General features: G+C 52.3%; 53 protein-coding genes (2 of these 53 only partly in view). 31 read left to right on the top strand and 22 right to left on the bottom strand.

The window, feature by feature from the left end; genetic code table 11:
* The 4 genes in view from G549_RS0109665 to G549_RS0109650 are tightly spaced (at most 33 nt apart) and all read right to left on the bottom strand, a layout consistent with a single transcriptional unit that may run on beyond the window.
* A protein-coding gene (locus G549_RS0109665; protein WP_027834866.1) for a hypothetical protein crosses the window boundary here: on the bottom strand, positions 1 to 773 show its 5' portion. It extends 457 nt beyond the left edge of the window; only the first 773 of its 1,230 coding nucleotides appear in the window; its start codon is at positions 771 to 773; its stop codon lies beyond the left edge, outside the window.
* A 2-nt stretch (positions 774 to 775) separates the two neighbouring features.
* Positions 776 to 1,648, bottom strand: a complete 873-nt coding sequence (locus G549_RS0109660) for a HesA/MoeB/ThiF family protein (RefSeq protein ID WP_027834865.1) — start codon at positions 1,646 to 1,648, stop codon at positions 776 to 778.
* Between the two features lie 2 nt (positions 1,649 to 1,650).
* A complete protein-coding gene (locus G549_RS0109655) occupies positions 1,651 to 2,583 on the bottom strand; it encodes a hypothetical protein (protein ID WP_027834864.1) in 933 nt (310 codons plus the stop codon).
* A 33-nt stretch (positions 2,584 to 2,616) separates the two neighbouring features.
* Entirely contained in the window at positions 2,617 to 2,991 is a 375-nt protein-coding gene (locus tag G549_RS0109650; protein WP_027834863.1) for an Arm DNA-binding domain-containing protein, read from the bottom strand.
* Positions 2,992 to 3,055: 64 nt separating this feature from the next.
* On the opposite strand from G549_RS0109650, the gene G549_RS19745 reads away from it, so the two are divergent.
* Positions 3,056 to 3,664, top strand: a complete 609-nt coding sequence (locus G549_RS19745; RefSeq protein ID WP_027834862.1) for a hypothetical protein — start codon at positions 3,056 to 3,058, stop codon at positions 3,662 to 3,664.
* A 19-nt stretch (positions 3,665 to 3,683) separates the two neighbouring features.
* Here the strand turns inward: G549_RS19745 and G549_RS0109640 are convergent, their stop codons facing one another.
* Both G549_RS0109640 and G549_RS19740 read right to left on the bottom strand, forming a co-directional pair.
* Positions 3,684 to 4,469: a hypothetical protein gene (locus G549_RS0109640; protein ID WP_156905526.1), complete on the bottom strand. Its 786-nt coding sequence runs from the start codon at positions 4,467 to 4,469 to the stop codon at positions 3,684 to 3,686.
* A 343-nt stretch (positions 4,470 to 4,812) separates the two neighbouring features.
* Positions 4,813 to 5,769, bottom strand: coding sequence for a LysR family transcriptional regulator (locus G549_RS19740; RefSeq protein ID WP_051213592.1), 957 nt, complete (start codon positions 5,767 to 5,769; stop codon positions 4,813 to 4,815).
* 108 nt (positions 5,770 to 5,877) lie between these two features.
* On the opposite strand from G549_RS19740, the gene G549_RS0109630 reads away from it, so the two are divergent.
* From G549_RS0109630 to G549_RS0109620, 3 genes are read left to right on the top strand one after another with little or no spacing between them, the layout of a single operon-like run.
* Positions 5,878 to 6,828: a glutathione S-transferase family protein gene (locus G549_RS0109630; protein WP_051213591.1), complete on the top strand. Its 951-nt coding sequence runs from the start codon at positions 5,878 to 5,880 to the stop codon at positions 6,826 to 6,828.
* On the top strand, positions 6,828 to 7,745 hold the full coding sequence (locus G549_RS0109625) for a DMT family transporter (protein WP_027834859.1): 918 nt from the start codon (positions 6,828 to 6,830) through the stop codon (positions 7,743 to 7,745). Before G549_RS0109630 ends, G549_RS0109625 begins: the two co-directional genes overlap by 1 nt.
* A gap of 31 nt (positions 7,746 to 7,776) precedes the next feature.
* A complete protein-coding gene (locus G549_RS0109620) occupies positions 7,777 to 8,154 on the top strand; it encodes a nuclear transport factor 2 family protein (protein WP_027834858.1) in 378 nt (125 codons plus the stop codon).
* Positions 8,155 to 8,226: 72 nt separating this feature from the next.
* On the opposite strand, the gene G549_RS0109615 is transcribed toward G549_RS0109620, so the two are convergent.
* The 4 genes from G549_RS0109615 to G549_RS0109600 form a co-directional block, all read right to left on the bottom strand.
* On the bottom strand, positions 8,227 to 8,901 hold the full coding sequence (locus G549_RS0109615; protein WP_027834857.1) for a GntR family transcriptional regulator: 675 nt from the start codon (positions 8,899 to 8,901) through the stop codon (positions 8,227 to 8,229).
* Positions 8,902 to 9,019: 118 nt separating this feature from the next.
* Positions 9,020 to 9,901 carry a dihydrodipicolinate synthase family protein gene (locus tag G549_RS0109610; RefSeq protein WP_027834856.1) on the bottom strand — a complete coding sequence of 294 codons (882 nt, stop codon included), beginning with the start codon at positions 9,899 to 9,901 and terminating at the stop codon, positions 9,020 to 9,022.
* 45 nt (positions 9,902 to 9,946) lie between these two features.
* A complete protein-coding gene (locus G549_RS0109605) occupies positions 9,947 to 11,551 on the bottom strand; it encodes a fucose isomerase (protein ID WP_027834855.1) in 1,605 nt (534 codons plus the stop codon).
* Between the two features lie 4 nt (positions 11,552 to 11,555).
* Positions 11,556 to 13,205, bottom strand: a complete 1,650-nt coding sequence (locus tag G549_RS0109600) for an FGGY-family carbohydrate kinase (RefSeq protein ID WP_027834854.1) — start codon at positions 13,203 to 13,205, stop codon at positions 11,556 to 11,558.
* 317 nt (positions 13,206 to 13,522) lie between these two features.
* On the opposite strand from G549_RS0109600, the gene dctP reads away from it, so the two are divergent.
* From dctP to G549_RS0109500, 18 genes are all read left to right on the top strand, one after another.
* Positions 13,523 to 14,515, top strand: coding sequence for a TRAP transporter substrate-binding protein DctP (gene dctP, locus G549_RS0109595; protein ID WP_027834853.1), 993 nt, complete (start codon positions 13,523 to 13,525; stop codon positions 14,513 to 14,515).
* A gap of 106 nt (positions 14,516 to 14,621) precedes the next feature.
* Positions 14,622 to 15,185: a TRAP transporter small permease gene (locus G549_RS0109590; protein ID WP_027834852.1), complete on the top strand. Its 564-nt coding sequence runs from the start codon at positions 14,622 to 14,624 to the stop codon at positions 15,183 to 15,185.
* On the top strand, positions 15,182 to 16,477 hold the full coding sequence (locus G549_RS0109585; protein ID WP_027834851.1) for a TRAP transporter large permease: 1,296 nt from the start codon (positions 15,182 to 15,184) through the stop codon (positions 16,475 to 16,477). Before G549_RS0109590 ends, G549_RS0109585 begins: the two co-directional genes overlap by 4 nt.
* A gap of 54 nt (positions 16,478 to 16,531) precedes the next feature.
* Positions 16,532 to 17,185 (top strand): fructose-6-phosphate aldolase, encoded by a 654-nt coding sequence (gene fsa, locus G549_RS0109580; RefSeq protein WP_027834850.1) that lies wholly within the window; start codon positions 16,532 to 16,534, stop codon positions 17,183 to 17,185.
* Positions 17,186 to 17,484: 299 nt separating this feature from the next.
* Complete coding sequence (locus tag G549_RS0109570; protein WP_027834849.1) at positions 17,485 to 19,443, top strand: beta-galactosidase; 1,959 nt, start codon at positions 17,485 to 17,487, stop codon at positions 19,441 to 19,443.
* Between the two features lie 148 nt (positions 19,444 to 19,591).
* Positions 19,592 to 20,758: an ABC transporter ATP-binding protein gene (locus G549_RS0109565; protein WP_027834848.1), complete on the top strand. Its 1,167-nt coding sequence runs from the start codon at positions 19,592 to 19,594 to the stop codon at positions 20,756 to 20,758.
* The gene (locus tag G549_RS0109560; protein ID WP_027834847.1) at positions 20,755 to 21,984 is read left to right on the top strand and encodes an ABC transporter substrate-binding protein; all 1,230 of its coding nucleotides are present in this window, start codon (positions 20,755 to 20,757) and stop codon (positions 21,982 to 21,984) included. The genes G549_RS0109565 and G549_RS0109560 overlap by 4 nt, the downstream gene beginning before the upstream one ends.
* A gap of 24 nt (positions 21,985 to 22,008) precedes the next feature.
* Positions 22,009 to 22,944: a carbohydrate ABC transporter permease gene (locus G549_RS0109555; protein WP_246778363.1), complete on the top strand. Its 936-nt coding sequence runs from the start codon at positions 22,009 to 22,011 to the stop codon at positions 22,942 to 22,944.
* Positions 22,937 to 23,749: a carbohydrate ABC transporter permease gene (locus G549_RS0109550; RefSeq protein ID WP_027834845.1), complete on the top strand. Its 813-nt coding sequence runs from the start codon at positions 22,937 to 22,939 to the stop codon at positions 23,747 to 23,749. Before G549_RS0109555 ends, G549_RS0109550 begins: the two co-directional genes overlap by 8 nt.
* 3 nt (positions 23,750 to 23,752) lie before the next feature.
* A complete protein-coding gene (locus G549_RS0109545; RefSeq protein ID WP_027834844.1) occupies positions 23,753 to 25,456 on the top strand; it encodes an amylo-alpha-1,6-glucosidase in 1,704 nt (567 codons plus the stop codon).
* A gap of 8 nt (positions 25,457 to 25,464) precedes the next feature.
* Complete coding sequence (locus tag G549_RS0109540; RefSeq protein WP_027834843.1) at positions 25,465 to 26,499, top strand: LacI family DNA-binding transcriptional regulator; 1,035 nt, start codon at positions 25,465 to 25,467, stop codon at positions 26,497 to 26,499.
* A gap of 390 nt (positions 26,500 to 26,889) precedes the next feature.
* Positions 26,890 to 28,104 (top strand): ROK family transcriptional regulator, encoded by a 1,215-nt coding sequence (locus tag G549_RS0109535; protein WP_027834842.1) that lies wholly within the window; start codon positions 26,890 to 26,892, stop codon positions 28,102 to 28,104.
* Positions 28,097 to 29,344 (top strand): M20 family metallopeptidase, encoded by a 1,248-nt coding sequence (locus tag G549_RS0109530; RefSeq protein ID WP_027834841.1) that lies wholly within the window; start codon positions 28,097 to 28,099, stop codon positions 29,342 to 29,344. Before G549_RS0109535 ends, G549_RS0109530 begins: the two co-directional genes overlap by 8 nt.
* Before the next feature lie 21 nt (positions 29,345 to 29,365).
* The gene (locus G549_RS0109525) at positions 29,366 to 30,415 is read left to right on the top strand and encodes a substrate-binding domain-containing protein (RefSeq protein WP_027834840.1); all 1,050 of its coding nucleotides are present in this window, start codon (positions 29,366 to 29,368) and stop codon (positions 30,413 to 30,415) included.
* A 60-nt stretch (positions 30,416 to 30,475) separates the two neighbouring features.
* Positions 30,476 to 31,525, top strand: a complete 1,050-nt coding sequence (locus tag G549_RS0109520) for a substrate-binding domain-containing protein (protein ID WP_246778362.1) — start codon at positions 30,476 to 30,478, stop codon at positions 31,523 to 31,525.
* A gap of 105 nt (positions 31,526 to 31,630) precedes the next feature.
* Complete coding sequence (locus G549_RS0109510) at positions 31,631 to 32,572, top strand: ABC transporter permease (protein WP_246778361.1); 942 nt, start codon at positions 31,631 to 31,633, stop codon at positions 32,570 to 32,572.
* An 8-nt stretch (positions 32,573 to 32,580) separates the two neighbouring features.
* Entirely contained in the window at positions 32,581 to 33,786 is a 1,206-nt protein-coding gene (locus G549_RS0109505) for an alanine racemase (RefSeq protein WP_027834837.1), read from the top strand.
* 1 nt (position 33,787) lies between these two features.
* Positions 33,788 to 34,540 (top strand): ATP-binding cassette domain-containing protein, encoded by a 753-nt coding sequence (locus G549_RS0109500; RefSeq protein WP_051213590.1) that lies wholly within the window; start codon positions 33,788 to 33,790, stop codon positions 34,538 to 34,540.
* Between the two features lie 166 nt (positions 34,541 to 34,706).
* Here G549_RS0109500 and G549_RS0109495 read toward each other — a convergent pair whose 3' ends face one another.
* From G549_RS0109495 to G549_RS21815, 4 genes are all read right to left on the bottom strand, one after another.
* On the bottom strand, positions 34,707 to 35,861 hold the full coding sequence (locus G549_RS0109495; protein ID WP_027834835.1) for a glycine cleavage T C-terminal barrel domain-containing protein: 1,155 nt from the start codon (positions 35,859 to 35,861) through the stop codon (positions 34,707 to 34,709).
* A 28-nt stretch (positions 35,862 to 35,889) separates the two neighbouring features.
* On the bottom strand, positions 35,890 to 37,500 hold the full coding sequence (locus tag G549_RS0109490) for an AMP-binding protein (protein WP_027834834.1): 1,611 nt from the start codon (positions 37,498 to 37,500) through the stop codon (positions 35,890 to 35,892).
* On the bottom strand, positions 37,497 to 38,309 hold the full coding sequence (locus G549_RS0109485; protein WP_027834833.1) for an enoyl-CoA hydratase: 813 nt from the start codon (positions 38,307 to 38,309) through the stop codon (positions 37,497 to 37,499). Before G549_RS0109485 ends, G549_RS0109490 begins: the two co-directional genes overlap by 4 nt.
* A gap of 98 nt (positions 38,310 to 38,407) precedes the next feature.
* On the bottom strand, positions 38,408 to 38,650 hold the full coding sequence (locus tag G549_RS21815) for a hypothetical protein (RefSeq protein ID WP_156905525.1): 243 nt from the start codon (positions 38,648 to 38,650) through the stop codon (positions 38,408 to 38,410).
* A 72-nt stretch (positions 38,651 to 38,722) separates the two neighbouring features.
* Between G549_RS21815 and G549_RS0109475 the strand changes: the two genes are divergently transcribed.
* The 8 genes from G549_RS0109475 to G549_RS0109440 all read left to right on the top strand — a co-directional run bounded on the left by G549_RS0109475 (position 38,723) and on the right by G549_RS0109440 (position 47,790).
* Positions 38,723 to 39,490 (top strand): IclR family transcriptional regulator, encoded by a 768-nt coding sequence (locus G549_RS0109475; protein ID WP_027834831.1) that lies wholly within the window; start codon positions 38,723 to 38,725, stop codon positions 39,488 to 39,490.
* 97 nt (positions 39,491 to 39,587) lie between these two features.
* Entirely contained in the window at positions 39,588 to 40,664 is a 1,077-nt protein-coding gene (locus G549_RS0109470) for a GntR family transcriptional regulator (RefSeq protein ID WP_027834830.1), read from the top strand.
* Between the two features lie 86 nt (positions 40,665 to 40,750).
* Positions 40,751 to 42,019, top strand: coding sequence for a Gfo/Idh/MocA family protein (locus tag G549_RS0109465; RefSeq protein WP_027834829.1), 1,269 nt, complete (start codon positions 40,751 to 40,753; stop codon positions 42,017 to 42,019).
* Entirely contained in the window at positions 42,012 to 43,577 is a 1,566-nt protein-coding gene (locus G549_RS0109460) for a hypothetical protein (RefSeq protein WP_027834828.1), read from the top strand. The genes G549_RS0109465 and G549_RS0109460 overlap by 8 nt, the downstream gene beginning before the upstream one ends.
* A 119-nt stretch (positions 43,578 to 43,696) precedes the next feature.
* On the top strand, positions 43,697 to 44,959 hold the full coding sequence (locus tag G549_RS0109455; RefSeq protein WP_027834827.1) for an ABC transporter substrate-binding protein: 1,263 nt from the start codon (positions 43,697 to 43,699) through the stop codon (positions 44,957 to 44,959).
* 125 nt (positions 44,960 to 45,084) lie between these two features.
* Positions 45,085 to 45,966 (top strand): carbohydrate ABC transporter permease, encoded by an 882-nt coding sequence (locus G549_RS0109450; protein WP_425528539.1) that lies wholly within the window; start codon positions 45,085 to 45,087, stop codon positions 45,964 to 45,966.
* A gap of 1 nt (position 45,967) precedes the next feature.
* Entirely contained in the window at positions 45,968 to 46,795 is an 828-nt protein-coding gene (locus G549_RS0109445; protein WP_027834825.1) for a carbohydrate ABC transporter permease, read from the top strand.
* Between the two features lie 2 nt (positions 46,796 to 46,797).
* Positions 46,798 to 47,790, top strand: coding sequence for an ABC transporter ATP-binding protein (locus G549_RS0109440; protein ID WP_027834824.1), 993 nt, complete (start codon positions 46,798 to 46,800; stop codon positions 47,788 to 47,790).
* Between the two features lie 64 nt (positions 47,791 to 47,854).
* Here the strand turns inward: G549_RS0109440 and G549_RS19735 are convergent, their stop codons facing one another.
* The 8 genes from G549_RS19735 to G549_RS19725 form a co-directional block, all read right to left on the bottom strand.
* Complete coding sequence (locus G549_RS19735) at positions 47,855 to 48,751, bottom strand: 2-oxo acid dehydrogenase subunit E2 (protein ID WP_051213589.1); 897 nt, start codon at positions 48,749 to 48,751, stop codon at positions 47,855 to 47,857.
* A 1-nt stretch (position 48,752) separates the two neighbouring features.
* Positions 48,753 to 50,183, bottom strand: coding sequence for an NAD-dependent succinate-semialdehyde dehydrogenase (locus tag G549_RS0109430; RefSeq protein WP_027834823.1), 1,431 nt, complete (start codon positions 50,181 to 50,183; stop codon positions 48,753 to 48,755).
* 10 nt (positions 50,184 to 50,193) lie between these two features.
* On the bottom strand, positions 50,194 to 51,243 hold the full coding sequence (locus G549_RS21330) for a biotin/lipoyl-containing protein (protein WP_051213588.1): 1,050 nt from the start codon (positions 51,241 to 51,243) through the stop codon (positions 50,194 to 50,196).
* Positions 51,233 to 52,228, bottom strand: coding sequence for an alpha-ketoacid dehydrogenase subunit beta (locus tag G549_RS0109420; RefSeq protein WP_027834822.1), 996 nt, complete (start codon positions 52,226 to 52,228; stop codon positions 51,233 to 51,235). The genes G549_RS21330 and G549_RS0109420 overlap by 11 nt, the downstream gene beginning before the upstream one ends.
* Complete coding sequence (locus G549_RS0109415) at positions 52,225 to 53,232, bottom strand: thiamine pyrophosphate-dependent dehydrogenase E1 component subunit alpha (protein WP_027834821.1); 1,008 nt, start codon at positions 53,230 to 53,232, stop codon at positions 52,225 to 52,227. The genes G549_RS0109420 and G549_RS0109415 overlap by 4 nt, the downstream gene beginning before the upstream one ends.
* 15 nt (positions 53,233 to 53,247) lie before the next feature.
* The gene (locus G549_RS0109410; RefSeq protein WP_027834820.1) at positions 53,248 to 54,546 is read right to left on the bottom strand and encodes a M24 family metallopeptidase; all 1,299 of its coding nucleotides are present in this window, start codon (positions 54,544 to 54,546) and stop codon (positions 53,248 to 53,250) included.
* A gap of 102 nt (positions 54,547 to 54,648) precedes the next feature.
* Complete coding sequence (locus G549_RS0109405; protein ID WP_027834819.1) at positions 54,649 to 55,458, bottom strand: SDR family NAD(P)-dependent oxidoreductase; 810 nt, start codon at positions 55,456 to 55,458, stop codon at positions 54,649 to 54,651.
* A gap of 17 nt (positions 55,459 to 55,475) precedes the next feature.
* Positions 55,476 to 57,065 carry an ABC transporter substrate-binding protein gene (locus G549_RS19725; protein WP_246778360.1) on the bottom strand — a complete coding sequence of 530 codons (1,590 nt, stop codon included), beginning with the start codon at positions 57,063 to 57,065 and terminating at the stop codon, positions 55,476 to 55,478.
* A gap of 446 nt (positions 57,066 to 57,511) precedes the next feature.
* Here G549_RS19725 and G549_RS0109395 point away from each other — a divergent pair, with 446 nt between their 5' ends.
* Positions 57,512 to 57,671, top strand: partial view of a sugar ABC transporter substrate-binding protein gene (locus G549_RS0109395; protein WP_027834818.1) — the start only. Its footprint extends 800 nt past the window's final position; 160 of the gene's 960 nt are visible here — the first part of the coding sequence; its start codon is at positions 57,512 to 57,514; its stop codon lies off the right edge, out of view.

Below are 57,671 nucleotides of genomic sequence, written 5' to 3'. Positions count from 1 at the left end.
CGGACAATTGCGGCGGCCATAACCAGTGCGAACATAATTGCGCCAGCCTTAATTGTGGCAGCAATTGCTAGCCCAAAGCTAATTGCTAAAATTATTGCGCCAAATATTGAAATTCCAATATATAGCAAAAGAAATTTCAAGATGTGTGTGTGTGCCAATCGCGCACGTTCTAGACTAAGACTAAGCCAACATACAACAAGAATAGCAAGGCCAGACGGACTGACCGGGATAGACATAAAATTAAGATGGTAGTCTGCGATCAAAAACGGCAACACAAAAACTAGCGACATGGAAATCCGCGCGATTGCTTGATTTTCCAGCTTTGACAGGTTTTGTCGATTGCGGGTTAAAACGATAATTGCTACGCTAAGTAAAATGGCGAGCTGAAAACCAAGTGTAAGAAAGATATATTCAAATCTGACCGCCCAGCCCGGCCAGAATGCAGCAAGACCAATTGAAATGCCGCCGAATGCTGAAAGAAATTTTAGCCATTTGGGGGCGTGTTGACGTAGCAATACCTCCGCCGTGATGACGACAAACAGTGGTATCGTTGCTGCCATCAGCCATTGTACAGACCAGAAGAAACCAAAGCCACTGATCCACGCTAGCATACGTGTAAATAAAAATAGGCTTAACCAGACCAACAGTCCGATCAACCTGCTGGCGGCGGGAGCACTATTGCGTTGCGCCGTATATCGGTTGATAAGTATCATCAGCCCAACAAGCGCTGAGGCTGCGATAGTAATGTCGGGAAAAAGCTCTGACAACATCATGGTTATTGCGCCATTAGTCGTTGCATGAAACGTCGTACGAAGGGGCGCATGGTTGCGGCCAGCAAGGGGTTCGTCGGGCGTTCAATCCGAGCGGAGTATGGGTTGAAAAACCAGCCTTGGGCATCTGTTGGGCTTTGGCGGCCTAATATTCCTCCAATGCATTCATATGCCATCAGCATGCCGGTGCTGATCACCATTGGCGCAAATGACATGCGACTACGCACACCCGCGGCTACTTCTCCAGCAATTGCATTGTCGATATGTTTTCGTGATGACGAATTGATAATCACATATTCTGCCTCGCGCAAGAAAGATTGTAAGCGCTGCTCATCGGTAATCTCATTCCAATTCGTATTGATTGTTGGGTAGCCCAAACGCTCTTCGGGCATTTTTTCGTGGGCGCGCGTCACATAAACTGAGGGCAACGGAGAAGCATATGCATCAACCACAGTCTTTTTGAACTTTCTTGCAGTTCTATATATTAACAAGGATGCGCCGAGATCGTCGGTTCCATTGATTACAATATCAGCGGCTTCAATAGCAGTCTCGATATGGTCTGGCCAATCATCATGATAAACATTTAATTTGGCCTCTGGATTGATATCAAGACACGCGTCTCGAGTGGCTTCTGCCTTATGTTTCGCTACCGTTTTCATGGTGCAAAATAGCTGTCGATTAAGGTTTGAGACTTCAAACTCATCAAGGTCTGCAATTGTAAAACTGCCGACACCTGCGCGCACCAATGCCATAATGGCTGCGCCACCCATGCCACCAGTTCCGCACACAAATAAGTTTGCGTTCTTTAAGCGGTCCTGTTCGCCTTTTGTGACAAAACCGATATTGCGTGTGGTGAATTCTTTGTAGCTAAAATCCATGCTTACCTCGGACGTAGGACGCCATATTGTTTTTTGTCGTCAAACCAGTGAATTATCGGCAACGCAAAGCGTTGGAGCAAAAGTAGGGTGGTGATCGACATGACACCCAATAAGGATTGCGGAGGCACTATACGCGTTAAAAAATTGCGCGCGGCATTGAGATCAATAAGGCCAATCTGGAGGAAATCATCTCCTCGATCGTAGTCAAGAGAAGTACTGCAAAACGAATTGAACGTTTCATCGCGGTGCTTGGGCGCATCCTCGAATGATTTTTTGAGGTCATCTGACCCACCGGTATAGGCGTTAGTGATGATGAAACGTGTCTCATCAAAATCTGCGTCTTCACCAACACCGAAAACGTGGCGGTGGTCTGCCATGATTGCACGTGCAATCTGAATTTTTCGAAAATCTTGCGGTGCGCCATCCCCTGGAGCTGGGTAAACTTCGTTAAACGTTTTGGTGACCATCCCTACAACGGCTGGCACTTGAGTTACGTTTGAAATGTATATAGGCCGCAGTCCTTTGCGCAAAAAAAGCAGTACGCAGGTGAGGCCGTAAAGTATCCAAGATAGACCGCGGCTGCGGACAGTGGGATCGACCATCACCAAGCCAAGATGAATTACATCTATTTGTTGACCGTTTATTTTGAGGGCCATCACGGCGAGAGCGTTAAACGCGATGGGGCGCTCATTTTCCTGCTCATAAATGATTGTGAGAATGCTATCTGACAGGCGAGAGCGGTCCGAGGAAAATACTCCGTAATCAAGAGCGCCTGCGTTTAGTGTTTTCTTGGCAACAGAGCGCAGATCTGACGAGAGCTTGTCGATATCCTCATCTGACATCCACAAGCCAGGGCGTTCCAGGATGCGGGTGTATAAATTGCCTTTAGTCTTAAAACGAACATCAATATATTTTCGAGAAAGAATTGAAATCATAAATAGTGTGGCACTTAATTAGAATAGATATTATTATATATGCAGATCTTTATCATAATGAGCGTCAATTGGTACAGTCCAGTTTTTATGAGTTCCCTTGCTTCTTATAAGCGCCGACAAGGAGCGCCCAGGTGAGCCAGCAGCGCTGTTTTCGAACGTCCCGAGGGATATGTCGCGCAAAATGCCTTGGGCTTTCTGACGCGCTTCTGCGAGCGACATCAAAGGATAATCACCAATTTTGATGCGCCGTGCTCGTCCATTGATGCGCGTGTTGAGGTAAAACACCTTCTTTCCAACGCTCGACACCCTGACCATAAATCCAGTCAAAAGCTCGTCGCGGACTTCATAGCGTTTACCCACAGCAGCAGGTAGCGCATCAATTGTTTTTGTGGTTAGCTTCTTTCTCATGCCCACAAATTAAGACACATAACATCCGCGTGTCAGGGTATGGTTTGGGGCGAGGTGGGCTGCAATGAGCAAGAGACTAAATTTCGAAGAAGCTCTTCAGGCTGAGTTTCGATGGCCTCAATCAGATGACTTGCCTTTTGCGGTTGATAAAACGCAAGAACACAACGCCCAAATTCTAGGCGGTGTTGATTTAAGGCTTCTTGCGATGGTGGAGGGGTATAAGCTCGGTGCCGATCATATGGTGGAAAAAGCACTTGATGACGAGAACGAGCGGAACATGTTGGTCTATCCAATTATCTTTAATTATAGGCAATTCTTGGAGCTAAACTTAAAAGCGCAAATATACTCTTTTGGGCATTACGTAGGTGTTCAAGCAAATTGGAAAACCCACAATCTCGAACATCTTTGGCTATTATTCAAAGAGATGCTTGAGGGCTTTGGAACTGAAGATCCAGATCAAGCCGATGGTGTTGTCTCAAATATCGTTGCAGAATTTTCAAAGATCGACCCTCAATCATATTCCCATCGGTATCCTGTAGATCGCAATGGGGATGCATTGCCTATTTCAAGAGATGAGTTAAGCCTCTCTCAGCTTCGTGATGTTATGGAAGCGGTTGAGAACTATTTTTCGGGTTGTGAAGGTTTTCTGAGCAATTTGGCTCAAGCGTTTTAGCAACACCAGTCGAGCATAGTTAACCCCAAGCACCTCTTTCCGTTCCAATTCTGGCCATAGGTTCAGTCCAATCTAGGGTAATTACTTCATTTGCCTTAAATTCTGCCTCGACCAATCTGCGAAGCAAGCCCTCATGACGCTGTGAAATCATATTCCAAGTCATAACAAATTTCGTACGAACGTCACTTGGTAGGTTCGGATCAATGGAATGCCGATAAACTGTCTCTAAATACCGTAAGAGGTATGCAACCCACCACTCCATTCCGGTGGCCTTTAGCACATACCCGTCAATCGGGTAGTGTTCGTAAGAAAAACTGATTTCGTCCAGATGTTGCATAATGTGAACGAACGATACATCTCGATCATACTTGCTTGTTTGAAAAATATCTGAGTGCCTGACGAGTTTGTTGTCAATAAATGTGCCACAACACTTAATTTGCGTCTCCTTTAAATAGCAATCCACCAAGGCTTTGCCGTGATAGGCTTCGAAATTTTTATATTTTTTAAAGGAGAATGAACCTTTGGTGACGAGTGCGCGGAAATGAATATCTTTATGGCTTAGCCGGTAAAACAGGTCTTGCGAAAATTCAACCAACCACATTATCGCTCGGCTAGGGTGGCTATTCCACCGCTTATCGGCAGCGACTAAAATGGTGTCCGAAAATACGATGGTGTGAAAATCTTCATCAGAGTGGACATTCAATTTATCAATTGTTTTGTAAAGATCCAAAACTCTTTCATTGTCGTCTATTAATTGTTTAAAGCCTAGGATATCTATATATAAAAAAAATACTTGTTCCATCAATTTGCCACACCTAATCGTGTGCCTTTCTGAGTAGTTCTTTCGACTTCAGCTGGGTTTCAACTGGGACTCTCAACTGCTGAGCTAGAATGAGAAGATCTTCTAGGGTTTGCGTTAGATCAAGTCGAATTCAACAAATTATTTCAAACTCATGATGGGATGGATTGCAGTGAATTTCTATAGTCTGAAAAGAATACTAGACCCCATCATAATCCGCGTGTCGGGGGTTCAAGTCCCTCTCCCGCTACCAAAATTTTTCTTAAATTACAGGTTGTTAGGTGTGAGAAGTCACATTTCGAATAGCACTCAAAATGTATTGAAAAGCATTAGCTCTATTCTAGAGCGGTCACGTTGCAGAACACTGGTTCGCGATATTTGGTTTGCTACGCGTTTCTGCTTCGATATCCCAGTATGGCTGCTGTTTGCCGATTTTATTCACCAGGAAATCGGCAAAAGCGCGGACTTTCATCGGCATATTTTGGCGCTCTGGAAAAACTGCGTAAAGCGCTTGTTCCGGGAATCTAAATTCAGGCAGAATATGAACCAATCGACCTGCCGCGAGGTGTGCGCCTGCGATAAAGGTGGGAAGGCGGCCAATGCCCAATCCGGCAACCAGCGCGGTGCACAATGCTTCGCTATTGTTGGCTTGCAATGAGCCTTTGGTCCGAATGTGCGTTGAGCCTTCTGGGCCAAGTAAATGCCATTCAAATGGATCTCGCGAATAAGCATAATGCAGGCAATTATGTTTTATAAGCTCCTCAGGGTGCTGCGGGTTTCCGTGCTTCTCCAAATATTGGGGGGCGGCCACCAAAACAGAGTGAATTGGCGCCAACCGGCGTGCAATCAAAGCGGAATCGGGCAAAGTGCCTGCGCGCAGCGCCATATCCAGACCTGCTTCCACTAGATCCGTTATCTTGTCATCCATGGTCAATTCCAGCGTAATATCTGGATAGGTGCTCAGAAACTCTGTCAAAAGCGGCGCGACATGTAGCCGACCAAATGACATTGGGGCGCTAATTCTGAGATGCCCAACCGGATGGCCTTGCAGTGCCGCTACGGCGTCCTCCGCCTCTTGTGCTGAATCGAGCGCCTGCACTGCATGAGTAAGATAAATCTCGCCGGCTTCGGTCAGGGATATGCTTCGGGTTGTGCGATGGAATAGCTGGGTGCTCAGATGGGCCTCAAGCGCGCCGATGCGCTTGCTGATGGCAGACTTGGTGACGCCCAACCGCCGTGCGGCGGCGGCAAAGCCCTTGCATTCCGCGACGGCAACAAAAACCGGTATGGCGCCAATTTCGGTCATATACACTCTCGTCGTCAACTTTTTCTCACCTATAAGTTTCGAAGTTAGCCGATTATCGCCAATTGGTAAACGGAATAGTGTCCTTCCATCAAAGTGAAGGAGACGAGCATGACCAAAATGCTTATTAATGGGGTTTTGCGTGAAAAACCGACCCAGCCCGGCGGACATTTCCAGCGTTTGCCCAGCCAATTCAGGCGTTGGATTGAAGCAGATCCCGGTGCGCCATTTCCTGCTGAGCCCGGTCGCTATCATCTCTATCTGTCAAAAGCTTGCCCCTGGTGCCATGGGGTGGATTTGGTGCGTCGTCTTTGCAAGCTGGACGAGGTCGTATCGGTTACCTGGATGGCCGCCATTAGCGCAGAGCAGGGATGGGTCATTGATCAGACGATGTTTGACGACGCGAGCGGTGTGCCACGTGATCTCTATCTCTATCAGGTCTATCAGCGGGCAGCGCCGGACTATACTGGCGCGATATCGGTGCCAATTTTGATAGACAAGAAAAGCGGTGAGATTGTCAGCACAGATTCTGCCGACATGATGCGAAATTTGGCCCAAATCTTTGCAGGTCCTAACGGTCCGGATCTCTATCCGGTGGCGCTGGCACGTGAAATTGACCAGCTTGCCGAACTGATTCAGGCCCCCCTGCGCAATGGGGTTTATCGCGCCGGATTTGCCACCAGCCAGGCAGCCTATGATGAAGCCGTTGAAGGTATATTTGCGACATTGGATAAGTTGGAGGAACGGCTGGCTACCCGCCGATATCTCACCGGCCTGCGCCTGACTGAAATTGATCTGAAACTCTTCCCGACATTGCTACGCTTTGATCCGGTTTATGTTACCCATTTCAAAATTGATCAGCATCGGCTTTCCGAATACCCCGCGCTGTCGCGCTATGTTGCCGATATGGCGCAATTGCCGGACGTGCGGCCCACAATCGATCTGCCCCATATCCGGGCACACTATTTCCTCAGCCATCGCCACCTCAATCCGCATGGGATCATCCCTAAGGGGCCTGCAAATCGTCATGCGACGATGGGCGAACAAACAGGAGCAGCCTAATGCCTCAGTTCATTAAATCTTTGCCCCCAACAGCTTTGATCATAGCCCTCGGCGCGTTGGTTGGTGTCAGCTTTATGCTGTCAAAATTTGTCGCCATGGCAGGCCTTGCGCCGCAGATGGCGCTGTTCTGGCAACTTGCCTTTGCCTGTCTGGCCCTGTTTGTGCTGGCGCTCGTCAGTGGTCAGCGCCCGCCCTTGGGCTGGCAATATCTCGTTTATTATCTGGGCGCAGGTCTTTTGGGCATAAGCGGGCCAGCCCTGATTGCTTACGCGGTGTTGGGCTATATTTCTACGGGTTTTTATGCCGCCTTGGTGACCTTGTCGCCACTATTCACTTTTGCGATCACAGCTTTGGTGGAGCGGCGTATGCCGCATGTTCATCGGTTGATCGGCATCCTGATTGGTCTGGCGGGGATCAGTTTTGCCACAATTGGCGGGTTCGACCTGTCTGGTGTGGCCGTCCACTGGATCATCCTTGCGATGCTGGGACCCGTTTTATTGGCCATGGGCAATGTGTTTCGCAGCCGCACCTATCCGCCAAACGCCGATCCTATGGGTTTGGCGATGGGCACATTGGCATTGCAGTTGATTTTGATTGGCGGGATTATGCTCGTCACCGGTCAATTTGCCCAAGCGCTGGTGCCAACATCAGGCGCATTCATTTCGATAGCCAGTGTCGGGTTAATCACGGCCTTCAGCTACATCCTGACCTTTGAAGTGCAGCGCCGCACTGATGGGGTGGGTTTCGCACAGGTCGGCTATTTTGCCACGCTTTTCGGCATTGTATTTGGCGCCTTGGTATTTGGCGAACCGATTGGCCTGCCCCTCATGCTTTCGCTTCTGGTCCTGTTTCTGGGCCTGATGATCACCAATGGCCACCTCTCATTTGCCCGCTTACGGCAGCCGCGCAAGGCCTGACTTAACCTCACCCACTTAAAGGAGACTACACATGCAACTTGATACAGATACTCAGTCACCCCACACGCCACTCGTGGCCAAACTCTACACAGCGGTCGATGCCATGAATGCTACCGACATTGTCGCGCTGGTCGATGAGAACGTCCAATTTCGCCTCGGCAATTTCGATGCGATTTCCGGCCGGGAGGCGGTGGAACAGGCCAATGTCGGCTTTTTTGAAACCATCCTTGCCATGCACCATACCATTACTGGCATTTGGTCAAGCGGCGACACCGTCTTTTGCGAAGGGCGCGTGCATTATACGCGAAAGGATAAAAGTACCCACGAAGTGCCTTTTGCTGCCCGTCTTGGACTGAATGGCGCTAAAATCATTGACTATTATGTCTATGTCGACATATCGGGTCTCTAGAAAAACGCCCCATCGGCGATATCCGGTCGCCGATGGGGGCACCAAATATTTTTTGTTCGCCGCATGTTGTGCTTATCGTTGTTCTATGGCGCGGTGGAGGGCGCTGACGATGTGTTGGCGCATGGCGGCGTCGGCTGCTGCCGGGTCGCGTGATTTTATGGCGTCGATGATGCCCAGATGTTCCTTCATCGTGGGAATAATCACGGCATTGTTCAATTGGGTTTGTTCTTGTTTGATCAGCCTGATTTTGATCATGTTGACCCGATAGGCGTCGCCGATGATCCGGTTGCCCAAAGCATCAACAATGGCGTGGTGAAACCCCCAGTCGATCGCTTGAGCCCTGGCCACCAGTTCGGGCTGAATGCCCTCATGCGCGGCCGCGTTTTCACATTCGGCGATGATGGCGCGGTGTTCCTGATCATGTCGCTCAATGTCAGCATCGCTTGCCCTTTGGGTGAACAAAGCGGTGGCTTCTGTTTCAATAAATATCCTGAACTCAAATGCATCTCGAATAAGATTGAGATCAACATGGGCAATCTGCATGCCACGCTTGGGCACGGTTTTTATCAAGCCTTCGGCTTCCAAACGAGGGATCAATTCTCGAATGGCGCCCAGCCCCAGTCCGGTCAGCTCAACCAACTCACGTTGTGAAACGAACTGTCCGGGGCGAAGGGACCGCGCGAGCAAATGTTCCGTGAAGCTTCCATAGGCCTGTTCGCGTAGATTGCCTGGTGCTTTATTGTTCACTTTGAAGCCTTCATCTGGTTAAACATTTATATCGTGTACCAAGAGCCTGATCTTTGACAACAAATCCGTTTTTGGCAACGGACACACGGATTTGCCGATAGTATTTGCGGTGTCCCCATCAATCAATGGTGAGGGCGTCATATTCACTGATCAGCTGCTCGCCGACGTTGGTGGGCAATTCAACCAGCGGTGCTCTTACGCGTTTAAACTCAGCATCATTTCTGATATGGGCTGTGAGAAGCTTTACGGCGGGGTTGACCGGGTTGGCAACCACAAGGTCGACGACCTTGCAGACAATTTCGCCCTGGTCACCGTTATGAATAATCTGGCGCAATCGCGCGGGCATAAAATTGGCTGTGCCGCAGATTGATCCTTGGGCGCCATGGGCCATGGCCTTTGGCAAAAGACGTTCGTCCCCCACAAGAACGGCAAGGTCACCGTGGTTTGCCAGATAATCTTGCGTTGCTTCCCAGTTCCCCGAGCTGTCCTTGATGCCCACAATGGTGTCAGGAAAGGCTGTCCGAAGTCTTGCAATCAAATCTGACGAAAGCGGCACACCTGTTTGGCTGGGAATATGGTACATGATGATGTTTTTGCATTGCGCGCCGATGCGCTGAAACACATCACTAAACCAGTTGAACAATCCATCATCAGTTACCCCCTTCATGAAAAAGGGCGGGGCCATTAAGAGGTGCGTTGCGCCGTCACGATAGGCAGATAGCGCTTGATCTGCCGCGCCCGCGGCATCACTGGACAAAACCCCCACGCAGATTGGCGTATCAGGCCCTAGCACTTCGCGCACTGCTTGCTGAACTTCATGGCGCTCAGACGCGCTGATGCCATAACCTTCGCCCGTTGTGCCAAAAAGCGTTACGCCATCGCATCCTTCATCAATGAGCGCTTTTGCGTGCTGTGCTGCCCGATCAATGTCGGGCGTGCCGGAAGCCTGAAATGGGGTGATCATGGCTGCATATAGGCCAAAGATATCTCGTTTTGTCATTGTATTCTTTCGTTATTCTTTTGCGCCTTTGTGGCGTGGGTGTCGCTATTGTTGGGTGCCGCACCAATTCACGGTGATGCCCAGCTTTGTGGCCAAACATGCTTTGGCAGTTGCGGCCTCAATGGCGTCGGATTTGGAGTTGGCGTAGGCCACCTGAATGTGGTTCGCCTTGTGGCTTGCCATGAGTTGATCGCGGCCGACACCTTCGAGGACGGCATGCATGATTGGCCATTCAGGGGTGGTTGCCTCACTGCGGCGCTTGGTTTCAGCCGCTGGTAGTGACACCACGCTGCCCACACCGATGTCCATATGCAGGTCTTCGCCCACAACATAGATGCGGGACCAGATGATTTCGCCGGGCTTTGCAACCCCCTTCATGGTGCCGCCGCCGAGGCGGAAATACATGGGGGGCTGGCGGTAGCTTTCAGTGCCTTGCCAGCCATCAATATGGTGCGCTGGAGGTGTGGCGCCGGAAATCTCAAAGACCCAAATAAAGTCATCATGGGTGTTGCTGTGGTCGCGGTCGCCCCAGCGGATATCGTGGAGCGTTGTCTCTACGGGCTGCCCAAGCGAGCGGTGCACCAAGTTTGTCAAAATGCCATCGACGCCAGCGCACTCATCCACCTCATTGAAATGAACGATCGCTTTGCCGGGCCGAATTGGTGTGCCATTCCGGTCGGGCGCATCAGGCCGGTCGTCATTGTTGAGCATGCCTTCCACCAGATCGGAAGCGGGCAGGAGATCTTTCAAGCCTTGCTGATATTGGATGCCGATCGCATCGCAACCAAAGTCGTCTGCAAGGCGACAGGCCGCGATGTACATGCGGCATTGCTCGAGCACTTGCGCCTCGGTCAAATCCGTTTCAGGGGTAGAGCCAAAATGAAATTTCATGCCTTTCTCCTTTAGCCAGGAGAAAACAGAAGCGGCCTCGGCCTCGTCGACGCATTGGGTTTCATAATAAAGCGTTGATTGGGAAAGGCGTTCCTTAAACATGCCCATCTTGGCAAGCGGGGCGTCCGGGATAATGGCGTTATACATGCCCATGCATCCCTCATCGAAGACGCCCAAAATGATCTTGTCCTGTAGTATTTTTTTGCTCAACTCATCGGCAATCTGTTGGGATTGTGCGGAGGCATTTTGCGGTTGGAAAGGCTTCACATGGGACAGATCGTGTGAAATCTGCCCGGTTTTTAGCCAGTCCGAGAGCTTGTTTTTGAAGAAATCGTCATCAAAATTTTCACTCCACAAGGTTGAGTAGGGCACTTCAGCCTTGGTCAAAGAGCCGTTGAGATTGAGCATCCCCACAAGGCCCGGCCATGTGCCTGACCAATTGGCCACGGTCAGGATGGGCCCCTTATGGTGCATTAAACCGGGTAAAACGTGGTGGGAATATTGCCACACAGCTTCCGCCACTATGATCGGCGCATTCGGATCAATGTCTTTAAAGGCGTCCATACCTTCGCGTTGGGATGCAAGAAAGCCATGACCCTTGTCCGCTTTGAAGGGGTGCGCGCGCTTCAGAGCATAGCCGTTTTCTTCCAGCACTTTGGTCAGTGCGGCTTCCATTTCAGCTTGAGCTGCCCAGCAGGTCTGGTTAGCACTCTCGCGCAAATCGCCGCTGGCGAATAAAAGAATTTCGGGTGTGCTCATGGCTTTACTCCTCGGACTGCATCAATGCCTGGTAAGCGGCGTAATCGGATTGCATTTTCAAAAACACTTGATATTTCGCGTCATGGTAGCGACGTATCGCTGAACCGCGCGGTGATATTTGAGCGGCGCCGCCGCTCATCATTTTCATGGCTTGCTCTAATGAGTTGAACTGTCCGCCTGCCATCGCGCCCAACATGGCACTCCCCAGCAAAACAGGTTCTTTGGTCTCGGGGACCAAAATCGTGCATCCCGTCGCGTCGGCATGTTCGCGCAAATACAGTTTGTTTTGTGCCAGCCCGCCGCTCACCACGATGGTATCGATCCCCACACCTTTATCGTTGAGCTGCTCGATGATCTGACGGGTGCCATAGGCGAGGGCTTGCAGCGTTGCGAGATATTGCTGGGCAAGGCTGGCTAGATCAGTTTGTGGTGTGAGACCAACAATCGCCCCTTTGCGCGTTGGATCGGCCAAAGGTGATCGATTGCCCAAAAAGTCCGGCTGCACATGTAAATCTGACGTCAATAGATGGGTCTGGGTGTCCTCACCGGACAGCGCCTCCAGTTCGGCCTGTAAGATTGTGTAGATATTGGTGTTGTTGGCCGCAGCCTTCTCTCGCAACTCAGGTGCGGCCGCATGGCCCGCAATGATGCGGTCAATCAGGGCGCCGGCAAAAGACTGACCGGCCTCATTGACCCAACGTTCTGGCGTCAGGCTGGAAAAATATGGTCCCCACACCCCGGGCACAAATACCGGGTCTGGTGTGGTGACGATATGGCAGGCAGAGGTGCCGGAAATCAGCGCGAGTTTTTCGCCTTGCCCGGCATCAGTGCCAGTGGTTTCGGTGCCCAGCGTGCCAAGAGCGCCCGCATAAGCATCAATCAAACTTGTGCCGACCGGCGTGCCCGGCTGCAGGCCAAGTTCGGCTGCAGCTTGTTCGCTCAGTCCTTCGCCGACGCTTGTGCCAGGCTGAGCAAAGTGCTGGCCAATTTTGCGGGCATTGTCTTCGAGAACCTCATCTAAATCGAGTGCGGCGAAAAAGGATTCGCTCCAGCCTTCTCCCTCGGTGCCCTTTGGCGATTCATAGGTCCATTTGCAGGTGGAGCTGCATAGTGACCGCACAAACGTGCCGGTTGCGCGATGCACCAGCCAGTCGGGGAGATCGAAAAAGTGCGCGATGCGGCCAAAGCTTTCCGGCATGTTTTCTTTCAGCCACAAAAGTTTAGGCACTTCCATTTCAGGCGAAATTTTGCCGCCGGTATATTGCAGGATCGGATCGTTTAGCGCCTCAATGCGCTTGGCCTGGGCGGTCGCGCGATGATCCATCCAAACAATGATGTTGCGATCATCCTCGCCGGTTGGGCTGATGGTCACAGGCCCATTGTTTTCATCGACCGCCACCAAAGAACACGTCGCATCGAAACCGATTCCGCAGACTTGCGCCGCGGATATGCCGCCTTGTTCGAGTGCGGCATGCATGGCGTGGCAGATTGCAGCCCAAATGTTGGTTGAGGACTGTTCGGCATAGTCGGGCTGCGGGTGCCACATGGTGATGTTTTTTGACGCTGTGCTTTGCATTTCGCCTGATTCAGAAAAAAGGCCAACGCGTGCACTGCCTGTGCCAACATCGATGCCGGCAAAAAAGCGATTGGTCATGTTTGGTTACCCGTTACTTCAGCTAAATAATCAATCAATTTTGTAAGATCGATGTAACATGTTACCTTGACATCACGCAACTTAATTGTAACAACTTGGGCGAAATCGCGTGGGACATTGCCTTTGCCGCTTTAGAAATTGCGCACACCGCAAGCTAAGGCAGATCGGCGAAAAGAGCGTGGTTGCGATGTCACAGTCCGGTTTGAAATCGGCTGGGGATATCTCAGTTAACCGAACTCGATCAATGCGATCAGAAGGGTTCAAGGACTTGCCGCGATGAGAAATCGCGGTGAAAATTGTTTGGAGGAGACCTATCAATGATGAAATTTACTCGCCGCGTGGCGTTGGCGTTAACAGCCGCAGCTTTGGTCAGCCCAGCGCTGGCCGCGGATAAAATTACGCTGCGGATGTCCACACCAGCGTCTGACACCGATCAGCGTTCTGTGGCCCTGGAAGAGATTTTTGCGCCAGCAGTTGCAGACTTTGCGACATATGAACCGCACTATAATGGTTCTTTGATCAAGCAGGGCGCAGAGCTCGAATCGATTGCCTCAGGTGACTTGGAAATGTCGATTGCCTCAGCACAGGAACTCGCGCAGTTCTTCCCTGAGTTTTCTATTTTTGCAACTGGCTATGTGCATCAGGATGCCGAGCATCAGGTGCGTGTGTTCAACGATCCTTTGATGGATCCGTTTAAGGAAAAAGCAGAGGCAGAGCTTGGTGTTAAGCTGCTGACTGTGATGTATCTGGGTCGTCGTCATGTCAATTTGCGTCAGACCAAGGAAGAGCTGACCGTGAATACGCCTGACGATCTTGCTGGCATTAATCTGCGTATGCCGGGCACCGATGCATGGCAGTTCCTGGGCAAGGCATTGGGGGCAAACCCAACACCAATGGCTTTCACTGAAGTTTATACAGCCTTGCAGACTGGCTCCGTTGACGGCCAGGACAATCCTTTGCCGACCGTGGTTGATGCCAAGTTCTATGAAGTGACCAATCAAATCGCGTTGACATCGCATCTGGTCGATTTGAACTATGTGGCGCTGTCAAAAGCGGCTTGGGATTCCCTGACACCAGAACAACAGGCGACCATGCAAGAAGCGGCTGATGCCGCAGCGGCAAGTGCACGTGAAAAGCAGTTGCAAAAAGAAGCTGATCTTGTGGCGTTTTTGGAATCTGAAGGTTTGGAAATCTATGAGCCAAATCTAGAAGCGTTCCGGGAGCACGTTCAAGCCCAGTATGTGGGTTCAGAGTTTGCCAAGTCTTGGCCTGAAGGCGTTCTGGCCGAAATCAACGCGCTTGGAAATTAATCCGCTTTCAAAGTATGGAGAGAGGCGTTTAATACGCCTCTCTCGATAGTGTCTAACTACAATGTTTATCCACCCGGGTGGATGCATTTGTCCAAGGTAGAGTTTGATGAGGCAGATTTACGCCGCATTTGTGAAGTTCGCCGAGACCATCGCTGCCCTCATGATGGCTGCGATGTTTTTGACGTTCATATTGCAAATTTTTGTCCGATATTCGGCCCGTTTGGACTGGCTGGCTGAACTCTTCCCCTTTCTCACCCCATCCAATTTTGGGTGGACGTTGGAATTTTGCCTTTTTCTCTGGGTTTGGCTGGTGTTCTGGGGAAATGCCTTTGTGGTGCGCCAACACGATCATGTCAGGTTTGACATTCTTTTTAACATGGTCAGCCCTGCAATCCGGCGCTGGATCGTCATCCTGTCAAGCACAGTAATTTGCTTGGTCTTGCTGTTTTCGATTGAACCCACCTGGTCCAAATTTGCGATTTTGAGGCTTAAAAAGACTGCAAGCCTGGGCGCTGTTTTTGGCGATTGGGTGCGCATGCGAGACATCTATTCCATTTACATTTTGTTCCTTGCCGTTGTTGCGCTCCGCTATGGTTGGGCAGCGTACAAAGCCATCCGGTTTGGCGCTGAGGATCATGTCGTGTCAGTTCAGGATAGTACCGAAAAATGACCCTTGAATTCATCCTGTGTATTTCGACGCTTGTTTTGTTTGCAGGCATCGGAACGCCGATTGGTCTGTCTATTCTAATCGCCGTTAGCGTGTATTTGCTGGTGAGCGGCGTCGGTATGGGCGTGGCAGGCAAAGTGTTGATGGACGGCCTTTACCAAGGTTTTGTCCTGCTGGCGGTGCCCCTATTTATTGTCGCCGCCAACATCATGAATGCCGGCTCGATCAGCGACAGGCTTCTGGCCTTTTGCGTGGCGCTTGTCGGTCGTTTCCGCGGCGGCATGGGACATGTGAATATCGTTGCATCGCTCATTTTTTCAGGCATGTCAGGTTCTGCCGTGGCCGATGCGGCGGGTATTGGCAAGATCATCATTCAAATGATGACCAAGAGCGGTCATTACACGCGCGGATATGCGGCGGCGATCACAGCGGCCTCGGCTACCATCGGGCCCATTATTCCGCCTTCCATTCCAATGGTGCTCTATGCCTTGGTGTCCAATACATCCATTGGCTATTTGTTTTTGGGCGGCATTGTGCCTGGCCTCTTTATGGGCGGCGTCTTGATGCTGATGAACTGGTATCTGTCCAAAAGGCGTGGATTTGCGTTTGAGGAACCGACACCCTTGCGGGAGTTGCCAGCCAAAACCTTTAATGCCTTCCCGGCACTGCTGATGCCCGCGATCCTGCTCTATGGTATTTATGGCGGCGTGACCACGCCTACCGAGGCAGCGGCTGTCGCGGCATTGTATGCTTTGGTGTTGGCCGGGCTCTTCTATCGCACCTTAACATTCAAATCTTTGCTGAATATTTTGGTGGACAGTGCGCGTTCGTCTGCGGCGGTTGGCTTGGTGATCGGTGGTGCCCTCATTTTGAATTATGTCGTCGCCTCCGAGAATATACCGACGCTTTTGGCGCAGCACCTGGTGGGTCTGGAAATCGATCCTTTGCTGTTTTTGCTGAGCGTTAATCTACTGTTGCTGCTGCTGGGATGTGTGCTCGACGCGACCACGATTATTCTGGTGATCATTCCTTTGTTTATACCGGCCTGCCGGGAGTTGGGAATCGATCTGGTGCATTTCGGGGTCGTGGCGGTTGTGAACTCGATGATCGGGTTGATCACGCCACCTTATGGGGTGTTGCTGTTCGTTATATCAGCGGTTTCTCGTATCCCGCTGTCCGAGATCATCGCCGAGGTTTGGCCGTTCCTATGTGCGCTGCTCTTCGCGCTGTTGTGCATGGTGCTTTGGCCAGAGCTTGTCCTAACCCTCCCACGTCTATTCGGCTATGCCGGATAGGCGCTTAAGGTGGTGTGTTTTTAATGTATCATTTCGAAATGTAATGGAGCGGATATGAAATTTTTCGTCGACACAGCAGAAGTCGCTGAAATCAAAGAACTCAACGAATCTGGCCTTTTGGATGGTGTCACCACCAACCCAAGCCTGATCGCCAAATCCGGCCGTGACTTTATTGAAGTGGTGAAGGAAATTTGTGACCTGATTGACGGTCCTGTTTCCGCTGAAGTGGCCGCCACAGACTATGATGGCATGGTGAAAGAGGGCGATTACCTCGCCTCACTGGCCGACAATGTGGTGATCAAACTGCCTTTGACCATGGATGGTTTGAAAGCCTGTCGCTATTTCACCAATAAGGGTGTGAAAACAAATGTCACCCTTTGCTTTTCCATCAACCAAGCCCTGTTGGCCGCCAAAGCTGGCGCAACCTATGTGTCGCCCTTTATTGGCCGTTTGGATGACATCAATTTGGATGGCATGCAGTTGATCGAAGATATCCGCACGGTTTACGACAATTATGGTTTTGAAACCGAAATTTTGGCGGCGTCAATCCGTTCAGCCAACCATGTGAGCGATAGCGCGCTTGCGGGTGCTGATGTGGCGACGATCCCACCAGCAGTGATCCGCAAACTGGCCGAACATCCATTGACCGCAAAAGGCCTTGAAGCCTTCGTCAATGACTGGAAATCAACCGGTCAATCAATCCTTTAGTTGAAGTCGAATACTAGAGGCCGACTAAGCATTGGATTAGATGCAATAGATTAGTTGAGTGATCGAAAAAATAGTGTGCGAACGGTGTTCGAACCCAAATGCCGATTTTTCTTAGCAGTTTTGATCGGTTTCAATAGAGAGTTCAGCTTGCTGCATCAATCTGTCTATCAAATGCAAACGGAATGCAGGGCCATAAATATAATCGTTTATATTTTGGGAATTATGTGCCATAAAATTGCTGAGGTGTGATTCCGGTTGCTGAATCTACTGGCGCGTGTTGCGGTTGGCGAGGAGAGTCTATGTTTGAGTTGGGTGTTTGTTATTATCCGGAGCAGTGGCCAGAGCATATGTGGCAACAGGATGCTCAGCGCATGGTTGAGCTGGGCCTTAGTTGGGTTCGGGTTGGCGAGTTTGCATGGTCACTCCTCGAGGAAGAAGAAGGTGTTTTCGATTGGGCGTGGCTAGACCGTGCGGTGGATATCCTTGGTACGGCTGGTTTGAAGGTTGTTATGTGCACCCCTTCCGCAGCCCCCCCAAAATGGCTAGTCGACCAACATCCAGATATTCTTCCGGTCGCTGCCGATGGGCAGGTGCGAAAGTTTGGGGCGCGCCGCCATTATTGTTTTTCCAGCGATGTTTATCGTGAGCATGCAGTTCGGATTGCGGCGGAGTATGCCAAACGATATGGGGCGAACCCTTTTGTGCAAGCTTGGCAGATCGATAACGAATATGGCGATCACGACACAATTCACAGCTATTCAGAAAATGCCAAAAAGGCATTTCAACGCTGGCTGGCTGTTCGCTACCAAACTATCGAAGCGCTCAATGAGGCATGGGGCACCGCTTTTTGGAGTATGAAATATAATCGTTTTGATCAGGTCGAGCTGCCCAATGGGTTGGTGGAAGAGCCAAGCCCAACGCACCTTCTGGATTATCAACGGTTTGCTTCTGATGAAGTGGTCAGGTTCAATCGCGCGCAAGTTGATGTTGTGCGAAAATATGCGCCAGGGCGCCCTGTTACCCATAATTTTATGGGACACAATGTGGACTTTGACCACTATAAAGTCGGGGATGATTTAGATTTTGCATCCTGGGATAGCTACCCCATGGGTGCGCTGGTGCATAGTGGAATGGACGATCAGGAGAAAGCGCGCTTGCTTCGCACCGGCATGCCGGATCAGCCTGCATTTAACAATGATCTCTATCGGCGCATCGGACAAGGGCGCGCGTGGATCATGGAGCAACAGCCTGGTCCGGTAAACTGGGCTGAGCACAATCAATCCCCCCATGATGGTATGGTACGGCTGTGGACCTGGCTTGCTTTTGCGCATGGCATTGATGTGGTGTGTTATTTTCGCTGGCGGCAATCAAGATTTGCACAAGAACAGTTTCATGCCGGTTTACTGCTGCCCAATGACGACGCAGATCAGGCTTATTATGAGGTCGCGCAAGTGGCCAAAGAAATGGCTGTTTTACCTTCGGGAATCGCCGACAGAGCGCCTGCACGCGTTGCATTGGTACTGGACTATGCCTCGCGCTGGGCGGCAGGTAGCCTGCCTCAAGGCGCTGATTATTCAAGCGCACGCAATATGATGAACTGGTATCAGGCCCTTTCGGCACGCGGTGTGGATGTTGATATTGTGGGGCCGCAAGATGACATGGCCGCTTATGATTTGGTGATCTTGCCCGATGTGATTTTGGAAGATGGCGACCTGGCAGAAAAGCTGGCGTTGAGTAAAGCCAAAATCTATCTGAGTGCACGCACCGGTAGTAAAACACAAAACATGCACATTCCAGACCATTTGCCGCCGGGTGAATTTGCGCGTCTTGTTAATGTTAAGGTGAAGCGCGTTGAATCACTACCCGATTATTGCGGGGATCACATAGAATTGGATGGGCAAAACTATCCTGTTGGCAATTGGCGTGAATGTATTGAAAGCGATGAGGCCATTCTGGCGCGCTTCAAATCTGACCATCGTGATCAATCACCCGCCTTGGTGGGAAATGATAAATGCTGGTACGGCGCCGCCAACTTTTCTGGTGCGCTGTTGGACGTACTGGTGGATAAGCTTTTGCTCTGGGCGGGCGTACCTGCCGTGCAGTTGAACGCTGACGTGCGGATTACTCAAAGAGGGGAATTGCATTTTGCCTTCAATTTTGGCGATCGGATGGCGGAAATTGACGTGCCCGCCGAGGCGGAAATTTTGCTCGGTCAGGCCAAGGTTGCGCCGCGTGATTTGGTTATCTGGCGGATTTAGTAATTAGAGATGCCAAGGTATGCGTTTAACTGTTTGATATATTTAGCCAAATTTTTCTTTAACGGCACATCTAAAATAATTGAATTTAAACTTTACATCTTAAGTTAAACGTTTATATTTTTGATAAATGCCAGGGAGAGGGAGACACATGGCAGGCGTAAAGATCGATGGGTTGGAAAAGAAGTTTGGCAGCCTTCGGGTCCTTAAAGGGATTGATCTCGATATTCGCGATGGCGAGTTCGTAAGTTTTTTGGGACCATCGGGCTGTGGCAAAACCACGCTTTTGCGCTCTATTGCTGGCCTCGAAGAGATTGATGAGGGGCAAGTTGTGCTAGGTGGGCAGCCAATCAGCAAACTGCCGCCTGCCAAGCGCGACATAGCTATGGTGTTTCAGAATTACGCGCTTTATCCGCATATGAATGTCTACAAGAACCTGTCGTTTGGGTTGTCTCTCAATGGCGTGCCCAAAGCGCAGATTGATGAGCGGGTGCAAAATGCAGCGCGAATTCTGCAAATTACGGAACTGTTGAAGCGCCGTCCGAAGCAGCTGTCCGGTGGTCAAAGGCAGCGAGTGGCGATTGGTCGGGCAATCGTGCGTGACCCAAAACTGTTTTTGCTGGATGAGCCTTTGTCCAATTTGGACGCAGGCTTGCGCGTCACAATGCGGGTTGAGCTGGCAAACCTCCATAAACGCCTCGGTGTCACGATGATTTATGTGACACACGATCAGGTGGAGGCGATGACCTTATCAGACCGCGTGGTGGTGTTGGACCAAGGCAAAGTTGCCCAATTCGGTACGCCGCTAGAGCTGTTTTATGCGCCGCGAAATCTGTTTGTGGCCAGTTTTATCGGTTCGCCCAAAATGAACTTTTTGGATGTGTCGGCCAAGAGCTCTGGCGAAAAAGAACTTACTGTCAGTGCTGCCGGAATGTCTGGTGAAATCAAAGTGGCGCTCGAAGGGGCGGCAAAAGATGTCGTTGGCCCGCACACTTTGGGCATTCGTCCAGACAATATTGAACTGGTCGCGCAAGACGAGGCCCATATGAACGGCCAAGTGTTGCTGGTTGAGCGCCTCGGCACTGAAAGCCAAGTGCATATCAAACTCGAAAATGGCCAAACATTTGTAGCAATTGCCCGCGGCACCCATCCTGCGGCGACGGGCGACGGTGTTTATCTGAAATTTCCTGCTCAGCATTGCCACATTTTCAATGGGGAGGGGCAGGCATATCCGCGTGAATTGGATGCGGAAACACGATCACTGATTGATCGACAAAAGTCGCTGCATGGTGCGGCGCAAAGAGGAGAGGAAAAATGAAACATTTGAAGAAGCTGGCCGTGGCGTCTGTTTTGTCAGTCGCCGCACTGTCAGGTACGGCTCTTGGGGAGGAGACCCTACGCTTTGCCACTTGGGATAGCGATGAGAGCCTTGAAATTCAAAAAGAAATTGCACGCCGGTTTGAAGCTGAAAATCCCGGTGTGAAGGTGCAAGTTGAGCCATATGCAGATGGTTATGACCAAAAGCTGATCGCCTCATTTGGCGCCGGTAATCCGCCCGATGTGATGTATATGTGGAACTATCCCAAATATTACACGTCATTGATGCCACTTGATGATTTTATGGCGCGCGACGCGGATGCTATGAACTTGGATGATATTCCGCCTGGATTGATCAACACCACGCGCATTGACGGTGATGCCTATGGCATGCCGGCAGGCTTTACCACTCATGTTGTGTTCTACAATAAGGACATGTTTGAAGCAGCAGGCGTTGAAATGCCAAGTGAAGATTGGACCTGGGCTGAGCTGCGCGAAAAGGCAGCGAAATTCCGTGATGAAAAAAATAAGGTCTATGGCTTTGCAGTCGAAGCCAAACCTGACCCATTTGATTATGAGCAATTCTTCTGGTCAAACGGCACGCGCTTTATCGCAAAAGATGGTTCTGCGGTTGATGGCTATATGAACAGCCCGGAAGCCGTGGAAGTGCTGACCATGTTTGCGGATATGGCTGCGAATGAAGAGGCAGTTGTGCTCGGCATTGGCGACAATAGCTCCGGTTCTGCACTGTTTAAGGGCGAAAAGCTGGCCATGTATCAATCGGCCATGTGGTCAAAAGGCGGCTTCGACGAAGCTGGCATCAATTATGGCGTGGCAAAGCTGCCATCCTTTGGCGACAAGCCCGTGCACTCGTCCATCGGTGCGTCAGCCATGTCTATGGCCAAAGACACAAAGAACCCAGATTTGGCATGGGAGTTCATCAAGTTCTTCTCATCAGCTGAAGCGGTGAAATTGCGCACGAATGATTTGCCAATCCGCACAAGCGTTGCTGAAGAAATGGAAATGACAACCGATCCGATCTTCAAGCCGTTCTTTGACATGTTGGCGGTTTCCGACAGCGAGTCAAACGCATTCCTGAAACACGAAAATTGGGGCAAAATCCAAGCGAACCTTGAGCGCGCGATTGAAGCCACAATGATCGAAAAAGGCAATGCGAAGAAACATCTTGATGACGCTGTAGCTCGTTCGCAGCGCCACCTAAACTAACCCACGATAGGGGGGATGGATATTATGTCTGGAGTTCAAGATCGGCAGTATCAACGACAAAAATTCGTTGATAAACTCACGCCATATTTGTTCATCTCCCCTTGGATATTGGGCTTTTTCTTCTTCACCCTTGGCCCGTTGGTATTCTCGTTCGTGATGAGCTTTTACGATTGGCCAGTGGTGGGGGAGCGCGAATTTATAGGCACCCAGAATTATGAAGTGATGCTGACCCAAGACCCGCTTTTCTGGGATAGCTTGTGGGTTACCATTAAATTCGGCCTGTTTTTCGTGCCGTTTAATATCATTCTCGGCCTTCTGCTGGCTGTTTTGCTCAATCAAAGGGTGATCGGCAGCGGTATTTTTCGGACGATATTCTATCTCCCAAGTGTGATTTCCGGCGTGGCGCTTGTCACCATCTGGGCTTGGATCTATAGCCATGAATATGGAATCCTGAACTTCTTGCTGGGTCTCGCCGGTATTGATGGGCCAAATTGGCTAGGGGATCCGAACTGGGCGCTTCTTGCCATTGTGATCGCGTCACTTTGGGGGCTTGGCGGCACTATGTTAATCTTGCTGACGGGTCTGCAATCCATCCCGAAAGAGCTTTACGAAGCTGCAAAAATGTCAGGTGTGCCTGCATGGGCCCGACTCATATTCATTACCATTCCCATGTTGTCGCCGATGATCTTGTTCACTTTTATCACGTCAATCATTGCGGCGTTTCAGCAATTGACTATCGCGCTTTTGCTCACCGGTGGCGGGCCGCTCGAAAGCACATATTTCTTCGCCATGTATATCTATGACAATGCCTTCAAGCATTTCGAGATGGGCTATGCCGCCGCCAACTCTTGGGTGATGTTCCTGATCATACTGGCACTATCCATGATGGTGATGAAATCATCATCGGCTTGGGTTTATTACGAAGGCGAGATGAAAAAGGGAGGCAACAAAGATGCTTAGAACCTTCACCTATGGCACGCTTATCTTTTTGTCCGCTTTGTTCATACTGCCATTCTATTGGACCTTTATCACTGCTGTAAAAGACATTTCAGAGCTTTATCAATATCCGCCTGTATTCTGGCCGAGCGATGTACAGTGGGAAAACTTCATCACAGCCTGGTTTAAGCAACCCTTTGACGTCTATTTCAAAAACTCAGCCATCGTCGTGGTTATGTCCACCATCGGGCAGTTGTTTTCGTCCTCGTTGGTGGCCTACGGCTTCGCCCGGTTTCAGTTCAGAGGGCGTGACGTGATTTTTATCGTTCTGCTGGCCACGATGATGATCCCATGGGATGTGAAAATGATCCCGCTCTATATGGAATTCAACATGCTGGGTTGGATTAATACGCTTAAGCCATTGATTGTTCCCGCCTACTTTGCCGAAGCCTTCTTTGTCTTTTTGCTGCGGCAATATATTATGACTGTGCCCATTGAGATCGATGAGGCCGCGCGGATGGATGGGGCCAATGCGTGGCAGATTTATTGGCGTATTCATTTGCCGCTAATGATGCCCGCGCTTGTGCTGGTGGGCACGTTCCACTTTATGAATGCATGGAACGACTATCTGGGGCCGCTGATTTTCCTCAATGACCAGTCGAAATATACGCTCACGCTTGGCCTTTCCATGTTCAAAGGGCTGCATGAAACTGATATTACGTCGATTGCGGCGATCACCGTGCTGCTTTGTATCCCACCGTTGATCCTGTTTTTCTTTGCTCAACGTTATATTATGGACGGTGCCATTGGCTCGTCGGTAAAGGGTTAGGCGATGCTGTTTGATTTCGATAAGGTGCCATTCTCGCGGCACCAACGCTTTACAACATTGTCTATGATGGGGGAGGGCGCAGATCGCGCCCTTCATCTGCGTTTTGTAGCCGGTGGCGACGAGCGCCCTAGCCTTGGCAAATTGTGCCACATACGGTTTGAAGATGAAGCGGGCCGTGAATTAACCCCGACTTTTGAACTTACGCCCTCGGCGTTGAATGTGGCGCTCTATCTCGGCGAACAGAAAGTAGCCAATGCCGCATTTGCTATCGGTGAAGGCGAGGTACTGCATATAAAATCTGACGGCGCAGTGATTGTTTTTGCCCTCAACGGCTCGCGCTATGATTATGCTCATAAAACGGCGCTTGGTGCGGATTGCGTGGTTGCTGCGGGTGAAAATTTGCGGCTCACGCCCTTCGCACATAAGGGAAATGTCAGTGTGTCAGGCCAATGGCGACGCGATCATGCGGACAATGTTGAGGTTTGCTTTTCCGGCGTGGCGTTGGACGCCGGCCTTATGTTGCATGAGCGTCTGGCTCCGAATGTGCCCAATAGGGGTTTTGCGGAGGCCACAACACAAAGCGCAGCTTCCTTTGCAAGTTGGTGTTTGTCGTCAAAAGGTGAAGCCGCCGAATTGGCTTCATATCTTTTATGGGCCAATACCGTGCCGATGAAGGGCGCGCTGACGGCCCCCGCTATATACATGTCGAAGAACCATATGATCAATATATGGAGCTGGGACAATGCGTTTTCCGCACTCGGTGTAGCAGAAAATGATCCGCAGTTGGCCTTCGACCAGTTTGCCGCGATCTTTGATCATCAGGACGAAAGCGGCCTGTTACCCGATTTTGTGCATGACAAAGGCGCGTCCTTCAGCTTCACCAAGCCACCAGTGCATGGATGGGCGATCAGTTTGATGTTGCAACGCAATTCTGATCAGTTTTCCGCCGATCAATTGGCCTATTTGCGCGAAAAGCTAGTGTGCCAGTTCAGTTATTGGATGACCCATACGCGGGCAGGTGATCAATCATTGCCGAGCTATGCCCATGGCAATGACAGCGGTTGGGACAATGCTAGTTTCTTTGCAGAGGGTGGGCCGGTAATTGGGCCGGACCTGCCAACCTTTCTGGCACTCACGGCGCGTGCCATCGCGCAATTGGCGCATAGCGCTGGTGAAATCGCGCAAGCCAGGCATTTTGAAGTACAAGAGGATCGGCTGATTGCGCTGTTGCTGGATCAATTGTGGGACGGCCTAACCTTTCAGGTGCGTCTGCTGCACGAACCGACAAAACCCTTGCCGGATGAGAGCCTTATCCAGTTTATGCCACTTTTGTTGGGCGGCAAGCTGCCTGCGGAAATCAGTGCAAAACTGCTTCAGCGATTTGACGATCTCGGCATGGTGACCGCATGGGGGCCGGCTACAGAATCACCCAAGAGTAATTTTTACGAAGATGATGGATATTGGCGTGGCCCAATTTGGGCGCCTACAACGCTTCTTATTGTTGAAGGCTTGCGTGCTCAAAATGAACATGAACGCGCCCACGATATCATGCAAAAATATCAGCATTTGTGCGAAACATCGGGCATGGCTGAAAATTTTGATGCGCTAAGTGGGGTTGCCTTGCGCGACAAAGCTTTTGCATGGACATCAGCGGTTTATTTGCGTTTTGCCCAACTATTGGCTAACGATTTCGGGAAGGAAATTTGAGCAGCCATATGTCAACGCGCCCTACAATTAAAACTATTGCCAAGGATACGGGTCTGTCGACGGCCACTGTGTCTAAAGCCTTGAACGGGTCGCCGCAGGTGAGGCCAAACACCCGCGATAAGGTTTTGGAGGCGGCGAAAAAACTTGGCTATGAGATTAATCTGAGTGGAGTTCAGCTGCGCACCGGCAAAACACACCAGATTGCAATGATCACCGTCATCTCTTCTCCCCATGATGATGAATGGAGTGGTGTCGGTTATGCGCAGCTTGTTTATGGCGTGTCGGATGTGTTGCACGACACGCCCTATCGCGTGGTGCAGTACCAAGCCAGCTCGTATGAAGAGAGTTTCGAGATTATTCGGCGTATTGTCGCCAACCGCAAGGCCGACGGAATTATTCTGCCAGGCACCCGCGCTCAGGATGAGCGTGTTGAATATATGCAGCTGCAAGAATTTCCCTTTGTTACCTATGGCATGACCACGCTGGCGCAGCCTCATGCCTATGTGGATACGCACAACCAGCGCATCGTTTCGATCTGCGTCGAGCGACTGATCGCAAAAGGGCATCGCCGGATCGCGATGCTGAATGCAGATGCGGTGTTGATGTATTCTCAAGCGCGTGAGCGGGCCTACTGTCAATCGCTTGAAGCGGCGTCGCTTCCCTTCGATCGCGAGTTGATCGCCAATGGTGAACTCACCCCGGCGTTTGGACGCGAGCAATTCTTTGAAATGTCAATGTTTGATGCGCCACCTACGGCTTATTTCTGCGCCAATGAGGCGACGGCCATGGGTGTTTTGTCAGGATTTCACGTGCGCGGCTATGAGCACGGGCGCGAAGCGGTTGTAATTGCGACCGATGATTTGAACGTCTCGCAATATTTTTCACCCCCTATCACCACTTGCTATCTGCCCATTTCCAAACCCAGCCGCGTGCTTGGCGAATTTATGCTGAGACTGCTCAATGGTGAAGCGCCGGAAAAACTACAAAAACTGTTTGTGCCTGACCTCATTGAAAGATCGTCAGACGTGTCTGTCATCAAATAAAATGGGTCATGTTCTGATTTGAACACGCCCTAGTTTAGGTCGTCGCGATCTGAAACCACTCATTGAGTGATGGTATTCCAAGCGCAACGGTCCAGGGTTCTGCAGCATTGGTAACTGCCGAGCGGCGTGAAACAATTTCTTCCGCGTAGGGTTGGGTCTATCTGTGCTCAATATCTTGCCGGCTTGGCAGAAGGTAAGTGTACACAATGGGTTTCCACGGTTCTTGGCTTCGCAGTGACAGTTATTCGCGGTCTTTCGACTTAGGCATTTAAGCTTTCATGTGCGCCTCGTTTTGACGCCGAATTCATAAAATGATGAAGGGATGCATTGACGCATTTGTTGTTTTGATCTATTAGTTCGGTAAGTTGACGAATTAATAGAAGTGATTAGATGACCGAAACGGCAAACAATATTCGCAGACTTAATAAATGTAATGTTTTTGAAGTGATTGCCCATGAAGGGCCAATCTCTCGCGCTGCTATTGCAAAGCGCTTGGGCTTGTCCAAACAAACGCTTTCTGAAGTTGCCAAAGAGCTGGAGAGTGAAGGCTGGGTGCAGCAGGTGGGGCTGGAGCGCGGCAATGTGGGCCGCGCTGCGATGAATTTTGAGGTGGTGCCCGATGCGGCCTTTGTGGCTGCGGTGGATTTGGGGGGCACCAAGGTAAAAGTGGCGGTGGCCAATCTGGCTTGCCAGATTTTTGGCGAGGCGACGGAACCAACTGATCCCAAAGGTGGATTGGATGTGGTGCGCCAAATTGCGCGCCTTTGTCGTCAGGCGATGGCTGAGCATGATCTGGACCAAGATCGGTTGCGGCTTGCTGTTGTCGGCGTGCCCGGGGTGCCGGATGCGGCAACCGGGGCGGTGAAGATGGCGCCCAATATCGCCATGTTGGATGAGATTGATTTTTCCGGCGAGCTTTCCAAAGCGCTTGGGTTTGATGTGGTCATCGAGAATGACGTGAACCTTGCGGTGCTCGGTGAGCATTGGGGCGGCGTGGCTCAGCATGTGGATGATCTGGCCTATGTTGCCCTGGGCACGGGTATTGGTGCGGGCATCATTTTGAATGGCGAATTGGTGCGCGGCAAGCATGGCGGAGCAGGCGAACTTGGCTATCTGCCGTTCGGTGCGGACCCGTTTGAAGATGCATCTTTGCGCCAAGGGGCGTTGGAGCGCGTCACCGCGACAGACGCCATGCGCGACTACTATTTTGAGCTGACGGGCGAAAAGATTGAAGTGCCGGAAATATTTAATCGGCTTGATGAAGATGATCTGGCCGTCAAAGTCATTGATCGCACGGCGCGGGAAACAGCGCGGGCTTTGGCCGCGATCTGCGCTTTGATGGACCCGGAGCAAATTGTTTTTGGCGGGTCTATTGGCCGTCGTGAGGAATTGTTCACACGGATCAAAGCCCAGTTTGCCTTGATCACGCGGGAACCTGTTGAACTTAGCATTAGTGAATTGGGCGGCAAAGCCGCCCTTATTGGCGCAGCCTCCCTAGGCCTGAGCCACGTGCACGCCACCCTTTTGGCGGGTGGCGTGCCGGGCGCTGAAATCACTTTGCCACCAGCGAAACTTGCCAATTTGGGGGTCGTTTCCAATGGCTAAAACAATGCCTGACTTCCGCTCATTCCTGGACGAAAACCAAGCTGTTGATTTGTTGCGCGGTGCTGTGGCCCGCGAGAGCATCACCGGCAATGAGGCGAACTTTGTTGACTATTTGCAAAACGAAATGAGTGCACGTCAGCTTGGCCCAGTTGTGGAAGAATTTTTGCCCGGCCGCCCCAATATCTTTGGCAAGCGCCAAGGCAATGGCGGCGGTTCAAACCTTTTGTTTATCGGCCACACTGATGTGGTGCATGTGGAAGGGTGGCGCGAACATTGGCAAGGCGATCAGCGCGAAGATCCATTTGGCGGCGCCATTATTGATGGTGAAATGTGGGGCCGGGGCACTGGCGATTTAAAGGGCGGCATTTGCACCAGTCTCGCCGCGCTGGATTTGATTGATAAGGCAGGCATCACGCTTAAGGGCGATGTGAGCTATGCCTTTATCGGGGACGAAGAAAGCGGCGAAGAAGGCACGGGCATTAGTGCTGGGATTGACCATCTGACCCAATCACAAGAATTCCTGGACGGGCATAAGCCAGACTTCGCCGTTTATGTGGAACCCACGCAATTGCAAGTGTTCCCAGCGCAGATGGGCTTTTTCATTGCCGACATTAGCATCAAAGGCAAAACCGCCTATTTCGGCGTGCCGGAGCAGGGTATTGATGCGCTGAAAGCCAGCCATCGCGTGATGAAAGAGATTTGGGACCTGTCGGACCAGATGGGTGCGGCAGCTCATCATGATCTGGTGGGCGATGCCTTTATCCTGATCACCAAGATTGAGGGTGGCGGTTATATTGCGGTGCCGGGCGCATGCAAATTGTCGCTTATTTGCAAAGTGCTGCCGGGACAAAGCCTTAATGAGGCCGTGGCTGCCTTGGAAGCAGCCATTGAACGCGGCATTACGGACACCGGCTGCAGTTTTGACATTTCATATCCCGCAGGTCGGGACCATACATTCGGTGGATCGCCCACAGACATCGATCGGTCGAACCCGGCGATTGCGCAATTGTCGCAAGCGCTCGCGGCGTCCATGCCTGAACGCGGCACTGTTAATGGGGCGCCATATTGGTCTGAAGCACCGTTTCTGATCGAGCGGCTGGGATGCCCAACTGTTTATTGCGCGCCGGGCAATATTGCGAACTGCCACACCTTGGAAGAGCGCATTTCAATCAATGAATATTTGGCCGGGATAACGGCCTTTGCAGCATTCATCGTCCGCTATTGCGGCACGGTTGAATAAATTATGGAGGAAGGAACCATGATGAAACTTAGTAAACTTACAGCAGCGGGGGCTTTGGCCACCTTGTTGATGACAAGCGCGACATTTGCGCAAACAATCGGCCCGAACGGCGAAACCGCCACACCTTCGCAAGAAGTTGTTGTGGCAGATAGCGACGTGCAGACCCTAAAAGACGGTGGATATAAGGCCGCGTTGGTTTGGCACGATCAGTCAGATTTTGTGAATGCGGTTACCGAAGGGGCGACCGACGAATTCACCCGCTTGGGCATTGAAGTTGTGGCAACAACAAATGCAGGCTTTGACACTGCGAAACAACGCTCTGACATTGAGACGGTCATGACCAAAGAGCCAGACATCATTTTGGCCTTGCCACTTGATCCTGTGGCGTCAGCGGCAGCGTTTAAAGAGGCTGTTGATAATGATGTGCAATTGGTGTTTTTGTCCAATGTGCCATCTGGCTTTGAGCATGGCGCGCAATATGCCTCCATCGTGACCGATGATTTGTTTGCCATGGGCAAGCAAGCGGCTGACGCTTTGGCGGCTGACCTGGGTGAAACAGGCAAAGTGGGTTGGATCTATCACGACGCGACTTACTATGTGACCAACCAGCGCGATAATGCGTTTAAGTCGACCATTGAAAATGATTATCCAAATATGGAAATCGTTGCGCAGGCGGGCATTTCTGATCCTGCACGGGCGGAAGATATTGCCAATGCGATGTTGTTGAAGCATCCAGATCTGGCTGGCGTTTATGTGACCTGGGCTGGTCCGGCGGAAGGCGTATTGTCTGCCTTGCGCGCCAATGGCAACAAAACCACCAAAGTGGTGACGCTTGATCTATCTGAGCCAATCGCGCTGGATATGGTGCGCGGCGGCAATGTTGCGGCGATTGTGGCTGATGAAGCCTATGAGCTGGGCCGTGCCATGGCCGCCTCTGCTGCCCGCGGGTTGCTGGGCCAAGATAGTCCCGCCTTTGTGGTGGCACCTGCGGTGACCGTCAATGCTGACAATGTGTCCGAAGGTTGGATGCGCTCGCTGCACCGCGACGCACCTGAGAGCTTGACCAAGTAATTTAGGATGTGCCGGGCTTTCTGCCCGGCACGCCATCCATCCTAAACAAAGGAAATTATGATGTTTCGTACATTTATGACGGCGGCATTGCTTGTCGCTGCGTGGCCTGCTTTTGCCAACGACCAGCCGACTACTGTTGGTCCAAATGGTGAAACGCCCACACCTGCGGCAGAAATTGTTTTGACTGATGCACAAGTCGCGGAAGTCGCTAAGGGCTCATATAAAGCCGCTTTGGTTTGGCACGAGCTTTACGATTGGTCGAACGCGGTAGCCCAAGGGGCGAAAGATGAATTTGAACGGCTTGGCATTGAAGTCGTTGCAGAAACCGATGCGGGCTTTGATCCTAGTCGGCAAAAGTCAGATGTGGAAACTGTGATGGCGCGAGAGCCCTCAATCATTGTTTCACTGCCGATTGATCCAGCCTCCGCTGCCGGTGTTTATGGCATTGCACGAGATGCCGGCGTCAAGCTGGTCTTCATCGATAATGCTGTTGAAGGTTTTGTCCATGGTGAGGACTATGTGACAGTTGTGTCAGCTGACCTTTTCCAAATTGGCAACAAGGCGGCTATCGCTTTGGCTGAACAGCTGGGTGGCAAAGGCGAAGTGGGCTACATGTTCCACGATGCCAATTTCCCGGTCACTAACCAGCGTGACCAGGCGTTCAAATGGACAATTGAAAACCAATATCCTGACATAAAAATTGTCAGCGAAATGGGCATGACTGATCCGGCCAACGCTGAGGATATCACCCGTGCGATGCTGTCTCGGAATCCAGATATTGATGGTATCTATACGCCTTGGGCGGAGCCAGCTCTGGGCGTATTGTCTGTGTTGCGCCAATATGGCGATAGCGACACCAAAGTGGTGACGATCGATCTGAATGAACCTGCCGCTCTTGATATGATTGGTGGCGGCAATATCAGTGCAATCGTTGCAGATGAGGCCTATAATATTGGTGTTTATGCGGCGCGGTCAGCAGCCTTAAGCTTGCTTGGGCAATCGGTTGATCCATTCTTGGTTGTTGATGCCTTGGCTGTGGGCCCCGATAATGTTGCAGACGGTTGGATGCAATCGCTACATCGCGATGCACCTGAGAGTCTCACCAAATAACACTATTCATCGCGCCGCGCCTTGGTGGTGCGGCGCGTCAAATGGCTTGTCGATGCGGGGAGGGACCGCGCATCCAGCGAAACGGATTTTATGATGCAATCGACCATGCAAACATTACGACAGCTAAATTTATCGCAGTATGTCGTTTATATCGGCTTTTTGCTGATCTTTCTTTTCTTTGCGATCACGCTTGGTGGCGACGGGTTTTTAACTCAACGTAACCTCACCAATATCGTGCTGCAAACCGCGCCGATCACCATCATGTCTATTGGCTTGGTGTTTGTGTTGGCCGCGGGGGAAATTGATCTTTCTTTCGGCTCCATTGTGGCGGTCGCAGCGCTCGGCAGCGCCGTTGTTTTGGGCGACTATCCGCTTTTTGTCGGCGTTTTAGCGGGCCTTGGCATCGGTTTGGCGATCGGCTTTTTTAACGGGGTATTGGTGGCCTATCTGCGGTTGCCGTCATTTCTTGTGACGTTGGCGACGATGGGGCTTTTTGCGGGTGTTGCCCGCACGATGACCGATCTACGCTCGGTGCCGGTGCTCAATGAAAGCTTCGTCAATATGTTCGGCTCAGGCTCCCTATTTGGGGTGCCCTCCCTGGTGCTTTGGACAATCGGCGCGGTGGCGCTGGGGCACTTTGTGTTCCGGGAAACCAAGTTTGGTGCCCATGTGTTGGCCACAGGTGACAATGCCCGCGCCGCGCAAGTGACGGGCATTAAAGTGCCGCATGTGCGCTTGTTGGTGATGATGATTTGCGGCGGCCTCGCCGGGTTGGCTGGGCTTCTTTATGCCGGACGGTTGCAAGCGGCGCGCTATACGCTGGGCGAAAGCGATTTGATGACCGTGATTGCTGCGGTGATCATTGGCGGCACAGCGCTCAAGGGCGGCAAGGGCACCATTATCGGGGCGCTGGTTGGCTCTTTGATGATGGGCATGTTGAACAATGGCCTGATTTTGATGGGCCTTTCCGTATCTGACCAAATGATTGTCAGAGGCGTGATTATTTTGATCGCGGTGGCGATTTCGCTACGCGACGTGAACAATTGAGGTAAGCCATGTTTTTAGATCTTTTGCGGCGACGTAACCCCAAATTTATCGAAGCGGCCATGGCGTTGCATCAAGAGGGCAAAATCCCCGCGAACGCCTATGTGTTGGATTTGGACGCGGTTGAGCACAATGCCAAAATCTTGCGCGCCGAAGGCGACAAGCTGGGCATGAAAGTGTTTGCGATGACCAAGCAGGTCGGGCGTAACTCGGCCTTTTGCCAAGCGTCGATGCGCGGTGGTGTCAACCAGGCCGTGGCCGTGGATGTGGCGTGTGCTGTGGCGTGTAAGCGGGCGGGCATGGATATTGGTCATATCGGCCATTTGGTGCAGGTGCCAAAGTTTGAAGCGGATATGGTGGCCAGCTATTTGCAGCCGCACTATTGGACCGTGTTCAGCCTTGAAAAAGCGCAAGAAGCGGCGGCAGCAGCCCACAAGGCTGGGCGTGTGCAAGATATTCTGGTGCGCATCAAATCTGATGGTGATGTGTTTTATAAAGGTCATGAGGGCGGCATTAAAGCGAGCGAGATCGTGGAGTTTGCCCAAAAGGTGGACGCGATGGATGGCGCACATTTTGCGGGCATCACCACGTTCCCGGCCTTGTTGTTCGATCAGGATACACACGACGTAAAACCCACGCCGAACCTGACCACGCTGGAAAATGCAGCGGCGGCGCTGATTGATGCCGGGTTCACCGACATTGAAATCAATGCGCCGGGGACCACGTCCTCTGTGGTTTTGGAAGCATTGGCGAAGGCGGGCGCGACCCAGTGTGAGCCGGGCAATGGTTTGCATGGCACCACGCCATTGCATGCAATCAAGGATTTGCCGGAGCTGCCCGCTGTGCTCTATCTCAGCGAGCTGTCGCATCTGCATGAAGATAAAGCCTATTGCTTTGGCGGCGGGCTTTATATTGATCCGGTGTTCCCGGATTATGATGTGAAAGCCTTGGTTGGCGGTGCGCCAACTGTGGATGATAAGGCACTCGCCAGCGTCGATATTCCGCCCACCACCGCGATTGATTATTACGGCATGATTGATTGCACGGGCAGCGTTCAGCCCAAGTCAGGCGACAGCGTTGTGTTCGGCTTCCGCGGGCAAGCGTTTGTGAAGCGTGCCTATACGGTTGGCGTCTCCGGCATTTCAACAGGCAATCCAAAGGTCGAGACCATTGAGAATATCTTTGGTCAGGCCGAAAATTGGCCAAATCTGAGGTAGCATGATGGATCTTTCAAACACTCAAGCTGCCGATGTGTTGCAGCTTAAAAATATTCACAAAGCCTTTGGCGGCGTGGTGGCGATTGAGGACTTTTCCCTCAATCTCAAAGCCGGTGAAATTGTTGCCCTTGTCGGCGACAATGGGGCAGGTAAATCGACGCTGATCAAAATCATTTCCGGCGTGCATACGCCCACATCGGGCACCATTGCCATTGATGGGCAGCAGACCAGCTTTAAAGATGCCACCGAAGCCCGCGCTGGCGGGATTGAAGTGGTGTATCAGGATTTGGCGCTGGCGGATGAGCAAGCCGTTTATATGAACATGTTTTTGGGGCGCGAGAAAACCAAAGGGCCGTTTGGTCAGTTGGACCGCAAAGGCATGGTGCAGGAAACCGAAGATTTGGTGAAAGAGCTTGATGTGCGCATCCCATCGGCCAAAACCACGATCCGCAATTTGTCTGGCGGTCAACGGCAGGGCGTGGCCATTGCCCGCGCCACTCATTGGGCGACTAAGCTGGTTTTGTTGGATGAGCCAACCGCCGCGCTCGGCGTCGCGGAAACGGCCAAGGTGGAGGAAAATGTTGCGGCATTGCGCGAGCGCAATTTGGCGGTGTTGATCATCAGCCACAGCCTTGACCAAGTGTTCCGCTTGTCCGATCGGATTTGTGTGTTGCGGCGTGGCCAACAGATTGGTGTGCGCGAAACAGCCAAGACCGACAAGAATGAAATTGTCTCGATGATCACCGGCGTATAGATCCCTCGGGGTTCCCTAACCCACGCCAATTTACCCACAATCATCAGGCATCAAGCCGCGCCATGTTGTCGTCATGGCGCGGTTTTTTTATGCCAGCGCGAAGGGCGACTATTTTGGCGTTGGTGTCATTGATGCACCGGCATTAGCCGCCGGTGCTGCAATTCAATTAGTTGGCGGCCGGGAGCTTCTTTTTCGGGTCGAAGAATGGGATGGGCACGACAACGCCGCCGCGTGTTTCGCCGAGTTTGTCGACGATCAGCTCGGTGCCAATGTCTGTATGCTCGACGCTGAGCATGCACAGAGCGATGTTCTTTTCCAATCGCGGAGAATAGACCGCTGAGGTTACTGTGCCGACCTGGGCGCCATCCTTCATAACCGGCCAGAAGAAATCGTTGGTCCCCACGAAGGGGACGCCCTCGATCTCCAGCCCAACAAGCCGCTGTTTAACACCCTTTTCCTTGATCCGGGCCAGCGCCTCTTTGCCGATGAAATCGGCTTCAATGTCGACGTCAACCAAACGGTCGAGGTTCAGCTCGAAGGGGTTGTTCGCAAGGGTCATATCCGCATGATAGGACAACATGCCCGCCTCGATCCGGCGAATGCCAGAGGTGTGGCCGGGTCTAAGGCCCATAGAGTAGCCTATATCAAGGAGATATTCCCAAAGTCGGCCCCCCGCAGATCCGTCGCGCAGGTAGATTTCGTAGCCCAACTCGCTGGACCATCCGGTGCGGGAGATGATGAGGGGGACACCATGCCAGTCATATTCCATGAACCGGAAATATTTCAGCTTGGTCGGTTCCTCACCGAAGCAGGCGCGCAGGATATCGCGGGATTTGGGGCCCTGAAGCTGAAGCGGGGAGACATCTGGCTCGGACAAATGGACATCCATGCCCGCATTCACTGCCACGCCGCGCGCCCAAAGCAAGACATCACTATCGGCAATCGAGAGCCAGAAATGATCCTCGGCCAGTTTGAGCAATATCGGGTCATTGATGATCCCGCCTTCCTGGTCGGTAATCAGCAAGTATTTGCACTGACCGACTTCACATTTGGACAGATCGCGTGAGCAAATATATTGGGTGAATTTGGCTGCATCTGGCCCGGTGATTTCAACCTGTCGTTCCACCGACACGTCTGCCAGAGTGGCGTGATTGATCAGGTTCCAGAAGTTTTGTTCCGGATCGCCGAAATCGCGCGGGATATACATGTGGTTATAGACCGAAAAGCCCTTGGCACCCCACCGCAAAGCCGCGTCTGAATAGGGTGATTTCCGGACCTGTGTGCCAAAGCTGAAATGTGCAAACTCTAGTTCGTGGGCCATGATGTATATCCAATCATAAGGTAAAAGGTCAGCCTTGTTGGCGGACCAGATCGCGCAGTTCGTTTTTCCTGATTTTTCCGGTGGAGGTTTTGGGCAGTTCGCCAAAAACAACTTTCTTTGGTCGCATATATCCCGCAAGCCGCGCCTTGGCGTGGGCAAGCAACTCCATTTCGGTTGCTTCGCCGGACAGCTCAATAAAGGCGCAGGGCACTTCGCCCCATTTTTCGTCGGGCATTGCCACCACGGCAACAAGACTGACGGCAGGGTGGGCATAGAGCGCTTTTTCGACCTCAATCGAAGAGATGTTTTCGCCGCCTGATATGATGATATCTTTGGATCGATCACGAATGTCGATATAGCCATCAGGGTGCTGCACGGCGATGTCGCCAGACCAGAACCAGCCGTCTTTGAAGGCCTTAGCGGTTTCCTCGGGCGCCTTGAGATAGCCCTTCATGACGATATTGCCGCGAAACACGACCTCGCCCAGGGTTTCACCATCCCACGGGACGGGGATGCCTGTCTCGGGGTCCAAAACCAGTACGTCTTCCTCCAGCTCATAGGCGACACCCTGACGAGCCTTCAGATCGGCTTGTTCATCAGGTGGCAGCGCGGCCCAGCCGGGCTTTTCAGCGCAGACGACAGCGGGTCCATAGACTTCGGTCAGGCCATAAACATGGGTGATGGAGATCCCCATTGCCTCCATATTCTTGATCACGCTTGCCGGGGGCGGGGCGGCTGCGGTCATCATTTTAATATTTTGCGGAAAGGCGCGTTTTTGCGTGGCACCGCTGATCATCGACATGATGATCGGGGCGCCACAAAGATGGGTCACGCCATGATCGGCAAATGCATCATAAATCGCGTCCGCTTTGGGCGAGCGCAGAAACACATGGGTTCCGGCCAATAGGGTGATTGTCCAAGGAAAGCACCATCCATTGCAGTGGAACAGTGGCAGCGTCCAGAGGTAAACAGGATGGTGGGGCATTTCCCATGTCACCACATTATTGACCGCGTTGGTCCATGCGCCGCGGTGGGAATAGACCACGCCTTTGGGCCGACCCGTGGTACCGGAAGTGTAGTTCAGCGCAAGGGCGTCCCACTCGTCATCGGGCAGCGTGTAGGGGAAATCCGGGTCGCCTTCTGCCAGCAGATCGTCATAGGTCAGTGCGCCGATCCGGTCGCCGCCCGGGCCTTCACTGTCTTCGATGTCGATGATCAAAAGATCGCGACCCGACTGGGCCACAGCCTCGGCCGCCATTGCGGAAAACTCAGTATCGACAAGCAATATTTTCGCTTCGCCATGATCAAGAATATAGGCGATGGTTCCCGCATCCAGTCGTGTGTTGTTTGCATTCAACACCGCGCCCAGCATGGGCAATGCCAGCGCACATTCCAGTGCCTCAGGGATATTTGGTGCGATGAGCGCAACGGTGTCGCCTTTGCCAACGCCGCGCTTGGCCAGGGCGGAAGCGAGCCGCTTGCAGCGCGCGGCAACCTCTCCCCAATTACGCCGGACGCGCCCGTGAATTTGCGCCGGTAGCTCCGGGTGCACACGCTCTACGCGCTTGAGGATCGAAACCGGCGATAGGGCCGTAAAATTGGCTGCATTGCGCGAAAGTTCTGGCCCGTCGTAGATCATTCGCCGGTCCAATCTGGCATGGGTTCCTTGCGGGTGAAGGCGTCGATGCCTGCTTCTGTGTCTTTTGCCATCATGTTTTCCGCCATAATGCGGCCCGCAAAGGCGTAGGCCTCCTCCAGTGGCATTTCGAGCTGCTCATAGAAGGCGCGCTTGCCGATTTTGACCGCGGCGGGCGATTTTTCGGCGATGATACGCGCTAAGTCCATGCTTGTTTTTTCAAGGTCCGAGAGCGGCACAACACGGTTTAAAAGGCCCATTTCGGCCACCTGGGCCGCGGGCAGGAATTCTCCCATCAGCAGCATCTCCATGGCCATTTTGCGGGGGACATTGCGCGACAGGGCGACCATGGGCGTGGAGCAAAACAGGCCGATATTTACCCCTGAGGTGGCGAATGTCGCGTCTTCGGCGGCCACCGCAAGATCGCAGGAGGCCACGAGCTGGCAACCTGCTGCGGTGGCAATACCTTTAACCTCAGCGATCACGGGCTGCGGCAAGCGTACGAGGCGCAGCATCATTGCTGAGCATGTGGCAAATAGATCTTGAAAATATTGGAAGCCACCGTCCTCGTCCGCGCGGTGCGTGGACATTTCTTTGAGATTATGGCCGGCACAAAAGTGGCTTCCGCCGCTCCGCAGGATCACAACTTTGACACTGCGGTCAGCCGCGATATTGTCCAACTCTTCTGACAGGGACGCCATCATTGCTTCAGAGAGGGCATTGATTGATTTGGGTGCATTCAGGGTCAAGATGGCAATGCCATCCTGGTTTGATCGCACGATAAGGTTTTTGTTTTCCAGTGTACCGTCCATGACCTACTCCAAACTGACCCAAGCCATTTCCGAGGTGTTGATCCCTCGGCACATATTTATCACGGGCGTCCGGCATGCATATTTGGCCACTGGCGCCGTCATGGGTGGGAATCTCGAGGTAAAATTGATTGCCCCACGTCCAGATCGGCGCGGCCAAATCCGGGGACCTTTAAACGCGGAGTGAATTGCGTAAAAATCGAATTGTTGGAGGTGACATCGATAATTGCCCGCTCGTCCTGCTGCGGATCAAAGGCTGCAATTGTGTCGAGGTGCTTTCCCCGAATGGGCGCAGAGGCTCCAGCCGGGTGTGCGTATTCTTGGTCGCAAAATGTGTTGTCCATCACCACATTCCTCCCTTGCGATCACGGTGTAATTATTGTAACTCGATAATTACATTCTCACAAGGTAAAATTATGCATCTGGAACGCCTCGCGTGCATTCTCGAAATCGTAGGTCAAAAGGGCGAAGCCACGGTGGCCGACATTTGTGCCCATTCTGACCTGCCTAAACCGTCTGCCTATCGGCTTGTGCAGGACTTGGTCGGTGTTGGGCTATTGGAACCCGTTGGGGGTGGGTTGTTCACGATTGGCGCCCGCCTGAAGCGGATGACAAATAACGATCAATCTGACCGGGCGCTGTTGGCGCTTATTGGGCCGGCGTTGAAACAAGCGGCCACACAGTTTGGTGTTGCTTTTTTCCTCTCGAGACTGCGCGGGAAGTCCGTGGAAATTATCCATGTTGAAACGCCGGACACTGGAGTGTCCTATCTCCATCCGGGGTTGGGAAAACGTCCCGTGCATGCTTGTTCCTGCTCAAAGGCGGTTGCTGCCTTTTCGCCGGAATTGTTTTTGATTGGTGAGCTGGAGAACCAGTTGCGGGCTTACACCGAGTTTACTGTCACCAATGTCGATGATTTGCAGGCAGAGTTCGAGATTATCCGCCAGCGCGGCTATGCTGAATGTGTTGAAGAAATCGAACGCGGCATGTGTTCGGTGGCAGCCCCTCTCGGGCCAAGCGGCCCAGGGGCCACCTTGTCGATTGGGGCGGCGGGATCCGTGCGGGTGTTCTCGCCTGCGTTCCGCAAAAAAATAGGCCCTCAAGTTACCGAACTTGCGCGCGAGATTTCCACAAGACTGGGCTGGGATATTGAGCAGGATCGGGCGGAGCCCAATCTGCCCTGACGGGGTGCGTTTTCGTGGCGGTCGCTTTGTTGCATGTTTTGGCTATTTGGGTATATGTTTAGGTATTACATAAAGTCAAACCCAAGAAGTCATACTCATGTCGCGCACTCAATCGATCAAAACTGAAATCGCCAAATGGCTTGAAATGCAGATTGAGGCGCTGGGCCCCGGCGGTCGTTTACCGCCCATCCGTGAAATCATGCGGCAGTTTAATACGGCCCAGCGGGTGGTGCAGGCGGTGGTGCAGGAGTTTGTGCAGGACGGCCGTTTGATATCACGCTCTGGATTGGGAATCGTGGTGGCGGATGCATCGGCTGAAGCGGAGGATCATTGGGATGGCGACTTTCTCGTGCTTCACCGCAGTTCAGAAAGTGCGATCGCGTCGAACCTGCTGCGTGAACTGGCGCGTCGATTTCGCGCCCGCGGCATCTCAATGCTGCAAATTGGCTATGAGGATGAGGCGCAGGCTTTGCAGGTTTTGGAACGTATGGGGCGCTTTAAAGCCTGTCTTATTCAGGGGCACTTTCAGCCATTGTCCATTGAGTTCTTGTCGGCATTGAAGACGCACGCGGCTCATATCATTTCAGATGGTGTTTATGTGTCGGGTATTGATGTAGATGCGGTGGGCACTGACTGGCGGGAGGCCGTGTCGCTTGCCTTTTCGCAGCTCAAAGAGCAGGGGCATGAACGCATTGGGTTTTTAACATCAGGGCACTCAGCACGCACTATTGCGATGGCGCGGCGGGAGTTTGAGATTTTACGTCGGTTCGCCACGGAGCCTGATAAATGTCCGTTGATCGCGATTGATGCATTGCCTGGCGATTACACCGCAGACAAGGTGTTTGACGCGCTTGCGCCCTATGAGGTGGCGAAAAGCGAATTGGACATTACCGCTTTAATCACGTGGGGCGTTGTGGAGGGCATTGTGTTGGATCTGGCGCTGACGCGGCTGGGGTTGCGCGCGGGTGAGGACTTGAGTGTGATCATGTTGGGCAGCGTGGATTTCCAGAGTGAGCATCTCAAACGCTTTGACGTGGTGGGCAATAGTGACCAAGCCAAAATCGACACGTTTGAAAACATCATTTTGGCGCGCATTCAGGGTGAAGCGCGTGCGCCGCAAAGCCATTACCTTGAAATTGAAACCATAAAAAATGGCAGCGTCGCGCAAAAATAATGTAATTTGAGTACGACTCGTATTGTTGCGAGTTTTATACTCAAATAGGTTCAGCTTTAACAAAGACCTGATTGTTAGAGCGTGATATGGAACAAACTGCCCCCACAAATTCAACCCTTGGCGTCGCCATTATTGGTGCCGGCGAACGTGGCATTTATTTCATTGGTTCGCGCATGGCGGAAATGGCGGCCGAGACGGGTTTGCGCATTGTGGGGCTGCATGATCGTTTGCCTGACCGCATGCAGTTTGGCTGTCAGCACATCAATCAGATTTATCAAAAAAATGACATCGATTGCGAAGCCACCAGCTTTGGCGATATGGCGGACCTGATCAACCATCCAGAGGTGGACCTGGTGTTGGTCACGACGCACACCAATGCGCATCGTGAGCCGACAATTATGGCGCTGGATGCGGGCAAAAAGGTTTATTTGGATAAGCCGATCTCGGTCACTTTGGAAGATGCGGAAGCCATTCATGCGGCGGAGAAACGGGTGAATTCGCCAGTGATGATGGGCTTCACCCGGCGGTACGAGGCGAGCTGGCGTGAGGCTGTTCGGCATTTGGAGCAAGGCGCCATTGGTGACTTGCAGATGGTTTTGCTGCGATCGGTCATTCCTTACACCCGCTATTTGCAGCTATGGCATCGCGATCAATCGCTTTCGGGCGGCGCCATCAATGATAAATGTTCCCACCATTTTGATGTGCTGAACTGGTTGGCCAAAAGCGATGTGCAAAGCCTGACAGCGATTGGTGGGCGGAGCTCTATTTTTAAGCCCGACCCCACCGCTCCCCAAAGATGCAGCGAATGTGATCGTGTGTGCGCTTATCGCCGACATGACACATTGATTGATCGGGAAGAGGGGAGTGCTGAGGTGCCCAACCCGAGCTGGGTTGAGGCGGAAAATGTGCGCGACCGCAATGACAATTGCGTCTATCTGCCCGGCGCTGACATTGATGATCATGCGATTGTGGCGCTGGCTTATGAGAATGGGGTCAAAGCCAATCTGTTTTTCACCTTGTTCGGGCCTTGGGCCAAGGATCAGGAAACCCTGGAGCTGGTTGGTTCGACCGGGCGTTTGCGGCTTGAGCGGTCCAGCGGGACCATCGATCTGGTGACAGATCACGGTAAAAAGCATCGCGTTTATAAGGTCAGCAATCCAGACAAAGGATCAAGCCACTATGGGGCTGATCGTCAATTGGTGAAATCGTTGCGGGCATTTGCCGATGGGGAAGCCCCCACGGTTGGCGTGCGCGAAGGCATCGCTTCACTAAAAATGGTTTTGGCGACGCAGAATTCCATCGCAAATCAAGGGGCTTTTGTGTCTGGCGAGGAAATGGAGGCGAACTATGCTTAATGCTCCATTGCCTGCAGATTTGATGCCCTTGGCAACCCGTTTAGGGGTGGTGCCGCTATATGGCGATATCCACAATCACTGCAATATTTCCTATGGTCACGGGCGGTTGCAAGATGCGCTGACCCGCGCCAAACAGCAGTTGGATTTTGTTTCGATCACCGGCCATGCCCATTGGCCCGATATGCCCGTGGACGAGCCGAGCGTGGCCCACATTGTGGACTTTCATGTCAAAGGTTTTGCGAAGCTGAAAGAAAACTGGATTCCGCATTACCAAGACTTGCAGGCCATTGATGAAGAAGGTGTCTTTTCCGTTTTCCCCGGCTATGAAATTCACTCCGGTGCTCATGGCGATTATACGATTGTTTATGAAACGTTGGAGCCGCAAGATTTTCATGTGGCTGACGATCCTGCTGCTTTGCTTCAGATATTGAAAGCGAAAGCAAAAGGCGACCACTTGGCTTTCCCGCATCACATTGGTTATCGCCCGGGTGCCCGCGGCATTAATTGGCAAACATTTGAGCCTGAATTGTCGCCGTTTGTTGAGATGTTCTCTATGCATGGCTGTGCTGAAAACTCGCAAACGGACCGACCCTATTTGCATTCGATGGGGCCAACAAATGGCGGCTCCACAATGCAGCAGGGCCTTGGCGAAAACAAAGTTTTTGGCATTGTCGGCAATTCGGATCATCACAGCGCCTATCCCGGCTCCTACGGACATGGCCGGTGTTGTGTCTATGCAGCCCACGCGGGCCGAAACCAGATTTGGCAGGGGTTCAAATCCCGCCACACCAATGCGTTGACTGGTGATCGCATTCATTTGCTGGGGGCCATTGAGGGGCATATCAACGGCGACATTGTTGTGCCACATGCTGAAGCAGACCTTATGGTTGAGGCTGTTGCTGGCGGCGCGATCGATTATATCGATGTGGTGCGCAATGGTGTGTTGTTTGAGCGGATTTCTCCGGCCCTGACGCCGCAACCCATCCAGCTACCGCAAGAGCAGTTTGAGACGATTTTGGTGATTGAAATGGGCTGGGGCGCGCGGCGCAGCGCCCATCGTTGGGACGGCAATGTCACCATCGAAAATGGCGACCTGCTGAGCGTTGAACCGCGGTTGCGCGGCCGAGAAATTGTGTCCCCGCTTGAAGGCGATGAGGCGTCATCTGATGAGCCTGAGTTGAGCGTCGATGGTGGGGAACTGACTTTTAGCATCACCGCTGAGGCGAACCCGAACAATATGACGCCAGCAACACAGGCTATTGCCCTGCGCGTGCGCGGCGACGAGGGCACAGTGTTGCGGGCAACGCTTGGTGGAAAACAGGTCACGTTAGATTTTGGCACATTGTTGAACGGCGCGGTTTCAGGGAATTTGGGGCCGATTGATAGCCCCGCATACCGCATCCACCAAATTGTGCGGCCAGAGCAATGGCAATGGCACGGCCGCGTGAAAGTTGGGCCGTTCGCAACAGGCGAAAATATCTATCTGCGTTTGCGGCAAACCAACGGGCAAATGGCGTGGACATCACCCATTTTCTGCCGTGATGAAAAATCGGGCTAGCACCCATTGCAATTAATCTAAATGCGGGCAATGGGTTAGCGATCTCGAGATCCGCAGATGAATAAAAAATCGCGATTTGAAACATTCCGGTGTCGGCAACACCTATTGGAGGAGAAAAAATGCGAATTTCTACAATCTTAGCGTCAAGCGTGGCCGCAGTTGCCCTTTTTGCGAGTTCGGCGATCGCTGCGGATCTTAAAATTGTGCACGGCTCAGTTGGTCGTGACCAAGAAATGCTGCGCAAACATTTGGACATGTTTGAAGCGCAGACTGACCATACGGTGGACATTGTTTCCATGCCTGAATCCACAACGGATCAGTTTGGACAATATAAGCTGTGGTTGGCTGCCCAAAGCAGCGATATCGATGTTTATCGTTTGGACGTGATCTGGGCTGCGCAGGTGGCTAATCACTTTGTGGATCTGTCACCGCATGTGCAGGACATTATCGGCGACTATGTGCCAGCGGCGGTTGAATCTCAAACGGTGGGCGATAAGCTCGTGGCTCTGCCAATGTTCCTTGGCGCGCCCGCACTTTATTACCGCAAGGATTTGCTTGAAAAGTACGATCAATCCGTGCCCACCACTTGGCAAGAACTCACCGACACTGCCCAGCTTATTCAAGATGAAGAGCGGGCAGCGGGCAATGAAGATATTTGGGGTTTTGTTTTCCAAGGCGCGGCCTATGAGGGGCTGACCTGTAACGCCCAAGAATGGGTAGCCAGCTTTGGCGGTGGCCGCATTGTTGAGCCAGATGGCACGATAACCATCAATAACGAGAATGCAGCCAAGGCATTGGATTTAGCAGCCTCTTGGGTTGGCAACATCGCGCCTGAAGGCGTGCTCTCCTATAAAGAGGAAGAGGCGCGTGGCGTTTGGCAAACCGGCAATGCGGTCTTTATGCGCAACTGGAACTATGCCTATGCATTGGCGGCGAGTGAAGACAGCGCGGTGAAAGACAAATTTGATGTGGCGATTTTGCCCGGCACTGAAGGGCACACTTCTGCAGCCACATTGGGCGGGTCACATCTTGGCGTTGCCAAATATTCAGAAAACCAAGAGGCCGCGATTGAGCTGGTGCGGTTCCTCAACTCTTACGAGGTGCAAAAAGACCGTGCGATCATCACCTCACGTCCGCCAACCTTGAATGCAGTTTATGAGGATGAAGAAGTGGGCGAGAAGCAACCCTTTATCCCCTTGTGGAAGCCTGTGGTGGACAATGCGTTGCCACGGCCATCTGTTGCAACTGCACGGAACTATAATGAGGTTTCAAAAGAGTTTTGGAGCGCGGCACATGCCACCTTGTCTGGCGATGGCAGCGCAGCTGAAAATCTGCAAAAGCTTGAAGCAAAACTGAAGCGGCTTAAAGGCGCGCGTTGGTAGGCTTATAAAATCCCCCACTGGGCGCGGTTCGCCGCGCCCTTTTTTCCATTTCCGCTGCTGGTAATTTCGATATGGCGCAACGCTCAAAACTGCACAAACAACGGGTAAAGTCAGCTTGGCTTTTTATGAGCCCCATGCTGCTCGTGTTGGCGGCTGTCGCGGCTTATCCCTTGTTCCGTACCTTTTATTTCGGCTTCACCGATGCCTCGCTCGATATGCTGGATTCAGTCAATTGGGTTGGGTTTCGCAACTATTTAGAATGGGTCGACTATGGCGACGGCGAGGGCGAGTTTTTCGGCCTTTTGGTCGATGAAGTATGGTGGCAGTCGGTTTGGAACACGCTTTATTTCTCATTCGTCTCTGTCAGCTTTGAAACCTTTTTTGGCTTGATCGTGGCGCTGGTTTTGAATGCAAATTTTGCAGGACGGGGCATTGTGCGCGCAGCGGTGCTTATTCCCTGGGCGATCCCCACCACGGTTTCGGCGAAAATGTGGGCGTGGATGATGCATGACCAATTCGGCATTTTGAATGACCTATTGATGAAGCTACACGTGATCTCCGAACCGATCGCTTGGACGGCATCCTCCGACACGGCCATGCTGGCGGTGCTCATGGTGGATATTTGGAAAACGACGCCCTTTATGGCGCTTTTGATTTTGGCCGGTTTGCAGATGGTGCCACGCGATATATATGAAGCCGCCAAAATTGACGGCGTTCATCCAGTCAAGGTGTTTTTCAAGGTGACATTGCCCATCATCCGGCCTGCGATTGTTGTTGCCATTATCTTTCGGGCGCTGGATGCGATGCGGGTTTTCGATTTGATCTATGTGCTGACGCCAGCCAATGACGATACGCGCACCATGTCCGTATTCGCACGCGAATATCTGTTTGATTTTGACAAATTTGCCTATGGCTCTGCCGCGTCCACCTTGCTGTTCTTGATCATTGGCGGGGTCACGATCACCATTTTTGCCATGGGCAAAACTAATGTTGGGCGGGAGAATTAGAATGCCAATTTGGATCAAACGAACCAGCTTTTATGCCCTGGTGGCGGTTATCTTCGTCCTGTCGGTTTTCCCGTTCTATTATGCGGTCGTCACATCATTCAAATCTGGCCAAGCCATTTTTAATGTCGATTACTGGCCGACCAGTTTTTCCTTGGACAATTACTTCACCGTGTTGACCCAAGGCGTGTTTGGCCAGCAGATTTTGAATTCCATTATGGTCGCTACGGGCGTGGTGCTGATCTCGCTGGCGCTTGCGGTGGGCGCGTCTTATGCCCTCAGTCGCATTGCGTTTCGTGGCAAAACGCTCATGTTGTTCACCATCTTATCAGTGTCCATGTTCCCGCAAATTGCGGTGCTGGCTGGCCTGTTTGAATTGATCCGATCTATGGGGATTTACAACTCATTGTGGTCACTTGTGTTTTCGTACATGATTTTCACCTTGCCCTTCACTGTGTGGGTTTTGACCACTTTTATGAAGGCGCTGCCGGTGGAAATCGAAGAGGCAGCCATTGTTGATGGCGCCTCGCCGATAGAGATCATCGTCAAAGTGTTTTTGCCCCTCATGTGGCCCGCCTTGGTCACCACTGGCTTGTTGGCGTTCATCCACGCCTGGAACGAATTTTTGTTCGCCTTCACCTTTATGGCGACCGATGCGAAACGCACCGTGCCTGTGGCGATTGCCATGATTTCGGGTGGATCTGAGTTTGAGGTGCCCTGGGGCAATATCATGGCCGCATCTGTTGTGGTGACGGTGCCGTTGATCGCCCTTGTTTTGATATTCCAACGCAAAATTGTTGCGGGCCTAACCGCTGGTGCGGTGAAAGGATAATTATGGCTGAGTTGCAGTTAGAAAACATCTCGAAAAACTTTGGTTCGATCAAGGTCATTCACGATGTGAGCCTTGCCGTACAGCAGGGCGAGTTCGTTGTTTTTGTGGGGCCTTCCGGCAGTGGCAAATCCACCATGCTGCGCCTGATTGCCGGGCTGGAAGATATCAGCAGTGGCACGCTGAAGATTGACGGGCAGGTCGCCAACGATTTGACCCCGGTCCAACGCGGTATTGCCATGGTGTTTCAGTCTTACGCGCTTTATCCGCATATGAATGTTTATGACAATATGGCCTTCGGTTTGCGGCGGCATAATATGAGCAAGACAGAGGCAGATGCGCATATTCGTGACACCGCCCGCAGCTTGGATATTGAGCAATATCTGGATCGATTGCCACGCCAGCTTTCTGGTGGTCAGCGCCAACGGGTTGCGATTGGGCGCGCCATTGTGCGCCAACCCAAGCTGTTTTTGTTTGACGAGCCCTTGTCAAACCTCGACGCGGCACTGCGGGTGAACACAAGGCTGGAGATTGCCAAACTGCATGAGCGGATGCCCGACACAACCATGATTTATGTGACCCACGATCAGATTGAGGCGATGACCTTGGCCGATCGTATTGTGGTGATGAACCATGGCAATATCGAACAGGTCGGCACACCCATGGAACTTTACCACAATCCGGTCAATCAGTTTGTGGCGGAGTTTATCGGCTCGCCAAAGATGAACATTATTCAAGATGAAAATGCTGTCGAAAAGACGGGTATTCGGCCCGAGCATATTGAGCTGGTGGCAGATGGTCAGGGGCAGTGGCGTGGCAAGGTTGAAGCCATTGAAGAACTGGGGGCAGAAACGCTTGTCTTTGTGCGCCTGCCAACAGAGGAGTTGGTTTTGGTGCGTGTTGGTGATGATCAGTCAGTGACACGGAATGATATGGTTGGGCTTGCGCCGATTGAAGATAAAATACTCCGGTTTAATCGCGACGGCGGGCGCTGTTAAGTGGCCGCTGTCCACGACTTTTTTGCTTGGTTTGGGGTGCGGAAATGCTCCGGCACCGAATGTTCTAGATCAGTTTTTTGGGCGTCGCCAACAGATCGGTCAGATGGACGACAAAGCGTGCGGCCTCTGCGCCATTGATCACCCGGTGATCATAGCTCAAGTCCAGTGGCGTCATGGGCACTGGCTGCCAATTCTTACCATCCCACTGCGGCACCACTTCGGTGCGCGAAATGCCGAGGATCGCCAATTGCGGCGGATTGACGATGGGGGTGAAGCCGATGCCGCCAATGCCCCCCAGGCTCGACACAGCCATTGACGCGCCGGCGAGTTCTTCAGGTCGGATTTTTCGCGCCTGTGCCCGCCCGGCAATATCGGCAATGTCATTGGCAATTTGAACGATGCCTTTTTGATCAACGTCCCGCACCACGGGCACCAAAAGACCATGCGGTGTGTCCACCGCCACGCCAATATGCACATATTGTTTCAGCACCAAGGTTTTGCCATCTGCTGATAGCGAGGCGTTGAATTTGGGGAAAGCTTTTAGCGTTGCGGCGAGTGCTTTGAGGTGAAAGGCAAGGGCCGTGAGCTTTACGCCTTTTTGCGCCATTTCGGCTTTTATTGATTGGCGAAAGGCTTCCACCGCGCGCATATCTGCACGATCATGATGGGTCACCTGCGGGATCATCGCATTTGCCGCCGCCAAGTTTTGGGCCGACACTTGCGCAAAGCGCGACATCGGTTCTTCGCGCACCGGGCCAAATTGGCCATGATCCACGTCCCAGAATTGGGTATGGTCTGAGGTAGGACCAGCAGGCGATGATTTTGGGGTGTCGCCTGCCAGAAATTGATCTACATCCTCGCGGCCAATCAGCTCACGACCAAGCTTTTCGGCCAATCGTTCAAGATCGACGCCGTTTCGCCCGGCATAGGCACGCACTGATGGGCTCGCGACAAAACTCATATCACCATTCCGCTGAAATATATTGAGTTTCGGTAAACTCTAGAATGCCCTCGTGGCCACCTTCGCGACCTAGCCCCGATTGTTTTACACCACCAAATGGCGCTGCAGGGTCGGAAACAAGTCCGCGATTGAGGCCCACCATGCCATATTCGAGGCGCTCACACACTTGCATGGCCCGCTTCATGTTCTCGGAAAACACATAGGCCACCAAACCATATTCAGTGTCATTGGCGCGGCGAATAACGTCGTCCTGATCCGTGAAGGATTGAATAGCTGCCACAGGGCCGAAAATCTCGTCATGCACACATTCTGCATCCTCGGAGACATTGGTCATGATGGTCGGCGGATAGAAGAAGCCTTTGCCATTTGGCAAACTGCCGCCGAGTTCAATTTTTGCACCCTTGGCGACGGCGTCCTCTACAAAGGCGGCAACTTTATCGCGCGTATCTGCATTGACCAGCGGGCCAACATCGATCCCTTCTTCCACGCCATTGCCCACCTTCAGCGCGCCCATGGCGTCAACGAGTTTTTTGACAAATTCCTGTTCCACATCCTTATGCACATAGATGCGGTTGGCAGCCGTGCAGGCTTCGCCCAAATTGCGCATTTTGGCCAGCATGGCCCCTTGAACGGCCTTGTCGATATCCGCGTCCTCAAACACGATAAAGGGCGCATTGCCTCCAAGTTCCATGGCGGGTTTTAAGACCTGATCCGCTGCACTTTTCAAAAGCTTGCGACCAACCCCGGTAGACCCGGTAAACGAAATCACGCGTACGCGTGGATCGTGCAGCATGTGATCCACCACCTCGCGCGTTTTTTGCGTGGGCAGCACGTTCACCAGCCCTTTGGGCACGCCAGCTTCTTCCAGCAGGGGCATCAATGCAAGCATTGTCAGGGGTGTTTCTGACGCGGGCTTGATGATCACCGGACAACCAGCGGCAAGGGCTGGGGCAATTTTGCGGGTGCCCATGGCTGCGGGATAATTCCATGGCGTGATCAGCACCGCGATGCCAGCGGGCTTGTGCTGCACCACAATGCGCGCGCCAGAGGCGGGGGCCTGGGTGATCAGGCCATCCAAGCGCACCGCTTCTTCCGAAAACCAGCGGAAAAACTCAGCCGCATAGGTGGCTTCGCCCATGGCGTCGTTTTTGGCTTTGCCATTTTCCAGCGTGATCATGCGTGCAAAATCATCGAGCCGCGCGGTCATCAATTCCCACGCCTTGCGCAAAACTTCAGCCCGCTCACGTGGTGATTTCTGGTTCCAAACCTCAAAGGCAGCCTGGGCCGCATCTAGCGCGGCATCTGCATCTGCAATCTCGGCTGAGGCCACGCTGGCCAACACTTCTTCAGTTGCAGGATTGATAACATCGAACCGTTCATTGCTAGCGCCTTCGGCCCAGCGCCCGTTTATATATAGATTTGTGTGATCCATAATCCGCTCCTTAAAGCAAATGTCGCAAAGGTTCGTTCAATCGTGCCGTAAATGATGTGATGAAATCAATGGCCTGCTCATCACTCAATTGATCTGCCTGGAAATCCAGTGCGATGAGATAAGCATTCTTCGGTTTTGAGATCGATAGCACCGGACAAGTTGGCGCGTTCAACTGCAAAGCTTGAATGGACGTGCCCGTTAGATCGCGCACCACAAATGAGGGCGCAATTTCAACCGATGCAGGCTCGATTTCAGACAGTTTTTGCCGATCAGCATTGATATATCCTGCATAGCCTTGTGACGTGTTGGACAGAATGTTGACATTATCCTCGTTCAAGCCCAACGCTTCCCGATAGGCACTGGAGGCAAAGCCCAGCCAAATGGCGCGGTCTGCGATTTCATCCTGCTGATTGTCGTTCAACCATTCCTTAAATGCACGCACCATTTTGCCTGGCACCCGCGCTGAAATGTGGAAGGTTTGTCCCGCCATCTGTGGCTGAACACCAGCCGCCCGATCCGCCCGCAACATGTCCAAATCTTTGACATGATAGGGTTGCGGCACACCTTTTGCCGCCAGTTGCGACAGATCCAGACCTTCATCAAAGGCCGCTTTTTTAGCCTTTGGTGACGCCAAAATTTGCCCTTGGTTAGCGCTGCTGGGCGCTGCTTTCTCCGGCACAGTTGCTGTTGCCGATTTTGGCGGTTCATCTGGGCTGGCCGCTGCGGGCTCTGGCTTTGGATCAGCTTTTGGCGTTGGTGTTTCGGTTGGCGCTGGCGCGGCTGCCGCTTGTTCTTTCGGCGCGCCCTCAACCACTTCGTCGGCCGACTCGGATATATAGGCAATGACATCGCCAACTGGCACATCTTCACCCGCTTTGGCACGAACATTGGTCAAAAACCCAGCGGCTTCCGCTTCAACTTCCATGGTGGCTTTGTCGGTTTCAACCTCCATCAAGGCATCGCCGACATCAACTTTGTCGCCCTCATTTTTGAGCCAAGACACGATCAAGCCCGTGTCTTGAGCCATGCCAAGCGCGGGCATAATAATCTCATGCGCCATGGAATAATTCCCCCTTCACGGATTTCAATGCCTGCTCGAAAACACGCTCAGGCGTTGGCACGGTAATGTCCTCCAATGCGGGCGAAAATGGCACGGGCACATCCATCGCCCCCATGCGCTGCACAGGCGCGTCCAGATAATAGAATGCCTTTTCGTTTAACCGACTGGCGATTTCGCCCGTGATGCCATAGCTTTGGTGGCCCTCATCGACCACTATGGCCCGCGAGGTTTTCTTCACCGAGTTAATCAAGCTGTCTTCATCCAGCGGCACAAGCGTGCGTGGGTCGATCACTTCGGCTTCGATGCCTTGTTCAGCCAGCATGTCAGCCGCCTTTTCACACACCTGCACCATAGATGAGGTGCCGATCAGCGTGATGTCGCGTCCCTCGCGCAAGATGTTCGCCTCACCAAAGGGGATCAGGTATTCTTCCTCGGGCACAGGCGCCTTGTCATTATACATCAGTTTGTCTTCGAAAATGACAACGGGATTCTCATCTCGAATGGCGGTTTTCATCAAGCCTTTGGCTTCATAAGCGCTTGAGGGCATGGCCACTTTCAAGCCCGGAATATGCGCCACCAGTGCATGCAAAGACTGTGAGTGTTGGGCCGCCGAGCGCCGCGTGGCTCCCAGATTGGTGCGCAGCACCAAAGGCACGCTGAGCTTGCCGCCAGACATATAGTGGGTTTTGGCCGCTTGGTTGCACAATTGGTCCATCACCAGAAAGATAAAGTCGCCAAACATCAAGTCGACGATGGGGCGAGAGCCGGTCATCGCCGCGCCAACGGCAAGACCCATAAAGCCGGGTTCTGAAATGGGCGTATCGACAATCCGCTCGGTGCCGAATTCCTCTACGAGGCCGGAAAGCACCTTAAATGGTGTGCCCGCTTCCGCAACGTCTTCGCCCATCAAAAAGATGGTCGAGTCGCGGCGCATTTCTTCAGCAATGGCTTCATTGACCGCTTTCGAGAGTGTTATTTCCCTCATTGTGACGCTCCTTCGCCCTGATTTTGCTTGTACACATGCAGTGTCACTTCAGACACATCGGGGTAGTCCGCCGCCTCCGCATAGGTGACGGCGTCTTTCGCGTCTTGCTGCACGTCCTTTTCAATCTGGTTGAGTTCGGCTTCCGTCAACACCTTTTCCTTCAGCAGCCATTTGGCGAAATTGCTGATGGGGTCCCGTTCCGTTTTCCAAAGCTCTTCTTCAGATTTCGGGCGATAATATTCGCGGTTGATGTCGCCCACATGGTGCCCATGATAGCGATAGGTGTTGAGCTGCATAAAGAAGGGGCCTTCGCCTTTGCGGGCGCGTGCCACCAGGTCCTGGCTGAGTTTATTCACGGCCAAAACATCCTGACCGTCAACGATGTGCGACTCAATGCCAAAGGCTTTTGCCCGCGCGGTGAGTTCACCCGCGGCCATTTCTTCCACCTTGGTATATTCGCCATAGAGATTGTTTTCGCAGGCATAAATGACCGGCAAATTCCAGAGCGCCGCCATGTTCATGACTTCATAAAGCAGACCTTGGCCCAATGCCCCGTCGCCGAAAAAGCACACGGTCACATCATCCTTGCCCAAATGTTTGGCCGAAAGCGCCGCACCGGTGGCAATGCCGGCGCTGCCGCCCACAATCGCATTGGCCCCCAGATTGCCGTTTTCCTGATCGGCAATGTGCATGGACCCGCCTTTGCCGCGGCAATAGCCTTCTTCTTTGCCCAACAGCTCGCAAAACATTTCTTTAAAGTCCGCCCCCTTGGCCACACAATGGCCGTGGCCACGGTGGGTGGAGGTGATCTTGTCCGTGCTTTTCAGCGCTTCGCAAATGCCAACGGCCACCGCCTCTTGACCCGAATACATATGGGTCAAGCCCGGCATTTTGGCCGCTAGATAAAGCTTGTTGGCATTGTCTTCAAATGCGCGGATACGTACCATTTGTTGGTACATGCGCACATATGCCTCATCATTTGATTTTTTGCTGTTTCTGCTCATGAATTTGCCACCCAATTAATATCGATTGGCGATTGGAAGTTCCGCAGCCGGGAACAAGCTGATCACTTCACAGCCGGTGTCCGTCACCACCACTTCTTCTTCGATCCGAGCGGCGGAATATCCGTCAGCAGCAGGGCAATAGGTTTCGAGCGCGAAGACCATGCCTGTTTTGATTTCCATTGGGTTATCCAAGCTCACAGCGCGGCTGATGATCGGGCGCTCATGCAATGCGAGGCCCAAGCCGTGGCCAAATTGCAAGCCAAAAGCTGACAACTCATCAGGGAAACCAAATTCTTCCGCCTTTGGCCAAAGTTTGGCCACCTGGTCGGTGCCCACACCTGGCTTAATGGCTTGAATGGCCGCATCTAACCAGTCACGGCATTTCACATAAGCGTCGCGCTGAACCGGCGTCGAAGTCCCGATATTGAACGTGCGATAATAGCACGTGCGGTAGCCTTGATAGCTTTGCAAAATATCGAAAAAGGCCTGATCACCTGGCCGGAACAAACGGTCGGTAAAGTTGTGTGGATGCGGGTTGCAGCGTTCGCCAGAAATCGCATTGATCGCTTCAACATCGTCTGAGCCCATCTCGTAGAGCATCTTGTTGGACAAGGCGACAATGTCGTTTTCACGTACACCCGGCTTCAGCTCTTCATAAATCATATGATAGACGCCATCCACCATGGAGGCGGCTTGGGTCAGCAGCTGAATTTCATCCCAGTTTTTGATTTCACGTGCGCCCAGCATAATTTGCTGGCCATCAACAACGTTCAATCCTGCCTCTTTCAAGGCGTAAAACATGGCTGTTTCGGCATAGTCGACACCCACGGGCATATCGATCATGCCGGCGTCGCGAATTAGACCGGCGATCTCTTCGGCATATTTTTTCATTAGACCGAAGCTAGGGGGAATTGTCCCGCGCATGCCGACCACACCTGCCCGACAATGGTCGGGAACAAGCCAATCTGAGTATTTTTTGTGATGCATGGCGGCAGAGCCGAAATCCCACACATAAGGGGCGTCATCACCAGTCAACAAACAGAAGCGGCACATTTTGTCCCGTTCCCACTCGCCAATTTTGGTGGCGCTGACATAACGAATATTGTTCACATCGAACAACAAGAGGGTGCCGCAATCAGAGGCCTTAAGTGCCTCTCTGGTGCGGGACAGTCGATAGCGGCGCAAGCGATCGTGATCGACGCGTTTTTCAAAGTCCACAGACGTGTGCCCCCAAGCCGGAAGGCGACCTTCCCACTGCCAGCGTGGGTCTAAATCCTGTGGTGTTAATAGATTAGGCGTAAGAGCATTTGTCATTTCAGTGTCCTTTAAACAGGCTCAATAAGCGGACGGCAAAGCACCAGATATCCACTTTGGATGGCGCGTATTGCTGCTAGAATTGGGTGATGTTGAATGCGATCACTGCATGATCATGCCGCCATCGATCATGAGAAGCTGGCCGGTCATATAATCGCTCTCGTCGGAGCAAAGGAAAGCGGCGGTGCCTTTCACGTCGTCGGGCGTGGAAAGCTCCTTCATCAAGATCATGGTTTGGGCCAAATGATCCATCGACTGTCCTTCTTTTTCGAACATGCCGATCTCGACCAAATCCTTGTCCAACTGCTCCCAAAGCTCGGTCTTCACGACGCCGGGGCCATATCCGTTGACGGTGATTTTGTGCTCCCAAAGCGCTTTAGCGCCGCCAATAATCATGGCAAGGGCTGCATATTTGGAGCAGGAATAAGGAATAACATCCAAAAAGGCTGTGCGGGATACGATCGATCCCACATTGATGATCTTATAGGGGTGGTCCTCCATTGGACCTTGCTTGATCATTTGCCGCGCCGCCTCTTGCATGCCCAACAGCATGCCTTTGGCGTTCACATTCATGATCATGTCCCAGTTTTCTTCATCGATGTCCATAAACATGCGTGGCTTGTTGATGCCCGCATTGAGCAAGGCCACATTGATTGAGCCGAAGGCTTCAACGGTCTTTGCCACCGCCGCAGCGTTTTCATCGCGCTTGGTGACGTCGAGTTTTACGGCAACAGCTTCGCCTACGCCGGCGCTGTTGATGCGTTCCGCAACCTCTTGAACCCCATCCATATTGATATCACCGAGGCAAACATTTGCCCCCTGTGCTGCAAAATATTCTGCGTTGGCTGCGCCCATACCTTGGGCGGCGCCGGTAATCAGAATATTTTTTCCTTTCAAACGATTAGGGTCCATTTTATCCTCCTCAAATCCTATGTTTGCATTATCTTTTCGGCGCGTTCCTGCGCCCGTTGGAGTGCACTTTTTACGGTTTGCACACCCCGCAACATGTCGTGTAGCTCCTCGCCACATGCGCGGATGATTTCGCTTATTTGTGGTATCGGTGGCCGGGGCCAAAATTGAAGTTCGTCACGCCAAGACATCCCGTCAACGGCCTCAAATACTGTTGAAGACCGGCGCACCTCCGGGTCTGCGGCCACGGAATATCGCGGATTGGTCAGGCTGCCATTTTGCACATAAAGCTTTTGCGCCTCGGGGGACGTGAACACCATGAGTGCCTCGGCAGCCGCGTGCAGCCTTTCGGGCGCAATGTTTGTGGGGATGGCCAACGCATATCCGCCAACGGGTGCAACATGCCGCGCGCCACGCCCAGATGGGTGCGGTAAATATCCAGTTTTGCCGGAAGCAGGTGATGTCGGATCTTGCTCAAAATAGGGGGCGAGCAGGGTATACCCATATGCCATAGGAATATCGCCAGCCGCATAAGGCCGGACCCGTTCGAACCATGACATGGACAAAATATTGGGCGGCGAATATTGCAAAAGTTGTAGCAAATATTCAGCGGCATATCGCCCAAGATCCGTATCAATACAAATCTTATGGTCGCCCTTTGCTAAGTGGGTGGCGTCAAAGCCACCGGCAATTTGCGGTAAATCCAAAATGGGTTGGCCGAAATCAGCAAGCGTCATCAGGAATGTATGGCCGTGGGCCGTGCCCTTGGCCGCATTCCAGGCAATGCCATATTTGCCATGGGCGGGATCATGAAAATACTTTGCGGCACGCAGCACTTCATCGGTTGTCTCAGGTGGTTCAATGCCCGCCTGTGCGAACATGTCTTTTCGATAAAACAACAATTCCGGTGTCGTTTGCGCGGGCACGCCATAGGCGCGGCCATCCCAATGTGTGGCGGACCAACCGGCGGTGTGAAAATCTGCTGGATCTAAACGCGGCAGATCCATCACAGAATCCAGCGGCAAGAGCACATTTTTGCTCACCAGCTCGCCCACCCACGGCAAGTCGATGGCCACGATGTCATACATGCTGTTTTTGCGTTCAGCATTGCGCAATATCTCTTCGCGCAGCCGATCGATTGAAAAGGCCCGTTGCTGAATGGGTGTGCCGATCACCTGTTCAAACTGGCGCTTGAGAGACTCCATCACCATAAAAGTGGGATCGCCATGCACCAGCACCCGCACGCCACCATTCAACTTCAGTGGTTCGGGCAAAATCTTGATCGGCGGAATGGACTTCGCGGCCATATAGGAGCCGCCGAAATAATATTCATCATTCTCGCGCGCCTGCTCCGCTGGCACAAAGCTTTGTCCGGCGAGCCGTTTCGCCCGTTCGGAAAACTGCATCCAAGATTTGATCAGTTTTTCGCTGGGGTGCATCGAAAATGTTTTGCCCGAGGGCGTGCGCGGGCGCTGATCCACCAAGCCCAGCTCCACCATCTCATTCAAGCGACGGTTTGCGGTCGCATAGGGTACACCGGACGCACCAATAAGTGAGGTGGGGGTCACGGTCTTTCCTAAAAAGTGGTTTTGAATAAGATGTAATGACATTCTGATATATGGATTTGGCGCATATACCTCAAAGGTGTTGTCCAGCTCGTCCATGAAACTATCGAGAAACTCCACAGTCTGAAGAATTTCAACGCGATTAGACGGCGATATAACCTGCTCTGAAGTGCCACTCCTCCCCATTCTAGTTGACCTCGCCTCTATAGCGTGCGCCAATGATGTCTTTGACCGTCGAGAACCATTTTGTTTTCCTTTCGGCATTTACCTCTCCATAAAATGTTCAAAGTGAACTCAATTAAACGACGAATTTATCCACTTTGGATACCTAAATATCCATTTTGGAGATTTTTCAGGCTATTTCGGGACGGGTTATTTGCTTGAATAAGGCAAGCCGTTCGAATTTGGATGGCCGCTTGCAGAATGGCACTGCGCTTCATCGCAAGGACATTTCTGAATTCAAATCAGACGAATTCATTGGGAGGAACAAAATGAATTTTCGAAAAACGCTCGTCACAACAACAGCTTTAGCGAGCTTTGCCATGGTTGGCGCCGCTGCTGCGGCCGATTACACAATCGGCATTACGCAAAACAATGTTGGCGTGGACAGCTATCAAACCACATATGAAAAGGCTTTTATCGCTGCGGCAG

It is taken from the genome of Maritalea myrionectae DSM 19524 (assembly GCF_000423365.1).
Classification (GTDB): Bacteria; Pseudomonadota; Alphaproteobacteria; order Rhizobiales; family Devosiaceae; genus Maritalea; species Maritalea myrionectae.
Note: the sequence above shows the minus strand (reverse complement) of the source record. Positions and strands in the feature narration are given on the sequence as shown.

What these genes read in the sequence shown, in the direction of transcription:
- G549_RS0109660 (WP_027834865.1), bottom strand. Translation starts at nt 1,648, where the DNA reads ATGGATTTTAGCTACAAAGAATTCACCACACGCAATATCGGTTTTGTC.
- G549_RS0109655 (WP_027834864.1), bottom strand. Translation starts at nt 2,583, where the DNA reads ATGATTTCAATTCTTTCTCGAAAATATATTGATGTTCGTTTTAAGACT.
- G549_RS0109650 (WP_027834863.1), bottom strand. Translation starts at nt 2,991, where the DNA reads ATGAGAAAGAAGCTAACCACAAAAACAATTGATGCGCTACCTGCTGCT.
- G549_RS19745 (WP_027834862.1), top strand. Translation starts at nt 3,056, where the DNA reads ATGAGCAAGAGACTAAATTTCGAAGAAGCTCTTCAGGCTGAGTTTCGA.
- G549_RS19740 (WP_051213592.1), bottom strand. Translation starts at nt 5,769, where the DNA reads ATGACCGAAATTGGCGCCATACCGGTTTTTGTTGCCGTCGCGGAATGC.
- G549_RS0109630 (WP_051213591.1), top strand. Translation starts at nt 5,878, where the DNA reads ATGACCAAAATGCTTATTAATGGGGTTTTGCGTGAAAAACCGACCCAG.
- G549_RS0109625 (WP_027834859.1), top strand. Translation starts at nt 6,828, where the DNA reads ATGCCTCAGTTCATTAAATCTTTGCCCCCAACAGCTTTGATCATAGCC.
- G549_RS0109620 (WP_027834858.1), top strand. Translation starts at nt 7,777, where the DNA reads ATGCAACTTGATACAGATACTCAGTCACCCCACACGCCACTCGTGGCC.
- G549_RS0109610 (WP_027834856.1), bottom strand. Translation starts at nt 9,901, where the DNA reads ATGACAAAACGAGATATCTTTGGCCTATATGCAGCCATGATCACCCCA.
- G549_RS0109605 (WP_027834855.1), bottom strand. Translation starts at nt 11,551, where the DNA reads ATGAGCACACCCGAAATTCTTTTATTCGCCAGCGGCGATTTGCGCGAG.
- G549_RS0109600 (WP_027834854.1), bottom strand. Translation starts at nt 13,205, where the DNA reads ATGACCAATCGCTTTTTTGCCGGCATCGATGTTGGCACAGGCAGTGCA.
- dctP (WP_027834853.1), top strand. Translation starts at nt 13,523, where the DNA reads ATGATGAAATTTACTCGCCGCGTGGCGTTGGCGTTAACAGCCGCAGCT.
- G549_RS0109590 (WP_027834852.1), top strand. Translation starts at nt 14,622, where the DNA reads ATGAGGCAGATTTACGCCGCATTTGTGAAGTTCGCCGAGACCATCGCT.
- G549_RS0109585 (WP_027834851.1), top strand. Translation starts at nt 15,182, where the DNA reads ATGACCCTTGAATTCATCCTGTGTATTTCGACGCTTGTTTTGTTTGCA.
- fsa (WP_027834850.1), top strand. Translation starts at nt 16,532, where the DNA reads ATGAAATTTTTCGTCGACACAGCAGAAGTCGCTGAAATCAAAGAACTC.
- G549_RS0109570 (WP_027834849.1), top strand. Translation starts at nt 17,485, where the DNA reads ATGTTTGAGTTGGGTGTTTGTTATTATCCGGAGCAGTGGCCAGAGCAT.
- G549_RS0109565 (WP_027834848.1), top strand. Translation starts at nt 19,592, where the DNA reads ATGGCAGGCGTAAAGATCGATGGGTTGGAAAAGAAGTTTGGCAGCCTT.
- G549_RS0109560 (WP_027834847.1), top strand. Translation starts at nt 20,755, where the DNA reads ATGAAACATTTGAAGAAGCTGGCCGTGGCGTCTGTTTTGTCAGTCGCC.
- G549_RS0109555 (WP_246778363.1), top strand. Translation starts at nt 22,009, where the DNA reads ATGTCTGGAGTTCAAGATCGGCAGTATCAACGACAAAAATTCGTTGAT.
- G549_RS0109550 (WP_027834845.1), top strand. Translation starts at nt 22,937, where the DNA reads ATGCTTAGAACCTTCACCTATGGCACGCTTATCTTTTTGTCCGCTTTG.
- G549_RS0109545 (WP_027834844.1), top strand. Translation starts at nt 23,753, where the DNA reads ATGCTGTTTGATTTCGATAAGGTGCCATTCTCGCGGCACCAACGCTTT.
- G549_RS0109540 (WP_027834843.1), top strand. Translation starts at nt 25,465, where the DNA reads ATGTCAACGCGCCCTACAATTAAAACTATTGCCAAGGATACGGGTCTG.
- G549_RS0109535 (WP_027834842.1), top strand. Translation starts at nt 26,890, where the DNA reads ATGACCGAAACGGCAAACAATATTCGCAGACTTAATAAATGTAATGTT.
- G549_RS0109530 (WP_027834841.1), top strand. Translation starts at nt 28,097, where the DNA reads ATGGCTAAAACAATGCCTGACTTCCGCTCATTCCTGGACGAAAACCAA.
- G549_RS0109525 (WP_027834840.1), top strand. Translation starts at nt 29,366, where the DNA reads ATGAAACTTAGTAAACTTACAGCAGCGGGGGCTTTGGCCACCTTGTTG.
- G549_RS0109520 (WP_246778362.1), top strand. Translation starts at nt 30,476, where the DNA reads ATGTTTCGTACATTTATGACGGCGGCATTGCTTGTCGCTGCGTGGCCT.
- G549_RS0109510 (WP_246778361.1), top strand. Translation starts at nt 31,631, where the DNA reads ATGCAAACATTACGACAGCTAAATTTATCGCAGTATGTCGTTTATATC.
- G549_RS0109505 (WP_027834837.1), top strand. Translation starts at nt 32,581, where the DNA reads ATGTTTTTAGATCTTTTGCGGCGACGTAACCCCAAATTTATCGAAGCG.
- G549_RS0109500 (WP_051213590.1), top strand. Translation starts at nt 33,788, where the DNA reads ATGATGGATCTTTCAAACACTCAAGCTGCCGATGTGTTGCAGCTTAAA.
- G549_RS0109495 (WP_027834835.1), bottom strand. Translation starts at nt 35,861, where the DNA reads ATGGCCCACGAACTAGAGTTTGCACATTTCAGCTTTGGCACACAGGTC.
- G549_RS0109490 (WP_027834834.1), bottom strand. Translation starts at nt 37,500, where the DNA reads ATGATCTACGACGGGCCAGAACTTTCGCGCAATGCAGCCAATTTTACG.
- G549_RS0109485 (WP_027834833.1), bottom strand. Translation starts at nt 38,309, where the DNA reads ATGGACGGTACACTGGAAAACAAAAACCTTATCGTGCGATCAAACCAG.
- G549_RS21815 (WP_156905525.1), bottom strand. Translation starts at nt 38,650, where the DNA reads ATGGACAACACATTTTGCGACCAAGAATACGCACACCCGGCTGGAGCC.
- G549_RS0109475 (WP_027834831.1), top strand. Translation starts at nt 38,723, where the DNA reads ATGCATCTGGAACGCCTCGCGTGCATTCTCGAAATCGTAGGTCAAAAG.
- G549_RS0109470 (WP_027834830.1), top strand. Translation starts at nt 39,588, where the DNA reads ATGTCGCGCACTCAATCGATCAAAACTGAAATCGCCAAATGGCTTGAA.
- G549_RS0109465 (WP_027834829.1), top strand. Translation starts at nt 40,751, where the DNA reads ATGGAACAAACTGCCCCCACAAATTCAACCCTTGGCGTCGCCATTATT.
- G549_RS0109460 (WP_027834828.1), top strand. Translation starts at nt 42,012, where the DNA reads ATGCTTAATGCTCCATTGCCTGCAGATTTGATGCCCTTGGCAACCCGT.
- G549_RS0109455 (WP_027834827.1), top strand. Translation starts at nt 43,697, where the DNA reads ATGCGAATTTCTACAATCTTAGCGTCAAGCGTGGCCGCAGTTGCCCTT.
- G549_RS0109450 (WP_425528539.1), top strand. Translation starts at nt 45,085, where the DNA reads ATGAGCCCCATGCTGCTCGTGTTGGCGGCTGTCGCGGCTTATCCCTTG.
- G549_RS0109445 (WP_027834825.1), top strand. Translation starts at nt 45,968, where the DNA reads ATGCCAATTTGGATCAAACGAACCAGCTTTTATGCCCTGGTGGCGGTT.
- G549_RS0109440 (WP_027834824.1), top strand. Translation starts at nt 46,798, where the DNA reads ATGGCTGAGTTGCAGTTAGAAAACATCTCGAAAAACTTTGGTTCGATC.
- G549_RS19735 (WP_051213589.1), bottom strand. Translation starts at nt 48,751, where the DNA reads ATGAGTTTTGTCGCGAGCCCATCAGTGCGTGCCTATGCCGGGCGAAAC.
- G549_RS0109430 (WP_027834823.1), bottom strand. Translation starts at nt 50,183, where the DNA reads ATGGATCACACAAATCTATATATAAACGGGCGCTGGGCCGAAGGCGCT.
- G549_RS21330 (WP_051213588.1), bottom strand. Translation starts at nt 51,243, where the DNA reads ATGGCGCATGAGATTATTATGCCCGCGCTTGGCATGGCTCAAGACACG.
- G549_RS0109420 (WP_027834822.1), bottom strand. Translation starts at nt 52,228, where the DNA reads ATGAGGGAAATAACACTCTCGAAAGCGGTCAATGAAGCCATTGCTGAA.
- G549_RS0109415 (WP_027834821.1), bottom strand. Translation starts at nt 53,232, where the DNA reads ATGAGCAGAAACAGCAAAAAATCAAATGATGAGGCATATGTGCGCATG.
- G549_RS0109410 (WP_027834820.1), bottom strand. Translation starts at nt 54,546, where the DNA reads ATGACAAATGCTCTTACGCCTAATCTATTAACACCACAGGATTTAGAC.
- G549_RS0109405 (WP_027834819.1), bottom strand. Translation starts at nt 55,458, where the DNA reads ATGGACCCTAATCGTTTGAAAGGAAAAAATATTCTGATTACCGGCGCC.
- G549_RS19725 (WP_246778360.1), bottom strand. Translation starts at nt 57,065, where the DNA reads ATGTCATTACATCTTATTCAAAACCACTTTTTAGGAAAGACCGTGACC.